Annotated in this window: 62 protein-coding genes and 1 tRNA gene (2 of these 63 running past the window's edge); 14 read left to right on the forward strand and 49 right to left on the reverse strand. The window is 64.0% G+C overall.

What is annotated here, in order from left to right; genetic code table 11:
• Both FBY36_RS02580 and FBY36_RS02585 read left to right on the forward strand, forming a co-directional pair.
• Nucleotides 1–336: the end of a carbohydrate ABC transporter permease gene (locus FBY36_RS02580; protein ID WP_142117228.1), read on the forward strand. It extends 585 nt beyond the left edge of the window; the window shows 336 of its 921 coding nt (coding positions 586–921); its start codon lies off the left edge, out of view; it ends in the stop codon at nt 334–336.
• Nucleotides 337–397: 61 nt separating this feature from the next.
• Nucleotides 398–1747 (forward strand): ABC transporter substrate-binding protein, encoded by a 1350-nt coding sequence (locus FBY36_RS02585; RefSeq protein WP_142117230.1) that lies wholly within the window; start codon nt 398–400, stop codon nt 1745–1747.
• A 106-nt stretch (nt 1748–1853) separates the two neighbouring features.
• Here FBY36_RS02585 and map read toward each other — a convergent pair whose 3' ends face one another.
• The 23 genes from map to rpsJ form a co-directional block, all read right to left on the reverse strand.
• On the reverse strand, nt 1854–2681 hold the full coding sequence (map, locus tag FBY36_RS02590; RefSeq protein WP_142117231.1) for a type I methionyl aminopeptidase: 828 nt from the start codon (nt 2679–2681) through the stop codon (nt 1854–1856).
• A 71-nt stretch (nt 2682–2752) separates the two neighbouring features.
• A complete protein-coding gene (locus FBY36_RS02595) occupies nt 2753–3322 on the reverse strand; it encodes an adenylate kinase (protein WP_200830555.1) in 570 nt (189 codons plus the stop codon).
• A gap of 5 nt (nt 3323–3327) precedes the next feature.
• Nucleotides 3328–4638: a preprotein translocase subunit SecY gene (gene secY, locus FBY36_RS02600; RefSeq protein WP_142117232.1), complete on the reverse strand. Its 1311-nt coding sequence runs from the start codon at nt 4636–4638 to the stop codon at nt 3328–3330.
• A gap of 211 nt (nt 4639–4849) precedes the next feature.
• A complete protein-coding gene (gene rplO / locus FBY36_RS02605) occupies nt 4850–5335 on the reverse strand; it encodes a 50S ribosomal protein L15 (RefSeq protein ID WP_056334273.1) in 486 nt (161 codons plus the stop codon).
• Nucleotides 5336–5542, reverse strand: a complete 207-nt coding sequence (gene rpmD, locus FBY36_RS02610; RefSeq protein WP_009358731.1) for a 50S ribosomal protein L30 — start codon at nt 5540–5542, stop codon at nt 5336–5338. It abuts the gene before it with no gap.
• A 2-nt stretch (nt 5543–5544) separates the two neighbouring features.
• Nucleotides 5545–6261, reverse strand: coding sequence for a 30S ribosomal protein S5 (gene rpsE, locus FBY36_RS02615; protein WP_142032007.1), 717 nt, complete (start codon nt 6259–6261; stop codon nt 5545–5547).
• On the reverse strand, nt 6258–6641 hold the full coding sequence (gene rplR / locus FBY36_RS02620) for a 50S ribosomal protein L18 (RefSeq protein WP_056334267.1): 384 nt from the start codon (nt 6639–6641) through the stop codon (nt 6258–6260). Before rplR ends, rpsE begins: the two co-directional genes overlap by 4 nt.
• 2 nt (nt 6642–6643) lie before the next feature.
• Nucleotides 6644–7180, reverse strand: coding sequence for a 50S ribosomal protein L6 (gene rplF / locus FBY36_RS02625; protein WP_142117233.1), 537 nt, complete (start codon nt 7178–7180; stop codon nt 6644–6646).
• 18 nt (nt 7181–7198) lie between these two features.
• Nucleotides 7199–7597, reverse strand: coding sequence for a 30S ribosomal protein S8 (gene rpsH, locus FBY36_RS02630; RefSeq protein ID WP_015937843.1), 399 nt, complete (start codon nt 7595–7597; stop codon nt 7199–7201).
• Between the two features lie 82 nt (nt 7598–7679).
• Nucleotides 7680–8261: a 50S ribosomal protein L5 gene (gene rplE / locus FBY36_RS02635; RefSeq protein WP_110541323.1), complete on the reverse strand. Its 582-nt coding sequence runs from the start codon at nt 8259–8261 to the stop codon at nt 7680–7682.
• On the reverse strand, nt 8261–8623 hold the full coding sequence (gene rplX / locus FBY36_RS02640; protein WP_142032009.1) for a 50S ribosomal protein L24: 363 nt from the start codon (nt 8621–8623) through the stop codon (nt 8261–8263). Before rplX ends, rplE begins: the two co-directional genes overlap by 1 nt.
• A 3-nt stretch (nt 8624–8626) precedes the next feature.
• Nucleotides 8627–8995: a 50S ribosomal protein L14 gene (gene rplN / locus FBY36_RS02645; protein WP_003803789.1), complete on the reverse strand. Its 369-nt coding sequence runs from the start codon at nt 8993–8995 to the stop codon at nt 8627–8629.
• 515 nt (nt 8996–9510) lie between these two features.
• Nucleotides 9511–9816 carry a 30S ribosomal protein S17 gene (gene rpsQ, locus FBY36_RS02650; RefSeq protein WP_018769137.1) on the reverse strand — a complete coding sequence of 102 codons (306 nt, stop codon included), beginning with the start codon at nt 9814–9816 and terminating at the stop codon, nt 9511–9513.
• Nucleotides 9813–10142, reverse strand: coding sequence for a 50S ribosomal protein L29 (gene rpmC, locus FBY36_RS21060; protein WP_018769136.1), 330 nt, complete (start codon nt 10140–10142; stop codon nt 9813–9815). Before rpmC ends, rpsQ begins: the two co-directional genes overlap by 4 nt.
• A 2-nt stretch (nt 10143–10144) precedes the next feature.
• A complete protein-coding gene (gene rplP / locus FBY36_RS02660; protein WP_015937848.1) occupies nt 10145–10561 on the reverse strand; it encodes a 50S ribosomal protein L16 in 417 nt (138 codons plus the stop codon).
• Nucleotides 10562–11392 carry a 30S ribosomal protein S3 gene (gene rpsC / locus FBY36_RS02665; RefSeq protein ID WP_142032012.1) on the reverse strand — a complete coding sequence of 277 codons (831 nt, stop codon included), beginning with the start codon at nt 11390–11392 and terminating at the stop codon, nt 10562–10564.
• Nucleotides 11393–11758 (reverse strand): 50S ribosomal protein L22, encoded by a 366-nt coding sequence (rplV, locus tag FBY36_RS02670; protein ID WP_142117234.1) that lies wholly within the window; start codon nt 11756–11758, stop codon nt 11393–11395.
• 38 nt (nt 11759–11796) lie between these two features.
• Nucleotides 11797–12078 (reverse strand): 30S ribosomal protein S19, encoded by a 282-nt coding sequence (gene rpsS, locus FBY36_RS02675; RefSeq protein WP_003803803.1) that lies wholly within the window; start codon nt 12076–12078, stop codon nt 11797–11799.
• A 12-nt stretch (nt 12079–12090) separates the two neighbouring features.
• Nucleotides 12091–12930, reverse strand: a complete 840-nt coding sequence (gene rplB, locus FBY36_RS02680) for a 50S ribosomal protein L2 (RefSeq protein WP_026264302.1) — start codon at nt 12928–12930, stop codon at nt 12091–12093.
• Between the two features lie 29 nt (nt 12931–12959).
• Nucleotides 12960–13265 (reverse strand): 50S ribosomal protein L23, encoded by a 306-nt coding sequence (rplW, locus tag FBY36_RS02685; protein ID WP_011692807.1) that lies wholly within the window; start codon nt 13263–13265, stop codon nt 12960–12962.
• The gene (gene rplD, locus FBY36_RS02690) at nt 13262–13882 is read right to left on the reverse strand and encodes a 50S ribosomal protein L4 (protein WP_018769134.1); all 621 of its coding nucleotides are present in this window, start codon (nt 13880–13882) and stop codon (nt 13262–13264) included. Before rplD ends, rplW begins: the two co-directional genes overlap by 4 nt.
• Before the next feature lie 4 nt (nt 13883–13886).
• Nucleotides 13887–14537, reverse strand: a complete 651-nt coding sequence (gene rplC, locus FBY36_RS02695; protein ID WP_013601833.1) for a 50S ribosomal protein L3 — start codon at nt 14535–14537, stop codon at nt 13887–13889.
• A 17-nt stretch (nt 14538–14554) separates the two neighbouring features.
• Nucleotides 14555–14863: a 30S ribosomal protein S10 gene (rpsJ, locus tag FBY36_RS02700; protein ID WP_003803825.1), complete on the reverse strand. Its 309-nt coding sequence runs from the start codon at nt 14861–14863 to the stop codon at nt 14555–14557.
• A 405-nt stretch (nt 14864–15268) separates the two neighbouring features.
• On the opposite strand from rpsJ, the gene FBY36_RS02705 reads away from it, so the two are divergent.
• Nucleotides 15269–16705 carry a GH1 family beta-glucosidase gene (locus FBY36_RS02705; RefSeq protein ID WP_142117235.1) on the forward strand — a complete coding sequence of 479 codons (1437 nt, stop codon included), beginning with the start codon at nt 15269–15271 and terminating at the stop codon, nt 16703–16705.
• A gap of 27 nt (nt 16706–16732) precedes the next feature.
• On the opposite strand, the gene FBY36_RS02710 is transcribed toward FBY36_RS02705, so the two are convergent.
• The 9 genes from FBY36_RS02710 to FBY36_RS02750 form a co-directional block, all read right to left on the reverse strand.
• Nucleotides 16733–17983 carry an Nramp family divalent metal transporter gene (locus tag FBY36_RS02710; RefSeq protein WP_142117236.1) on the reverse strand — a complete coding sequence of 417 codons (1251 nt, stop codon included), beginning with the start codon at nt 17981–17983 and terminating at the stop codon, nt 16733–16735.
• Between the two features lie 108 nt (nt 17984–18091).
• Nucleotides 18092–18217, reverse strand: coding sequence for a protein BatD (locus FBY36_RS20975; protein WP_142117237.1), 126 nt, complete (start codon nt 18215–18217; stop codon nt 18092–18094).
• A 102-nt stretch (nt 18218–18319) separates the two neighbouring features.
• On the reverse strand, nt 18320–19510 hold the full coding sequence (tuf, locus tag FBY36_RS02720; RefSeq protein ID WP_056334246.1) for an elongation factor Tu: 1191 nt from the start codon (nt 19508–19510) through the stop codon (nt 18320–18322).
• 258 nt (nt 19511–19768) lie between these two features.
• Nucleotides 19769–21883: an elongation factor G gene (fusA, locus tag FBY36_RS02725; RefSeq protein ID WP_142117238.1), complete on the reverse strand. Its 2115-nt coding sequence runs from the start codon at nt 21881–21883 to the stop codon at nt 19769–19771.
• Nucleotides 21884–21952: 69 nt separating this feature from the next.
• On the reverse strand, nt 21953–22423 hold the full coding sequence (gene rpsG / locus FBY36_RS02730) for a 30S ribosomal protein S7 (protein ID WP_003803829.1): 471 nt from the start codon (nt 22421–22423) through the stop codon (nt 21953–21955).
• 1 nt (nt 22424) lies between these two features.
• On the reverse strand, nt 22425–22799 hold the full coding sequence (gene rpsL, locus FBY36_RS02735) for a 30S ribosomal protein S12 (RefSeq protein WP_009358312.1): 375 nt from the start codon (nt 22797–22799) through the stop codon (nt 22425–22427).
• A 456-nt stretch (nt 22800–23255) separates the two neighbouring features.
• Nucleotides 23256–27155 carry a DNA-directed RNA polymerase subunit beta' gene (locus FBY36_RS02740; RefSeq protein WP_142117239.1) on the reverse strand — a complete coding sequence of 1300 codons (3900 nt, stop codon included), beginning with the start codon at nt 27153–27155 and terminating at the stop codon, nt 23256–23258.
• A 104-nt stretch (nt 27156–27259) separates the two neighbouring features.
• Nucleotides 27260–30769 (reverse strand): DNA-directed RNA polymerase subunit beta, encoded by a 3510-nt coding sequence (gene rpoB, locus FBY36_RS02745; protein WP_142117240.1) that lies wholly within the window; start codon nt 30767–30769, stop codon nt 27260–27262.
• 323 nt (nt 30770–31092) lie between these two features.
• Nucleotides 31093–31584 carry a hypothetical protein gene (locus FBY36_RS02750; RefSeq protein WP_235008692.1) on the reverse strand — a complete coding sequence of 164 codons (492 nt, stop codon included), beginning with the start codon at nt 31582–31584 and terminating at the stop codon, nt 31093–31095.
• Nucleotides 31585–31821: 237 nt separating this feature from the next.
• On the opposite strand from FBY36_RS02750, the gene FBY36_RS02755 reads away from it, so the two are divergent.
• Together FBY36_RS02755 and FBY36_RS02760 are read left to right on the forward strand one after the other, a co-directional pair.
• Entirely contained in the window at nt 31822–33021 is a 1200-nt protein-coding gene (locus FBY36_RS02755; RefSeq protein WP_142122448.1) for an acetyl-CoA C-acetyltransferase, read from the forward strand.
• Nucleotides 33021–33518: an aminoacyl-tRNA deacylase gene (locus tag FBY36_RS02760; protein WP_142117241.1), complete on the forward strand. Its 498-nt coding sequence runs from the start codon at nt 33021–33023 to the stop codon at nt 33516–33518. Before FBY36_RS02755 ends, FBY36_RS02760 begins: the two co-directional genes overlap by 1 nt.
• A gap of 89 nt (nt 33519–33607) precedes the next feature.
• Here FBY36_RS02760 and rplL read toward each other — a convergent pair whose 3' ends face one another.
• The 9 genes from rplL to FBY36_RS02805 form a co-directional block, all read right to left on the reverse strand.
• A complete protein-coding gene (gene rplL, locus FBY36_RS02765) occupies nt 33608–33982 on the reverse strand; it encodes a 50S ribosomal protein L7/L12 (protein WP_142117242.1) in 375 nt (124 codons plus the stop codon).
• Between the two features lie 77 nt (nt 33983–34059).
• Nucleotides 34060–34641, reverse strand: coding sequence for a 50S ribosomal protein L10 (gene rplJ / locus FBY36_RS02770; RefSeq protein WP_018769122.1), 582 nt, complete (start codon nt 34639–34641; stop codon nt 34060–34062).
• 297 nt (nt 34642–34938) lie between these two features.
• Nucleotides 34939–36057 (reverse strand): GNAT family N-acetyltransferase, encoded by a 1119-nt coding sequence (locus FBY36_RS02775; RefSeq protein ID WP_142117243.1) that lies wholly within the window; start codon nt 36055–36057, stop codon nt 34939–34941.
• A 7-nt stretch (nt 36058–36064) separates the two neighbouring features.
• The gene (locus FBY36_RS02780; RefSeq protein WP_142117244.1) at nt 36065–37219 is read right to left on the reverse strand and encodes a GNAT family N-acetyltransferase; all 1155 of its coding nucleotides are present in this window, start codon (nt 37217–37219) and stop codon (nt 36065–36067) included.
• 115 nt (nt 37220–37334) lie between these two features.
• The gene (gene rplA / locus FBY36_RS02785) at nt 37335–38042 is read right to left on the reverse strand and encodes a 50S ribosomal protein L1 (protein ID WP_104998645.1); all 708 of its coding nucleotides are present in this window, start codon (nt 38040–38042) and stop codon (nt 37335–37337) included.
• 178 nt (nt 38043–38220) lie between these two features.
• On the reverse strand, nt 38221–38652 hold the full coding sequence (rplK, locus tag FBY36_RS02790; protein ID WP_003803853.1) for a 50S ribosomal protein L11: 432 nt from the start codon (nt 38650–38652) through the stop codon (nt 38221–38223).
• 128 nt (nt 38653–38780) lie between these two features.
• The gene (nusG, locus tag FBY36_RS02795; RefSeq protein ID WP_142117245.1) at nt 38781–39599 is read right to left on the reverse strand and encodes a transcription termination/antitermination protein NusG; all 819 of its coding nucleotides are present in this window, start codon (nt 39597–39599) and stop codon (nt 38781–38783) included.
• A gap of 115 nt (nt 39600–39714) precedes the next feature.
• Nucleotides 39715–39999, reverse strand: coding sequence for a preprotein translocase subunit SecE (gene secE, locus FBY36_RS02800; RefSeq protein ID WP_056388913.1), 285 nt, complete (start codon nt 39997–39999; stop codon nt 39715–39717).
• 82 nt (nt 40000–40081) lie between these two features.
• Nucleotides 40082–40154 (reverse strand) — tRNA-Trp (locus tag FBY36_RS02805).
• 276 nt (nt 40155–40430) lie between these two features.
• On the opposite strand from FBY36_RS02805, the gene FBY36_RS02810 reads away from it, so the two are divergent.
• Entirely contained in the window at nt 40431–41648 is a 1218-nt protein-coding gene (locus tag FBY36_RS02810) for a pyridoxal phosphate-dependent aminotransferase (RefSeq protein ID WP_142117246.1), read from the forward strand.
• Between the two features lie 83 nt (nt 41649–41731).
• Here FBY36_RS02810 and FBY36_RS02815 read toward each other — a convergent pair whose 3' ends face one another.
• Entirely contained in the window at nt 41732–42421 is a 690-nt protein-coding gene (locus FBY36_RS02815) for a LuxR C-terminal-related transcriptional regulator (RefSeq protein WP_142117247.1), read from the reverse strand.
• On the reverse strand, nt 42418–43779 hold the full coding sequence (locus FBY36_RS02820) for an ATP-binding protein (RefSeq protein ID WP_142117248.1): 1362 nt from the start codon (nt 43777–43779) through the stop codon (nt 42418–42420). The genes FBY36_RS02815 and FBY36_RS02820 overlap by 4 nt, the downstream gene beginning before the upstream one ends.
• A 125-nt stretch (nt 43780–43904) precedes the next feature.
• Here FBY36_RS02820 and FBY36_RS02825 point away from each other — a divergent pair, with 125 nt between their 5' ends.
• From FBY36_RS02825 to FBY36_RS02845, 5 genes are all read left to right on the forward strand, one after another.
• Complete coding sequence (locus FBY36_RS02825; RefSeq protein ID WP_142117249.1) at nt 43905–45563, forward strand: PspC domain-containing protein; 1659 nt, start codon at nt 43905–43907, stop codon at nt 45561–45563.
• Nucleotide 45564: 1 nt separating this feature from the next.
• On the forward strand, nt 45565–45822 hold the full coding sequence (locus FBY36_RS02830; RefSeq protein WP_142117250.1) for a hypothetical protein: 258 nt from the start codon (nt 45565–45567) through the stop codon (nt 45820–45822).
• A gap of 3 nt (nt 45823–45825) precedes the next feature.
• On the forward strand, nt 45826–46077 hold the full coding sequence (locus FBY36_RS02835; RefSeq protein WP_056334192.1) for a PspC domain-containing protein: 252 nt from the start codon (nt 45826–45828) through the stop codon (nt 46075–46077).
• 229 nt (nt 46078–46306) lie between these two features.
• On the forward strand, nt 46307–47332 hold the full coding sequence (locus FBY36_RS02840) for an ATP-dependent 6-phosphofructokinase (protein WP_056334189.1): 1026 nt from the start codon (nt 46307–46309) through the stop codon (nt 47330–47332).
• A gap of 27 nt (nt 47333–47359) precedes the next feature.
• On the forward strand, nt 47360–48076 hold the full coding sequence (locus FBY36_RS02845; RefSeq protein WP_142117251.1) for a GNAT family N-acetyltransferase: 717 nt from the start codon (nt 47360–47362) through the stop codon (nt 48074–48076).
• Here FBY36_RS02845 and FBY36_RS02850 read toward each other — a convergent pair.
• The 6 genes from FBY36_RS02850 to FBY36_RS02875 form a co-directional block, all read right to left on the reverse strand.
• Complete coding sequence (locus FBY36_RS02850; RefSeq protein ID WP_142117252.1) at nt 48038–49561, reverse strand: DHA2 family efflux MFS transporter permease subunit; 1524 nt, start codon at nt 49559–49561, stop codon at nt 48038–48040. The genes FBY36_RS02845 and FBY36_RS02850 overlap by 39 nt on opposite strands.
• Before the next feature lie 48 nt (nt 49562–49609).
• Nucleotides 49610–50041: an ankyrin repeat domain-containing protein gene (locus tag FBY36_RS02855; protein WP_142117253.1), complete on the reverse strand. Its 432-nt coding sequence runs from the start codon at nt 50039–50041 to the stop codon at nt 49610–49612.
• Nucleotides 50041–51123, reverse strand: coding sequence for a CAF17-like 4Fe-4S cluster assembly/insertion protein YgfZ (gene ygfZ / locus FBY36_RS02860; RefSeq protein WP_200830419.1), 1083 nt, complete (start codon nt 51121–51123; stop codon nt 50041–50043). The genes FBY36_RS02855 and ygfZ overlap by 1 nt, the downstream gene beginning before the upstream one ends.
• Nucleotides 51124–51145: 22 nt before the next feature.
• On the reverse strand, nt 51146–51868 hold the full coding sequence (locus FBY36_RS02865; protein WP_200830420.1) for a flavodoxin family protein: 723 nt from the start codon (nt 51866–51868) through the stop codon (nt 51146–51148).
• 66 nt (nt 51869–51934) lie between these two features.
• Entirely contained in the window at nt 51935–52543 is a 609-nt protein-coding gene (locus tag FBY36_RS02870) for an FABP family protein (protein WP_142117255.1), read from the reverse strand.
• A gap of 173 nt (nt 52544–52716) precedes the next feature.
• Complete coding sequence (locus FBY36_RS02875) at nt 52717–53484, reverse strand: permease (RefSeq protein WP_142117256.1); 768 nt, start codon at nt 53482–53484, stop codon at nt 52717–52719.
• A gap of 339 nt (nt 53485–53823) precedes the next feature.
• On the opposite strand from FBY36_RS02875, the gene FBY36_RS02880 reads away from it, so the two are divergent.
• The 3 genes from FBY36_RS02880 to FBY36_RS02890 all read left to right on the forward strand — a co-directional run.
• A complete protein-coding gene (locus FBY36_RS02880; protein ID WP_018769102.1) occupies nt 53824–54522 on the forward strand; it encodes a winged helix-turn-helix transcriptional regulator in 699 nt (232 codons plus the stop codon).
• 34 nt (nt 54523–54556) lie between these two features.
• Nucleotides 54557–55525: a mycothiol synthase gene (gene mshD / locus FBY36_RS02885; protein WP_142117257.1), complete on the forward strand. Its 969-nt coding sequence runs from the start codon at nt 54557–54559 to the stop codon at nt 55523–55525.
• 131 nt (nt 55526–55656) lie between these two features.
• Nucleotides 55657–55733: the 5' portion of an RNA degradosome polyphosphate kinase gene (locus tag FBY36_RS02890; protein ID WP_142117258.1), read on the forward strand. 2173 nt of this gene lie beyond the right edge of the window; the window shows 77 of its 2250 coding nt (coding positions 1–77); its start codon is at nt 55657–55659; the stop codon falls past the right edge of the window.

A 55733-nucleotide genomic window follows, 5' to 3' on the forward strand; every position in this document is an offset into this window, starting at 1 on the left:
ATCCTGGAATCGGCCGAGATGGACGGTGCTGGCCACTGGCGCCGTTTGTGGCAGATCGTGGTTCCCGTTTCGGTCCCGTCCATCGCCACGGTGGCACTGGTGACCATCGTGACCGAATGGAATGACTACATCTGGCCCCTCATCATCACGGACCGTCCGGAAACCATGACCCTTCCCGTCGGGCTCACCCTGCTGCAGAACAACGAAAGCAACGCTGCCGGCTGGGGTGTCCTCATGGCGGGGGCAGTCCTGGTCATCGTTCCCATCCTGATCATCTTCGCGGCCCTCCAGCGCTACATCGTTGCGGGCCTCACCCAGGGCAGCGTGACCGGTTAAGCTGCCGGCCGCCGTCGCACTTTCCAACCCTTACAAAGGCACCAACCGAAAGGAAACTGTCATGACACTGCACCTGGACCGGAGGCATTTCCTGGGCCTGGCAGGGGTATCCGCCTCTGCCGCCGCCCTTGCCGCATGCGGCGGACCATCCACAAGCGGCGGCGGCCAGGCTACCTCCCAAGCTGCCGAGATCGACTTCAAGGACGTGAAGCCGGCGGCCAAGATCGACTTCTGGTCCAGCCACCCCGGCCAGTCGCAGGACGTGGAGAAGAGCCTGATCGATAAATTCCACGCCAAGAACCCGGACATCACGGTGAACCTGGTTACCGCCGGAGCAAACTACGAGGAAATCGCCCAGAAGTTCCAAACCGCCCAGGCGGCAAAGTCGGGCCTGCCGGGTGTGGTGGTCCTGTCCGACGTCTGGTGGTTCCGCTACTACACCAACGGCAGCATCATTCCCGTTGATGGCCTGATCAAGCAGCTGGACATGAGGATGGACGACTTCCAGCAGTCTCTGGTGAACGACTACAAGTACGACAACAAGCAGTGGGCGCTGCCATACGGCCGGTCCACGCCGCTGTTCTACTACAACAAGGACCATTTTGCGGCGGCCGGCCTTCCCGACCGGGCACCGAAGACCTGGGATGAATTCGCTGAATGGGCGCCCAAGCTGAAGGCCAGCTCGGGCGCCCAGTACGCCTACATCTACCCCGCTCTCGCCGGGTACGCGGGCTGGACACTGCAGAACATGCTGTGGGGATGGGGCGGCGGCTGGTCCAAGGAATGGGACATCACGTGTGACTCCACCGAGTCCGTTGCCGCGCTGCAGTGGGCGCAGGATTCGATCTACAAGGACAAGTGGGCCGGCGTCTCGTCCAAGGAAGCCGCTGATGACTTCTCCGCCGGCCTCACGTCCACCACCATCTCGTCCACGGGTTCGCTGCTGGGAATCCTGAAGTCCGCCAAGTTCAACGTGGGCGTTGGTTTCCTGCCGGGCGGGCCCAAGGCGCAATCGAACGTGTGCCCCACCGGCGGCGCCGGCCTGGGTATTCCCAGCGGCATCACCAAGGAGGAGCAGCTCGCGGCCGGAAAGTTCCTGGACTTCGTCACCCAGCCGGCGAGCACCGCGGAGTTCTCTGCGGCCACCGGCTACATGCCCACCCGAAAGTCCGCGGATACGGCGTCCGTCCTGGCCAAGACGCCGCAGATCAAGACCGCTATGGACCAGCTCGCCGTAACCAAGGTCCAGGACAACGCCCGGGTGTTCCTGCCGGGCGCCGACCAGGAAATGGCCAAGGCCGCCGCGAAGATCCTCACCCAGCAGGGCGATGTGAAGTCCACCATGACAGACCTGAAGAACACGCTGCAGAGCATCTACGAGCGCGACGTGAAGCCGAAGCTGAAGTCCTAACTGCCGTCGACGCGCAAAAGCCCTGGCCGGTCCCGAATTCGGGTCCCGTCAGGGCTTTTGCGCGTCACGCAGGACAACACGTGTCGAAGAGGGGGAAGTGTTTCCCTTACGGAATCGGCACCGGGGTGACGCCGAGGGGCACCAGGTGCTCCGCACCGCCGTCGGGCGCTGACAGCACCCAAATGCCCTTTTCATGCACGGCCACCGAGTGCTCCCACTGGCAGGACCGCTTGCCGTCGGTGGTGACCACCGTCCAGTCGTCGTCCAGGACTGCGGTGTCGATGCTGCCGCGCACCAGCATGGGCTCAATGGCCAGGCACAGGCCCGGTTTGATCCTGGGACCGCGGTGGTTGGTGCGGTAGTTCAGGACGTCCGGCGCCATGTGCATCTCGGAGCCGATGCCGTGGCCCACGTAGTCCTCCAGGATGCCCAACGGTTTGCCCGGGACGGATGAAACGTAGTCGTCGATCGCGGCGCCAATGTCCCCCACGTGGGTGCCGGTGGCCAGCGCCGCGATCCCCCGCCACATGGCTGCCAGGGTGACGTCGGAGAGCCGCTGGTCCTCGGGGTCGGCGGTTCCCACGATCACCGTGCGCGCCGAGTCCGAATGCCAGCCGTTGACGATCGCGCCGCCGTCGATGGAGATGATGTCGCCGTCCTGCAGTACGCGACTGCCCGGGATCCCGTGCACCACTTCCTCATTGACCGAGGTGCAAATTGTGGCCGGGAAGCCGTGGTAGCCCAGGAAGTTGGACTTGGCGCCAGCCTCATTAAGGACGGCGGCGAAGACGTCGTCCAGGTGCCTGGTGGTAACCCCCGGCACCGCGGCTGCAACGGCGGCATCCAGTGCACGGCTAAGGACCAGGCCGGCCTCATGCATGGTGCGCATCTGGGCGTTGTTCTTGAATTCGATGCGGGGCTGGCCGAAGGCCATGGTGATTCCTTTCAAATGGCTGAGGCTCCTCCCGGATGCCGGGAGGAGCCTCGATAAACCGGGCGCCTTGGTCAGGCTGCCTGAGCGGCCTTGATGGCCTGCATCACGCGGTTGGTAACTTCGTCGATGGGACCGATCCCGTCAACCTGGGTGAGGATGCCGCGCTCGGCGTACTTCGCCACCACGGCTTCGGTCTGCTCGTGGTAGAGGTCCAGGCGGTGGCGGATGACGGCTTCGTTGTCGTCGCTCCGGCCCGTTTCCTTGGCCCGGCCCAGCAGCCGGTGGACCAGTTCCTCGTCATCGGCGGTCAGCTGGAGGACCACGTCGAGCTTCTCGTCGCCATCGGCGAGGATCTCGTCAAGGTAGTCCACCTGCGCAGTGGTGCGCGGGTAGCCGTCCAGCAGGAAGCCGTTTTCGACGTCGGACTCGCCCAGGCGGTCGCGGACCATCTTGTTGGTCACGCTGTCCGGAACGAAGTCCCCGTTGTCCATGTACTTCTTGGCCTCGAGGCCCAGCGGGGTTTCACCCTTCACGTTGGCCCGGAAGATGTCGCCGGTAGAGATGGCCACAACGCCGAGGCGTTCTGAGATCCGCTCTGCCTGCGTTCCTTTTCCGGAACCGGGAGGTCCAATAATCAGCATTCTCGTCATCGCAAAAGCCCTTCGTAGTGACGTTGTTGTAGCTGCGCATCAATCTGCTTTACGGTCTCCAAACCAACGCCCACCATGATCAGGATCGAGGTGCCACCGAACGGGAAGTTCTGGTTCGCGTTGATCAGTACCAGTGCCACCAGCGGAATCAGTGCCACGAAACCCAAGTAGAGGGCGCCGGGCAGGGTGATCCGTGAAAGCACGTACTGCAGGTAATCAGCGGTCGGCCTGCCGGCGCGGATACCTGGAATGAAGCCGCCGTACTTCTTCATGTTGTCCGAGACTTCTTCAGGGTTGAAGGTAATCGCGACGTAGAAGTAGGTAAAGAACACGATCAGGACGAAGTAAACCGCCATGTAGATCGGGTGGTCACCGCGGGTGAGGTTGTTGTTGATCCACTCAACCCACGGTTGCATTGACTCGCCGTTCCGGGGCTGGTTGAACTGAGCGATCAGCCCGGGAATGTAGAGCATGGAGGAAGCGAAGATCACCGGAATGACGCCGGCCATGTTCACCTTGATGGGAATGTAGGTGCTGGTGCCGCCCACGGTGCGCCGGCCGATCATCCGCTTGGCGTACTGGACAGGAACGCGCCGCTGCGACTGCTCCACGAAGACCACGAGTGCCACGGTGAGCAGGCCCACGGCCAGGACAATGAAGAACGTCCCGGGGCCCTGCGAGGTCCAGATGGCACCCAGCGAGGTGGGGAACTGCGCGGCGATGGAAGTGAAGATGAGCAGCGACATGCCGTTGCCCACGCCCTTCTCCGTGACAAGCTCGCCCATCCACATGATCAGGCCGGTGCCCGCCGTCAGCGTGATGATGATCAGGATGGTGGTGATGATGCTGGTATCCGGGATGATCGGAAGCTGGCAGCCGGGAAGCAACTGCCCGGAGCGCGCCAGCGATACCAGGGTGGTGGCGTTGAGCAGGCCCAGCGCGATGGTGAGGTAGCGCGTGTACTGGGTCAGCTTGGACTGGCCCGAGGCTCCCTCTTCGTAAAGCTGCTGGAACCGGGGAATGACCACCCGGAGCAGCTGCACGATGATGCTCGCCGTGATGTAGGGCATGATGCCCAGGGCGAAGATGGACACCTGGAGCAGCGCACCGCCGCTGAAGAGGTTAACGAGCTGGTACAGCCCGCCGGCGGTCTGACCGTTCTGCAAGCATTGCTGGACATTCTGGTAGTTCACACCTGGCGAGGGAATGAAAGCGCCCAAGCGGAATATGGTGATGATTCCCAGCGTGAACAACAACTTGCGTCGCAGATCAGGCGTGCGAAAGGCCCGGCCAAATGCGCTAAGCAAGCGTCCTCCTGTGGTGTCAATAAGAGTGGGGTGGCGGAACTTGATAAATCCCGACAACCGAGTCTAACGGTTCAATGTGCCGTGCGAACAATCCGTGCCGGCGCCCATGCGCCGGATGGCGGGAAAAATACGTCCGGCGGATATGGAAAACTCCCGGTATCCGGGGCCGTAGCCCATGGATACCGGGAGTTTCAACAGCTGGCGCCGTCCCTTAGAGGGCGGTGGTGCTTCCGCCTGCTGCAGCAATCTTTTCAGCGGCACTGGCCGAGAATGCGTGGGCGGTGACGTCAACCTTGACGGTGATGTCGCCGGTGCCCAGCACCTTGACGGGCTGGTTCTTGCGAACGGCACCCTTTTCGACCAGGTTCTCCACGGTGACTGCGCCACCTTCCGGGAACAGCTCGCTGAGCTTGTCCAGGTTTACAACCTGGAACTCAACCCGGAACGGGTTCTTGAAGCCACGCAGCTTCGGCAGGCGCATGTGCAGCGGCAGCTGGCCGCCGGCAAAGCCAGCCTTCACCTGGTAGCGGGCAGCAGTACCCTTGGTACCGCGACCGGCGGTCTTACCCTTGGATGCCTCACCACGACCAACACGGGTCTTGGCGGTCTTGGCACCCGGAGCGGGACGCAGGTGGTGAACCTTCAGGGCGTTCTGCTTCTCAGCAGCCTGTGCCTTATCAGCAGTGTTCTCTGCCATTTACTTCGCCTCCTCTACCTTTACCAGGTGCGGAACCGTGTTGAGCATGCCAACGGTCACGGCATCGGCGGTGCGGACAACGGTGTGTCCGATCCGCTTCAGGCCGAGGGACCGCAGGGTGTCGCGCTGGTTCTGCTTGCCGCCAATGGCGGACTTGATCTGAGTGATCTCCAACTGGGCGTCGGAGGGGACCAGGTTCTTAGCCATGACTAAACACCTGCCTTCGGAGCCAGGAGGGCCTTCACCAGCGCCGCCGGAGCGATCTCGTCCAGCGGCAGGCCGCGGCGTGCTGCCACTGCTGCCGGCTCTTCGAGGCGCTTCAGGGCATCAACGGTCGCGTGAACGATGTTGATGGCGTTGGAGGAACCGAGCGACTTGGAGAGGATGTCGTGGATGCCCACGCACTCCAGTACTGCTCGGACCGGACCACCGGCGATAACACCGGTACCGGCGGAAGCCGGACGCAGCATTACGACGCCGGCAGCGGCTTCACCCTGAACGCGGTGCGGGATGGTGTTGCCAACGCGGGGAACGCGGAAGAAGGACTTCTTGGCCTCTTCAACGCCCTTGGCGATAGCAGCGGGAACTTCCTTGGCCTTGCCGTAGCCCACGCCGACCATGCCGTTACCGTCACCAACGACGACCAGCGCGGTGAAGCTGAAGCGACGACCACCCTTGACGACCTTGGAAACGCGGTTGATGGTGACAACGCGCTCTACGAACTGGTTCTTCTCGGCTTCACGGCCACCGTCGCGGCCGCCACGGCCACCGCGGTCGCCGCGGCCCTGGCCGCGGTCGCCACGCTCGCCGCGACGGGCGCCACCACGGCGGTCCTCGGCAGCGGGGGCAGTGGTCTCAGCAGCGGCGGCCTCGGGGGCCTTCTGATCTGCAGACACAGTGTCCTTTTCGTTGTTTGCTTCGGTCACAGTGACAGCCCACCTTCGCGTGCACCGTCGGCGACGGCGGCAATGCGGCCGTGGTACTTGTTACCACCACGGTCGAACACGACAGCCTCGACGCCGGCAGCCTTGGCACGTTCGGCAACGAGCTCGCCAACGCGCTTGGCCTTGGCAGTCTTGTCACCGTCGAATGCACGAAGGTCGGCTTCCAGGGTGGATGCGCTTGCTACGGTCTGGCCAATGCTGTCATCGACAACCTGGACAAATACGTGGCGTGCGGAGCGGTTGACCACCAGGCGGGGGCGGACAGCCGTACCGGAAATGCGCTTGCGGATACGAAGCTGGCGGCGGCTGCGGGCAGCAGCCTTGCTCTTGTTCGTACGCTTCTTGTTAATGGAGATGGCCATGGTTACTTACCAGCCTTTCCGACCTTGCGGCGGATGACTTCGCCGGCGTAACGGATGCCCTTGCCCTTGTACGGGTCAGGCTTCCGCAGCTTGCGAATGTTGGCAGCAACTTCGCCGACCTGCTGCTTATTGATACCTGAGACAGAGAGCTTGGTCGGTCCCTCTACTGCAAAGGTGATGCCGGCCGGAGCTGCAACGCTGACCGGGTGGCTGAAGCCGAGAGCGAACTCAAGGTCAGATCCCTTGGCCTGAACGCGGTAACCGGTACCAACGATTTCAAGCTTCTTCTCGTAGCCTGCGGTGACGCCCTGGATCATGTTGGCGATCAGGGTGCGGGTCAGGCCGTGGAGTGAACGGGAGGCGCGCTCGTCGTTCGGGCGGCTGACGGTCAGGGTGTTCTCGTCCAGGGCAACCTCGATGGGGCTGGCCACAGTGTGGGTCAACTCCCCCTTGGAACCCTTGACGCTGACGACAGAGCCGTCAACCTTGACCTCAACGCCGGCAGGAACGGTGATGGGGAGACGTCCAATACGTGACATTATTCTCTTCCTTTCCCGTTACCAGACGTACGCGAGGACTTCGCCGCCCACGCCCTTCTTGCCGGCCTGCTTATCAGTCAGGAGGCCGGAAGAGGTGGACAGGATTGCGATACCCAGGCCACCGAGCACGTGAGGCAGGTTGGTGGACTTCGCGTAAACGCGGAGACCCGGCTTGGAGATGCGGCGTACACCGGCGATGGAACGCTCGCGGTTCGGACCGAACTTGAGGTCGAGGGTCAGCTTCTTGCCAACCTCAGCGTCCTCTTCCTTCCAGCCGGCGATGAAACCTTCGGCCTTGAGGATGTCGGCAACGCGTGCCTTGAGCTTGCTGTAAGGCATAGACACGGAGTCGTGGTATGCCGAGTTTGCGTTACGCAGGCGCGTAAGCATATCTGCGACAGGATCTGTCATTGTCATGTGGGCTCATGCCCTTCCTCGTAACGGTTTCCGCCGTTCCGTCCTTTACGGAGCGGAGCGGCCGGACCTTTTACGTAGTTAATTAAGCTTCGGTTTTGAACGGGAAACCAAGCGCCTTGAGCAGCGCGCGGCCTTCGTCGTCGGTCTTGGCGGTGGTGACGACCGTGATGTCCATACCGCGGACGCGGTCGATCTTGTCCTGGTCGATTTCGTGGAACATAACCTGCTCGGTCAGACCGAAGGTGTAGTTTCCGTTGCCATCGAACTGCTTGCCGCTCAGGCCGCGGAAGTCGCGGATACGGGGCAGTGCCAGGGTGACCAGACGGTCCACGAATTCCCACATACGGTCGCCACGCAGGGTTGCGTGTGCACCGATGGGCATGCCTTCGCGCAGCTTGAACTGTGCGATCGACTTGCGGGCCTTGGTGACCTGCGGCTTCTGGCCGGTGATCTGGGTGAGGTCGCGGACAGCGCCGTCGATCAGCTTGGAGTCCTTGGCGGCATCTCCAACACCCATGTTCACAACAACCTTGACCAGGCGGGGAACCTGGTTCACGTTGGCGTACTTGAACTCATCCTGGAGCTGGCCCTTGATGGTTTCGGCGTACTTGGTCTTCAGACGAGGAACGATCTTCGTTGCCGGAGTCTCGAGAGTCTCAGTCATTAGATGTCCTTCCCGGAGCTCTTGGACACGCGGATGCGGACGGTCTTCTGGACGCCGTTCTTCTCCACGGTGTCGAGGCGGAAGCCCACGCGGGTCGGCTTCTTGGTCGACGGGTCAACCAGGGCCACGTTGGAAATGTGGATCGGGGCCTCTACGACCTCGATGCCGCCGGTCTTGGTGCCGCGCTGCGACTGTCCAACACGGGTGTGCTTGGTGACGCGGTTGATACCCTCAACCAGCACGCGGTTGGTGTCGGTGAATACACGCAGCACCTTGCCCTGCTTGCCACGGTCGCCGCCGCGCTCAGCCTTGGCGCCAGTGATGACCTGAACCAGGTCACCCTTCTTGATCTTTGCAGCCATGGACTAGAGCACCTCCGGAGCCAGAGAAACGATCTTCATGAACTTCTTGTCACGCAGTTCACGACCAACCGGTCCGAAGATACGGGTACCGCGGGGGTCACCGTCGTTCTTCAGGATCACAGCTGCGTTCTCGTCAAACTTGATGTAGGAACCATCCGCACGGCGGCGTTCCTTCTTGGTACGGACGATGACGGCCTTGACCACATCGCCCTTCTTTACGTTGCCGCCAGGGATTGCATCCTTGACGGTGGCGACAATGACGTCACCGATGCCTGCGTAGCGACGGCCGGATCCACCGAGAACGCGAATGGTAAGGATTTCCTTAGCACCCGTGTTGTCGGCGACCTTGAGTCGCGACTCCTGCTGAATCACTATTTACTCCTTGCGTCGCGCCGGTTCTCAGGCCGTGGTCTTGCTACGGAATGAGCCTTGCGGAACGGTTGATCGGGGTGTCTCTTGACCTGCCTGGATTTTGCCAGACCAGGCCTAAACGCCCGTGCCAGAAGCAGTTGCTCCCATCCGGTCCGGGATGGATCCCGGGCGCACAGGGGCACTATGCTGTGGCACGCTTGTTTACGAGGTTGATGATGGCGCGCGAAAGGCGCCATACAAACTCAATATCCTAGCACGTTTTCCGCCGGTCCCCATATCACCACCGTCCCCTGCCCTGCAAGACGGAGAGACGTCCCTGCAAGACGGACGACGGCGTCACGCACGGCAGTCTTTCGGCGCGCCCTGGGTGCCGCTCCCCCGCCAGCCCGGGCCCCGCCGTCGTCCGCTGCCTGCAAAGCCGGCCTGGCGTGACGCGGGCGGCAACCACGCTGCCGGTTAAACGAGGAAGCCCCCGCTCCCGGAAGGGAGCAGGGGCAACAGCTAAGCAGCAGGTGCTACTTGGCCTTCTCGAGGATTTCCACGAGCCGCCAGTTCTTGGTGGCGGACAGCGGACGGGTCTCGGCGATGACTACGAGGTCGCCGATGCCGGCGGTGTTCTCTTCGTCGTGCGCCTTGACCTTGGAGGTGCGGCGGATGACCTTGCCGTACAGTGCGTGCTTCACGCGGTCTTCAACCTCAACAACGATGGTCTTTTCCATCTTGTCGGAGACCACGTAGCCGCGACGGGTCTTGCGGTAACCGCGCTGCCCAGCCTTGGCTGCGGTAGCAGTTTCGGTCACGTTCTGGTCCTTTTCACTCACTTGGCGTCCTCCTCGGTCTCAGCCTTTTCAGCCTTGTCGGCCTTCTTGGTTGAAGCCTTCTTGGACTTCTTCTCTTCCTTGGCTTCCACAACCGGTGCGGCAACCTCGGCACGAATGCCCAGCTCGCGTTCGCGGAGAACGGTGTAGATGCGGGCAATGTCCTTCTTGACCGCGCGCAGACGACCGTGGTTCTCCAGCTGTCCGGTGGCGGACTGGAAACGCAGGTTGAACAGCTCTTCCTTGGCCTTGCGGAGTTCTTCAACGAGACGCTCGTTGTCGAAACCGTCCAGCTGTGCGGGAGCCAGATCCTTGGATCCTACTGCCATTTCTATTCACCACCTTCGCGACGCACAATGCGTGCCTTCAACGGCAGCTTGTGGATTGCCAGGCGCAGGGCCTCGCGAGCTACCTCTTCATTGACACCGGAGAGTTCGAAAAGAACCCGGCCCGGCTTGACGTTGGCGACCCACCATTCCGGTGAACCCTTACCGGAACCCATGCGGGTTTCGGCCGGCTTCTTGGTCAGGGGACGGTCCGGGTAGATGTTAATCCAGACCTTACCGCCACGCTTGATGTGGCGGGTCATCGCGATACGAGCGGACTCGATCTGACGGTTGGTGACGTATGCCGGGCTCAGAGCCTGGATACCCCACTCACCGAACGAGACCTCGGTGCCGCCCGTGGCAGCGCCGGAACGACCCGGGTGGTGCTGCTTACGGTGCTTGACTCGACGTGGGATAAGCATTTAAGCCTGTCCTCCTTCTACAGCAGCAGGTGCTGCTTCAACTGCCGGTGCTTCGGCAGCAGGAGCTGCGTCAGCGGCCGGGCGGTCGTTGCGACGGCGGCGGTCACCGCGGTCAGCGCCACCCGGACGGCCGGGACGTTCGCCACGGCCACCGCGGGACGGTGCGGCAGCAGCCTGTGCGGCCAGTTCCTTGGCGGTGACGTCACCCTTGTAGATCCAGACCTTCACACCGATGCGGCCGAAGGTGGTCTTGGCTTCGTAGAAGCCGTAGTCGATGTTCGCGCGGAGGGTGTGCAGGGGCACACGGCCTTCGCGGTAGAACTCCGAGCGGGACATTTCAGCGCCACCAAGGCGGCCCGAGCAGGCGATACGGATGCCCTTGGCACCTGCACGCTGTGCGGACTGCATGGCCTTCTTCATCGCACGGCGAAACGCCACGCGGGAAGTCAGCTGCTCTGCCACGCCCTGGGCAACAAGCTGGGCTTCCATTTCGGGGTTCTTGACCTCGAGGATGTTCAGCTGGACCTGCTTGCCGGTGAGCTTTTCGAGCTCGCCGCGGATGCGGTCTGCTTCTGCTCCACGGCGGCCGATGACGATGCCGGGACGGGCCGTGTGGATGTCCACGCGGACACGGTCACGGGTGCGCTCGATTTCGACCTTGGCGATACCGGCGCGCTCCATGCCCGTGGACATGAGCTGGCGGATGCGGATGTCTTCGCGAACGAAGTCCTTGTACCGCTGGCCGGCCTTGGTGCTGTCAGCGAACCAGTGCGATACGTGATCGGTGGTGATGCCGAGTCGGAACCCGTGCGGGTTTACTTTCTGTCCCACTTAGCGAGCCTCCTCTTTCTCCGGGGTAGCGACTACCACGGTGATGTGGCTGGTGCGCTTCTTGATCTGAAATGCACGACCCTGGGCACGCGGCTGGAACCGCTTCATGGTCGGGCCTTCATCAACAAACGCTTCGCTGATGATGAGGTCGCCTTCGTCAAACCCCACGCCGTCGCGGTCCGCGAGGACCCGGGCGTTGGCGATTGCCGACTGAACTACCTTGAATACCGGCTCCGAAGCTGCCTGCGGGGCAAACTTCAGAATTGCCAGAGCCTCATTCGCTTGCAATCCACGAACAAGGTTGACGACGCGCCGGGCCTTCATAGGCGTTACGCGGATGTGGCGCGCAATTGCCTTGGCTTCCATTGCTTTCCTTCTCTCGTCTTTGACGTAAACGCAGGCGCCTAGCGGCGCTTGCCCTTACGGTCGTCCTTGACATGGCCGCGGAATGTCCGCGTGGGAGCGAATTCGCCGAGCTTGTGCCCGACCATCGACTCAGTGACAAACACCGGGATGTGCTTGCGTCCGTCGTGTACGGCGATCGTGTGCCCGAGCATGTCGGGGATGATCATCGAACGGCGGGACCAGGTCTTGATGACGTTCTTGGTGCCCTTTTCGTTTTCCCTGGCTACCTTCACAAAGAGGTGCTGGTCAACGAAAGGACCTTTTTTCAGGCTGCGTGGCATGTGTCCAGGCTCCTATCGCTTGTTCTTGCCAGTACGACGGCGACGCACAATAAGCTTGTCGCTCTCTTTGTTGGGGCGGCGGGTGCGGCCTTCCCGCTTACCGTTCGGGTTGACGGGGTTACGTCCACCGGACGTCTTGCCCTCGCCACCACCGTGCGGGTGGTCAACCGGGTTCATGGCGACACCACGGACGGTCGGGCGAACGCCCTTCCACCGCATACGGCCGGCCTTGCCCCAGTTGATGTTCGACTGCTCGGCGTTGCCCACCTCGCCGACGGTTGCGCGGCAGCGCACGTCAACGTTGCGGATTTCACCGGAAGGCAGGCGCAGCTGGGCGAAACGGCCTTCCTTGGCAACAAGCTGGATGGATGCGCCGGCGGAGCGGCCCATCTTGGCGCCGCCGCCCGGACGCAGCTCCACTGCGTGGATGACGGTACCCACCGGGATGTTGAGCAGCGGCAGGTTGTTACCGGGCTTGATGTCAGCACCGGCACCTGCCTCAACAACGTCACCCTGGGAGAGCTTGTTGGGAGCGATGATGTAACGCTTGGTGCCATCAACGTAGTGCAGGAGGGCGATGCGAGCCGTGCGGTTCGGATCGTACTCGATTTCGGCAACGCGGGCGTTGACGCCGTCCTTGTCGTGGCGACGGAAGTCGATCAGACGGTACTGGCGCTTGTGTCCGCCACCCTTGTGGCGGGTGGTGATCTTACCGGTGTTGTTACGGCCGCCCTTTTTGGGCAGCGGACGTACCAACGACTTTTCCGGCGTCGACCGCGTAATTTCGATGAAGTCCGCTACGCTCGAGCCACGACGGCCCGGGGTAGTCGGCTTGTACTTACGGATTCCCATAATTTATTTCCTCGTTAAAGTGGTCTCCGCTACGCGAGCGGACCGCCGAAGATGTCGATGGTGCCTTCTTTGAGGGTGACAATCGCACGCTTGGTGTTCTTGCGGGTACCCCATCCGAATTTGGTGCGCTTGCGCTTACCGGCACGGTTGATGGTGTTGATCGATTCGACCTTGACGGAGAAAATCTTCTCCACGGCCAGCTTGATCTCGGTCTTGTTCGAACGGGGGTCCACCAGGAAGGTGTACTTGCCCTCGTCGATCAGGCCGTAGCTCTTTTCCGACACGACGGGTGCAAGCACGACGTCGCGGGGATCCTTGATGGTGGCTGCGCTCACTTGGCATCCTCCTCGTTCTTAGCTGCCTTAGCGGCAACGAATGCGTCGTAGGCAGCCTTGGTGAAGACAACGTCATCAGAGACGAGAACGTCGTAGGTGTTCAGCTGGTCTACGTACAGAACGTGAACTCCGGCGAGGTTGCGCACGGACAGTGCGGCAACGTCGTTATCGCGCTCGATGACGACCAGCAGGTTCTTGCGGTCGGAAACACCGCGGAGCGTTGCCAGTGCGGTCTTGGCGGAGGGCTTGGTGCCTTCAACCAGTTCTGCGACAACGTGGATGCGACCGTTGCGTGCCCGGTCAGACAGTGCGCCGCGCAGTGCAGCAGCAATCATCTTCTTGGGGGTGCGCTGGCTGTAGTCACGCGGGGTGGGACCGTGGACAATGCCACCGCCGGTCATGTGCGGAGCACGGATTGAACCCTGGCGGGCGCGGCCGGTGCCCTTCTGCTTGAACGGCTTGCGTCCTGCACCGGAAACTTCAGCACGGGTCTTGGTCTTGTGGGTTCCCTGACGGGCAGCAGCGAGCTGGGCAACGACAACCTGGTGCAGCAGCGGCACGTTGGTCTGAACGTCGAAGATCTCTGCAGGCAGGTCAACCTGGACAGTGTTAGCCATTGAATTAGGCTCCCTTCACGGCGGTGCGTACGAGGACGACCTGGCCGCGGGCGCCGGGAACGGCACCCTTGATAAGGAGCAGCGACTTCTCGACGTCAACCGCGTGGACCGTGAGGTTCAGCGTGGTGTGACGAACGGCGCCCATGCGGCCGGCCATTTTCATGCCCTTGAAGACGCGGCTCGGGGTGGATGCGCCACCGATGGAACCGGGCTTACGGTGGTTCTTGTGGGCACCGTGGGAAGCTCCAACGCCGTGGAAGCCGTGACGCTTCATAACACCGGCGAAGCCCTTACCCTTGGTGGTGCCGATGACGTCGATCTTCTGGCCGGCTTCGAAGACCTCTACGGAGAGCTCCTGGCCCAGCTCGTACTCGGCAGCATCTGCGGTACGGAGTTCGACGACGTGGCGGCGAGGCGTGACGCCTGCCTTTTCAAAGTGACCAGCCAGCGGCTTGGTGACCTTGCGGGGATCGATCTGGCCGTAGCCGATCTGAACGGCGACGTAGCCATCAGCTTCTGCGTTGCGCAGCTGGGTGATGACGTTCGAGTCTGCCTGGACCACAGTGACGGGGATGAGCTTGTTGTTCTCGTCCCAGACCTGGGTCATGCCGAGCTTCGTGCCCAGCAGGCCCTTTACGTTACGGGTTGCGGTCATAGTTTCTCAGCACCTCCCTACAGCTTGATTTCGATGTTCACGTCAGCCGGCAGGTCGAGACGCATGAGCGAGTCAACAGCCTTCGGCGTGGGATCGATGATGTCGATAAGACGCTTGTGCGTGCGCATTTCAAAGTGCTCGCGGCTGTCCTTGTACTTGTGCGGAGAGCGGATTACGCAGTACACGTTCTTCTCCGTCGGCAGCGGCACGGGGCCGACTACCGTTGCGCCTGCGCGCGTGACCGTCTCAACGATCTTCCGTGCTGAAACGTCAATGACCTCGTGGTCGTATGACTTCAGCCGGATGCGGATTTTTTGTCCCGCCATGTCGCCTGACTCTCTTTCAGTCTGTGCTTCCCCGGTTTAGGGCTGCCCTGTTCACTTACTCGTTGTATGGCTGCCGAAGCATTTGAGGTCGTAACCACCATCCGCCGCACAAGCTGAATCCGAATGACTCCGGGTTCCTCAACCTGCCGGCGCAACCGACCCCCGCGGTCGGGCGTGTCGCGCTGAACACGCATACAAATCGCAATTCCATTGGGGTGGGTTATGTTTGGTCTTCAGCTTGGACCCTGCACCCGGCATTATCCGGATCGGGACGCGAAGAAGCGCTTGAACAACTCATCTAGTATGCCGGAAATCCGCGGCAGATGCGAATCGGCTCCCGATTCGGCCTGGTCAAGGGCCATTGCCCGCATTGCCGAAGACAGGTACGCGCTGGATGATAGGGGAATGACTCTGGAAGGCACTGAATCGGTGACCGAACTGGCCGGACGCGTGCCGCCGTCGTTCACTCTTGGCGTCGCAGCGGCGGCGTTCCAGATCGAAGGCGCACTCAAGGCCGGTGGCCGTGGACCATCGGGCTGGGACGCCTTTGCGGAAAAGCCTGGCGCCATCCAGGACGGCCACTCCCCCGCCGTGGCCTGCGATCACTACAACAGGTTCCCGGAGGATGTGGCACTGCTCAAGGAGCTGGGCGTCGACTCCTACCGGTTCTCACTCTCCTGGCCGCGCATCCAGCCGGACGGCCAGGGCGGCTTCAACGCGGAAGGCCTGGACTTCTACGACCGGCTGATCGACCAGCTCCTCGAGGCCGGCATCTCCCCCATGGCGACGCTCTACCACTGGGACACCCCGTTGCCGCTGGAACACCGTGGCGGCTGGCTGAACCGGGACACGGCAGAGCGGTTTGGCGAGTATGCCAGGGTTGCCGGTGAACGGTTCGGTGACCGGGTTGCGCAATGGGTCACCCTGAACGAACCCGTTTCGGTCACCCTAAACGGATATGCCCTGGGCGTGCATGCACCCGGGCGCCGGTTGATGTTCAACGCCCTTCCGTCCATCCACCACCAACTCCTGGCGCACGGGCTGGGCGTGCAGGCGCTGCGGGCGGCTGGAGTTACGGGAGGCATTGGCCTGACCAACCTGCACTCGCCCGTCAGACCCGCCAGCCGGAAGATTGGCGACCGGCTGGTGGCGCATCTGTACGACCTGCTGGCCAACAGGATCTACGCGGACCCCGTCCTGCTCGGCCGCTACCCCACCTTGCCCTTGTACGCGAAGCCCTGGCTGCGCTCCCTCGGAAAAATCTCCGATGCCGACCTCCGCACCATCCACCAGCCACTGGACTTCTACGGGCTTAACTATTACTTCCCGGTCAAGGTGGCCTTGGGCCCGGGCATCACGCCCATGCCTGCGGATATGCACAAGGAAGTGGCCAAGCTGCCCTTCCATGAGGTGGGCTACGCGGAGTTCGGCAGCACCGGATTCGGCTGGCCGGTAGCCCCGGACCATCTGGGAATCCTGCTGCAGGAAATGCGGGACCGGTACGGTGAGGCCCTCCCGCCGGTGTACATCACCGAGGGCGGTGCCAGCTTCCCTGAACCTGACAGTGTTTCGGAGACGCTGGAGGATACGGACAGGGTGGAGTACCTGGCGACGCATCTCGGCGCGGCACTCGACGCTACTGCCCCTGGCGGTATTGCAGAGGGCGTTGACCTGCGCGGCTACTACGTGTGGACGCTGATGGACAATTTCGAGTGGGCGGCCGGTTACTCTCAGCGGTTTGGCCTGGTGCACGTGGACTTCGAGACTCTCGAGCGGAAGCCAAAACGGTCCTTCTACTGGTACCAGGCGCTGTCCAGGGCGCGGAGCCACCGGCGGGTGTAGTGCATAGCGGGCTCGTTCACCCCGCTGTTAAGCGTGCCCCAGCACCGTAAGGAAGATCAGGACGCAGTTCAGGCCGACGATCAGGGTGGCACTGGTCCATCCGGCGATCCGCAGCGGCTTCGAGTCGGCGTGGATGCCCATCACCTTGCGGCTGCCGGTGAGCCGGATCAATGGAATCAGGGCGAACGGAATGCCGAAACTCAGGAGGACCTGGCTGAGGACCAATGCCAGCGTGGGTTCGATGCCGGCGCCCAGGACCGCAAGCGCAGGAATCAGCGTGACTGTGCGGCGCGCCAGCAGCGGAATCCGCACCTTCAGCAGGCCGCCCATGATGGTGGCGCCCGCATAGCATCCCACCGAGGTGGATGCCAGGCCGGACGCCAGGAGGCCCACGGCGAAGACGACGCCGATCACCGGCCCGAGTGCGGACGTCACCGCAGCATGGGCACCGGCAATCGTGTCGGTGCCCTCCACGCCGCGAAGGCTGGAGGCGGCCAGCAGGAGCATGGCGATATTGACGACGCCGGCAAGCAACAACGCGCCGGCGACGTCCACCCGGGTGGTCCGGATCAGGCGGGTCCTGACGGCTGGATCTTCGGAGAAGCCGTGCCGGTCGCGGGCAAGGGCTGAGTGCAGGTAAATGGCGTGCGGCATGACGGTGGCACCGAGCATGCTCGCCGCGAGCAGCACCGTATCGGTTCCCTCGAACCGGGGCACCAGCCCGGCCAGGGCTCCCCCGGCATCCGGCGGTGCGACGAACAGTCCCGAAACGAACCCGACCGCAATCACGCCCAGCAGGGTGAGGATGGCGAATTCGAAGGATTTTTGGCTGCGGTGCGATTGCAGTGTCAGCAGCAGCATGGACGCGAGGCCGATAATGACTCCGCCCGTCAGCAGGGGCAGGCCGAACAGCAGGTTGAGGGCCACCGCCCCACCGATGACCTCAGCCATGTCCGTGGCCCCGGCAACCACCTCAGCCTGGACCCAGTACGCACGGCGGCGGCGCGTGCCCAGGCGCTGGCCGAGAATTTCCGGCAGGCTCATACCGGTGGCAAGCCCCAGCTTGGCTGACTGGTACTGGATGAGCACAGCCATCCCGTTGGCAGCCACCAGGACCCAAACCAGGAGGTACCCGAAGCTGGCACCGGCGGTCAGGTTTGCCGCGACATTCCCCGGGTCCACATAGGCAATGGCTGCAACGAACGCAGGCCCGAGCAGCAGCAGGCGGGACCAGAACCTGGTGGTGGCGGATTCCGCCGTCAATGTTGAAACAGCCATCACGTGTCCTCGTCGTTGCGGGCGTCAATACAACGAGGATACCGCGAATTTAGGCAGACCGAAAAGTAGGAATAAGGGCTACCGGCAGAGGCTGGCGACGTTGCCCTGCTACTGGTTCTTGTTTGCCCTGTTGATCCGCTTGGCCCGGTCAATCTCGCGCCGGAAATACTTCCGGGTCCAGATCACTCCGGCTACAACGGCAACCGCGATGATCAGGAAGATAAGCCATCCCATGATGATCTCCTTTCAGTGCTGCAACATTATCAGTGACCTGTTAACGAAAAAGGACAGCCCCGCTGCTAATGCAGCAGGGCTGTCCCTTCAGTTCAGCAAGTATTACTTGATGATCTTGGTAACACGTCCCGAACCAACGGTGCGGCCGCCTTCGCGGATAGCGAAGCCGAGGCCCTCTTCCATAGCGATCGGCTGGATGAGCGCAACGGTCATCTCAGTGTTGTCGCCAGGCATAACCATTTCCGTGCCCTCGGGCAGGGTGATAACGCCGGTTACGTCCGTGGTACGGAAGTAGAACTGCGGGCGGTAGTTGGAGTAGAACGGGTTGTGACGTCCGCCTTCGTCCTTGGAGAGGATGTAGACGTTGGCCTCGAAGTCGGTGTGCGGGGTGATGGAACCCGGCTTCACGACAACCTGGCCACGCTCGACATCGTCGCGCTTCAGACCGCGGAGCAGGAGGCCACAGTTCTCGCCGGCCCATGCTTCGTCGAGCTGCTTGTGGAACATCTCGATACCGGTAACCGTGGTCTTCTGGACCGGGCGGATGCCGACGATCTCGACCTCGGAGTTGATGGCGAGGGTTCCACGCTCGGCGCGGCCCGTAACAACGGTGCCACGGCCGGTGATCGTGAAGACGTCTTCGATCGGCATCAGGAACGGCTTGTCGCGGTCACGTACGGGGTCCGGAACGGACTCGTCGACAGCAGCCATCAGGTCCTCAACGGACTTGACCCACTCGGGATCGCCTTCCAGAGCCTTCAGGCCGGAAACGCGGACCACAGGAGCTTCGTCACCATCGAAGCCCTGCGAGCTCAGGAGCTCACGAACTTCCATTTCAACGAGGTCCAGCAGTTCCTCATCGTCAACCATGTCGGCCTTGTTCAGGGCCACCAGCAGGTAGGGAACACCAACCTGGCGGGCCAGCAGAACGTGCTCGCGGGTCTGAGCCATCGGGCCGTCGGTAGCGGCAACCACGAGGATTGCGCCGTCCATCTGGGCAGCACCGGTGATCATGTTCTTGATGTAGTCAGCGTGACCCGGGGCGTCTACGTGTGCGTAGTGGCGCTTTTCGGTCTGGTACTCCACGTGGGAGATGTTGATGGTAATGCCACGCTGACGCTCTTCGGGAGCAGAGTCGATCGACGCGAAGTCGCGCTTCTCGTTGAGATCCGGGTACTTGTCGTACAGCACCTTGGAAATGGCGGCCGTCAGCGTCGTCTTACCGTGGTCAACGTGACCAATGGTGCCGATGTTGACGTGCGGCTTAGTCCGCTCGAACTTTGCCTTTGCCACAGGTTCCTCCTAGAACGTTTTCAAATGACATACCCTTCTGCCGCTCTTGCCGCGGCAGAAACTCAGGTAAGTCTACTTGGGGGGCTTTGGATTGGTGAAATTGCAGATTCAGGAACTAATACTAATCCCCTGAGCCTGTTCGCGCAGGGGCCGGACCGGCTTGCCGGATAAATCCGGCCGGCCCGGCCACCTGCACCGGCTGAACTGTCCGCTGGCGGACGGTCCAACCGAGGTGTTCGCTTTGAAAGTCCGGAAGGACTACTCGCCGCGGGACTTCTGGATGATCTCGTCGGCGACAGCCTTCGGGACCTCGGCGTAGCTGTTGAACGTCATGGAGTACACAGCGCGGCCCTGGGTCTTGGAGCGCAGGTCACCGATGTAACCGAACATGCCGGACAGCGGAACGTGCGCACGGATGACCTTGACGCCCTGTGCATCTTCCATGGACTGCATCTGGCCACGGCGGGAGTTGAGGTCACCGATAACTTCACCCATGTATTCCTCAGGGGTGCGGACCTCGACATCCATCAGCGGTTCGAGCAGGACCGGGTTCGCCTTGCGCGCAGCTTCCTTGAAAGCCATACGGCCGGCGATCTTGAAGGCCATTTCGGAGGAGTCAACATCGTGGTACGCGCCGTCAATCAGCGTGGCCTTGATGCCGACAACCGGGTAGCCCGCCAGGACGCCGTCGTTCAGCGCGTCCTGGATGCCCGCGTCAACAGACGGGATGTACTCGCGGGGAACGCGGCCACCGGTGACCTTGTTCTCGAACTCGTACAGCTCGCCCTCGGCGGTGTCCAGCGGCTCGATGGCAATCTGGATCTTTGCGAACTGACCCGAACCACCGGTCTGCTTCTTGTGCGTGTAGTCGTGGCGTTCGACGGCGCGCTTGATGGTTTCGCGGTAGGCGACCTGGGGCTTGCCCACGTTGGCCTCGACCTTGAATTCGCGGCGCATGCGGTCCACCAGGATGTCCAGGTGGAGCTCGCCCATGCCGGCGATGATGGTCTGGCCGGTGTCTTCGTTGAGGGACACCTGGAAGGTGGGGTCCTCAGCGGAGAGCTTCTGGATGGCCGTGGAGAGCTTCTCCTGGTCACCCTTGGTGTTCGGCTCGATGGCAACCGAGATCACGGGCTCCGGGAAGCTCATGGACTCGAGCACGATCTGGTTGGCGGAGTCGCACAGGGTATCGCCTGTGGTGGTGTCCTTCAGACCGATCGCTGCATAGATGTGGCCGGCGGTAGCGCCCTCAACGGGCATTTCCTTGTTGGCGTGCATCTGGAACAGCTTGCCGATGCGCTCTTTCTTGCCCTTGGTGGAGTTGACCACCTGGGCGCCTGCTTCCACGTGACCGGAGTACACGCGGATGAAGGTGAGCTGGCCGAAGAACGGGTGCGCAGCAATCTTGAAGGCCAGTGCGGAGAACGGCTCTTCGGAAGAAGGCTTGCGCGTCAGTTCCTTCTCTTCGTCGCGGGGGTCGTGGCCGACCATCGGGGGGACGTCGAGCGGGTTCGGCAGGTAGTCCACAACTGCATCGAGCATGGGCTGGACGCCGCGGTTCTTGAAGGCGGAACCGCAGAAGATCGGGTACAGCTCAGAGTTGATGGTCATCTTGCGGATGCCGGCCTTGAGCTCGTCGATCGAGATCTCTTCACCCTCGAGGTACTTCTCCATGAGTTCCTCGGAGGACTCTGCGACCGTCTCAACGAGGTTCGCGCGGTACTCCTCGGCCTTTTCCTGGAGGTCGGCCGGGATCTCACGGATCTCGTACTTAGCACCCATGGTCACGTCACCCTTGGCATCGCCGGGCCACACCAGAGCGCGCATGTAGAGCAGGTCCACGACGCCGATGAAGTCGTTCTCGGCACCGATGGGCAGCTGCATGACCAGCGGCTTGGCACCGAGGCGGCTGATGATGGTGTCTACGGTGAAGTAAAAGTCAGCGCCCAGCTTGTCCATCTTGTTGACGAAGCAGATGCGCGGGACATTGTACTTGTCAGCCTGGCGCCAAACGGTCTCAGACTGCGGCTCAACACCTTCCTTGCCGTCGAACACGGCAACTGCACCGTCGAGGACGCGCAGGGAGCGCTCAACCTCAACCGTGAAGTCCACGTGGCCCGGGGTGTCGATGATGTTGATCTGGTTGTTTTCCCAGAAGCAGGTCACGGCGGCAGACGTGATGGTGATGCCGCGTTCCTTTTCCTGTTCCATCCAGTCGGTGGTCGAAGCGCCGTCGTGCGTTTCGCCGATCTTGTGGTTCACACCCGTGTAGAACAGGATGCGCTCGGTTGTGGTGGTCTTGCCGGCATCAATGTGGGCCATGATGCCGATATTGCGGACCTTACTAAGGTCGGTAAGCACGTCCTGTGCCACGGGGTCTCCTTTTGGGATGGACTACGCGTTCGCCGCCGGCTCGATCGAGCCGGCGGCGTCCGGGGAGTATTACCAGCGGTAGTGTGCGAAGGCCTTGTTGGACTCGGCCATCTTGTGGGTGTCTTCGCGACGCTTCACAGCGGCACCGAGACCGTTGGAGGCATCCAGGATTTCGTTCTGGAGGCGCTCGGTCATCGTCTTTTCACGGCGGGCCTTGGAGTAGCCAACCAGCCAGCGCAGGGCGAGTGCGGTGGAGCGGCCCGGCTTGACCTCAACCGGAACCTGGTAGGTGGCACCACCGACGCGGCGGGAGCGGACCTCGAGCGAAGGCTTGACGTTGTCCATGGCCTTCTTCAGGGCTGCAACGGGGTCGCCGCCGGACTTGGCGCGTGCGCCTTCGAGTGCACCGTAGACGATGCGCTCCGCCGTGGACTTCTTGCCGTCAACGAGCACCTTGTTGATGAGCTGGGTTACCAGGGGGGAACCGTATACCGGATCCGAAACGAGCGGCCGCTTGGGGGCCGGACCCTTGCGAGGCATATTACTTCTTCTCCATCTTTGCGCCGTAGCGGCTGCGGGCCTGCTTACGGTTCTTCACACCCTGGGTATCGAGGGCGCCACGGACGATCTTGTAGCGGACACCCGGGAGGTCCTTAACACGACCACCGCGAACGAGCACAATGGAGTGCTCCTGCAGGTTGTGGCCAACACCGGGGATGTAGGCGGTAACTTCCACGCCGCCGTTGAGGCGCACACGGGCCACCTTACGCAGAGCCGAGTTCGGCTTCTTCGGGGTGGTGGTGTAGACGCGTGTGCAGACACCGCGGCGCATGGGGCTGCCCTTAAGCGCGGGAGCCTTGGTCTTTGAGACCTTAGGCGTGCGGCCCTTGCGGACCAGCTGGTTAATCGTAGGCACTCTCGTGTTCTCCGTTTTTCCGGAGTGGCTGTTTCCGGCCACTCTCCTGTTGCGTTGCCCCGCCGCCCGGGCCTTGAAGAAGATCTCCAGGGCGGCGAAGGCGAAGCCTTAATAGTCGGATCGCATTCCCGGGGGCGACTGGTGTCGGACAAGTCCCTAGGCATGCAAAAATGTGGCATACGTTGCACAAGAACCCTGCAAACCGGAAACGTCGCTCTGGCCCAGCCTTTCAGCTGAAACCGGCGCTCTCATCCACTGCCACAATAACAATTGGTAACAAGTCTAGCATGGACGGGCTCCATGCCTTAATCGGGCCCCGCTCCCCCATCGATTGCTCCGTTGTTGTCGTTTGGAGCGATGAAAACGACAGGTACGGAGCAATCGATGCGTTAAAGCGGGATGGTCCCCCACCTTGCGGTGCGGGACCATCCCTTTGTAAGGCTCTACCGGAGTCGGTTACCGGAAGTCGTTGCCCAGGTCGTAGTCATCCAGCGGGATGGCATGGAACTCGGGAGCCCCGTCACCGCCCAGGCTGTCGTACGAGAAGTCACTGAATGCGCTGGGGCCGGTGAACAGGTTGGCCTTTGCTTCCTCAGTGGGCTCCACGGTGACCTCGGTGTAGCGCGGGAGGCCCGTGCCGGCCGGGATCAGCTTACCGATGATGACGTTTTCCTTCAGGCCGAGCAGCGGATCGCTCTTGCCTTCCATGGCCGCCTGCGTCAGGACGCGGGTGGTCTCCTGGAAGGAAGCTGCGGACAGCCAGGACTCGGTGGCCAGCGACGCCTTGGTGATGCCCATGAGTTCAGGACGTCCGGAAGCCGGAGTCTTGCCCTCGGACACAACGCGGCGGTTCGCTTCCTCGAACCGGCTGCGCTCGGCGAGCTCGCCGGGCAGCAGGTCCGATTCGCCGGACTCGATGACCGTGACGCGGCGCAGCATCTGGCGGACGATAACCTCGACGTGCTTGTCGTGGATACCAATGCCCTGGCTGCGGTACACGCCCTGGACTTCGTCCACCAGGAACTTCTGTGCCGCACGCGGGCCCATGATGCGCAGGACCTGCTTGGGGTCCACCGGGCCGTTGATCAGCTTCTGTCCAACGGAGACGTGGTCGCCGTCTTCGATCAGCAGGCGTGAACGGCGCAGGACCGGGTAAGCGATCTCTTCCGTTCCGTCATCCGGGGTGATGACCAGGCGCATCTGGCGCTCGGACTCTTCGATGGTGATGCGGCCGGCTGCTTCAGCAATCGGGGCAACACCCTTCGGAGTACGGGCTTCGAAGAGCTCCTGGATACGGGGCAGACCCTGGGTGATGTCGTCGCCACCGCCGGCGGAGACAGCACCACCGGTGTGGAACGTACGCATGGTCAGCTGGGTACCGGGCTCACCGATGGACTGTGCGGCGATGATGCCCACGGCCTCGCCGATGTCCACGGTCTTGCCGGTGGCCAGCGAACGGCCGTAGCACAGGGCGCAGGTGCCGACGCTGGACTCACAGGTGAGTACGGAGCGGACCTTGACCTCGGTGATGCCTGCCTTGAAGAGCTCATCGATAACGACGTCGCCGCAGTCGGTGCCGGCGGCTGCGAGGACATTGCCCTCGGAGTCCACGACGTCGACGGCGAGCGTACGTGCGTAGGCGCTGTTCTCGACGTTCTCGTCCAGGACGAGCTCACCGTTGGAGTCGGCGACGGCGATGGGCGTGACCAGGCCGCGTTCGGTGCCGCAGTCCTCTTCACGGACGATGACGTCTTGCGAGACGTCCACCAGACGACGGGTCAGGTAACCCGAGTTGGCGGTACGCAGGGCGGTATCGGCCAAGCCCTTACGGGCACCGTGCGTGGCGATGAAGTATTCCAGCACCGACAGGCCCTCACGGTAGGAGGACTTGATGGGGCGCGGGATGATCTCACCCTTCGGGTTGGCCACCAGGCCACGGATACCCGCGATCTGGCGGACCTGCATCCAGTTACCACGTGCACCGGAGGACACCATGCGGTTGATGGTGTTCATCGGGGACAGGCTTTCACGCATCACCGAGGCGATGTCGTTAGTGGCCTTGTTCCAGATCTCGATCAGCTCCTGGCGGCGCTCGTCGTCATCGATCAGGCCCTTGTCGTACTGGCCCTGGATCTTGGCAGCGCGCTCCTCGTAACCGGCGAGGATCTGCGGCTTTGCAGCCGGAACCTCGATGTCGGAGATGGCGACGGTGACGCCCGAGCGGGTGGCCCAGTAAAAACCGGCATCCTTCAGGTTGTCCAGCGTTGCCGCCGTGACAACCTTCGGGTAGCGCTCCGCGAGGTCGTTGACGATGCGGGACAGTTCGCCCTTGTCGGCAACGGCCTCAACCCAGGGGTAGTCCTCGGGCAGGGTCTCGTTGAAGAGGACCTGGCCCAGGGAGGTCTGGACGAGAGCGGGCTGACCCGGCTCCCAGCCTTCCGGAGCTTCCCAGCCCGCGTAGGGTACAAAGCCTTCGAGGCGGATCTTGACCTGCGAGTTCAGGTGCAGCTCGCGGGCATCGAACGCCATGATGGCTTCCGAAACCGAACCGAAGATCCGGCCTTCGCCAGCTGAACCGACACGCTTGGTGGTCAGGTGGTACAGGCCGATGATCATATCCTGCGAGGGCAGGGTGACCGGACGTCCGTCAGAGGGCTTCAGGATGTTGTTCGAGGACAGCATCAGGATGCGGGCCTCAGCCTGGGCCTCGGGGCTCAGCGGCAGGTGCACTGCCATCTGGTCGCCGTCGAAGTCGGCGTTGAAGGCGCCACAAACCAGCGGGTGGAGCTGGATTGCCTTGCCTTCAACAAGCTGCGGCTCGAACGCCTGGATGCCGAGGCGGTGCAGGGTAGGTGCACGGTTGAGCAGCACCGGGTGTTCGGTGATGATCTCTTCCAGCACGTCCCAGACCTGCGGACGGTAGCGCTCAACCATGCGCTTGGCCGACTTGATGTTCTGGGCGTGGTTGAGGTCAACCAGGCGCTTCATCACGAACGGCTTGAAGAGCTCCAGGGCCATCTGCTTGGGCAGGCCGCACTGGTGCAGCTTCAGCTGCGGGCCGACGACGATGACCGAACGGCCGGAGTAGTCGACGCGCTTGCCGAGGAGGTTCTGGCGGAAACGGCCCTGCTTGCCCTTGAGCATGTCGCTCAGGGACTTCAGCGGACGGTTGCCCGGTCCGGTGACCGGGCGGCCGCGGCGGCCGTTGTCGAAGAGGCTGTCAACAGCTTCCTGAAGCATGCGCTTCTCGTTATTGACGATGATCTCCGGAGCACCCAGGTCAAGCAGGCGCTTGAGGCGGTTGTTGCGGTTGATCACGCGGCGGTACAGGTCGTTGAGGTCAGAGGTCGCGAAGCGGCCACCGTCCAGCTGGACCATGGGGCGCAGTTCCGGCGGGATCACCGGGACGGCGTCGAGGACCATGCCAAGCGGGCTGTTGTTGGTGGTCAGGAACGCGTTGACCACCTTCAGGCGCTTGAGGGCGCGGGTCTTGCGCTGGCCCTTGCCGTTGGCGATGATGTCGCGCAGCAGGTCGGACTCGGCCTGCATGTCGAAGTTCTCAAGGCGCTTCTTGATGGCTTCGGCACCCATGGAGCCTTCGAAGTACATGCCGTAGCGGTCGCGCAGTTCGCGGTACAGGCCTTCGTCACCTTCGAGGTCGGCGACCTTGAGGTTCTTGAAGCGGTCCCAGACCTGCTCGAGGCGCTCGATGTCGGCGTCCGCACGCTTGCGGACGTTGGCCATCTGGCGGTCGGCGGAGTCGCGGGCCTTCTTCTTGTCGGCAGCCTTGGCGCCTTCGCCCTCGAGGCGTGCGATTTCGCCTTCGAGGTCGCGGGCGATCGCCGCGATGTCGCCGTCGCGGTTGTCGATCAGCTGCTTCTTCTCGATGTCGTGCTCAACCTGCAGGTTGGGCAGTTCCTCGTGGCGGGCAGCCTCATCGACGCTGGTGATCATGTAGGCAGCGAAGTAGATGACCTTTTCGAGGTCCTTCGGAGCCAGGTCAAGGAGGTAGCCCAGGCGGGACGGAACACCCTTGAAGTACCAGATGTGCGTAACGGGGGCGGCCAGCTCGATGTGGCCCATGCGCTCACGGCGGACCTTGGCCCGGGTGACTTCAACGCCACAACGCTCACAGATAATGCCCTTGAAGCGCACGCGCTTGTACTTGCCGCAGTAGCATTCCCAGTCCCGGGACGGGCCGAAGATCTTCTCGCAGAAGAGGCCGTCCTTCTCGGGCTTGAGCGTGCGGTAGTTGATGGTTTCCGGCTTCTTAACCTCGCCGTACGACCAGCCGCGGATGTCTTCCGCGGTGGCGAGGCCGATCTGCATGAGGCCGAAGGAGGATTCGCTGGACATATGGTCCCTGTTCTCTCTTGTTCTCTAAATTCTGAAGTCTTGGGTTACGGGAAGAGGGAGGAGTTTACGACGGCGGGTGGTCACCCGCCGTCGTAAACCGCCTTCTAAACCTCTTCTACGGAGCTGGGCTCTGCGCGAGACAGATCGATGCCCAGTTCCTCCGCAGCCGTGAAGACTGCGTCATCAGAGTCACGCATTTCAATTGTGGTTCCGTCCGTGGAAAGAACTTCCACGTTCAGGCACAGCGACTGCATTTCCTTGATCAAGACCTTGAAGGATTCGGGAACGCCCGGTTCGGGGATGTTCTCGCCCTTAACGATCGCTTCGTAGACCTTCACGCGGCCATGGATGTCATCCGACTTGATCGTGAGGAGTTCCTGGAGCGTGTAGGCGGCGCCGTAAGCTTCGAGCGCCCACACTTCCATTTCACCGAAGCGCTGGCCACCGAACTGTGCCTTACCACCCAGCGGCTGCTGCGTGATCATGGAGTACGGGCCGGTGGAGCGCGCGTGGATCTTGTCGTCCACCAGGTGGTGGAGCTTCAGGATGTACATGTAGCCGACCGAGATCGGATCCGGGAACGGCTCGCCGGAGCGGCCGTCAAACAGGCGGGTCTTGCCGGAGGAGTTGATCAGGCGGTCACCGTCGCGGGTCACGTTGGTGGAGTCCAGCAGGCCCGTGATTTCCTCTTCGCGGGCACCGTCGAACACCGGCGTTGCAACAGTGGTGGGACCACTCTCGCGCGGCAGGTTCGGCAGCTGCTTGACCCACTCGGGCTCGCCTTCGATCTTCCAACCGGTCTTGGCAACCCAGCCAAGGTGGGTTTCGAGCACCTGGCCCACGTTCATACGGCCCGGAACACCCAGCGGGTTCAGGACGATGTCAACGGGGGTGCCGTCGGCAAGGAAGGGCATGTCCTCAACGGGGAGGATCTTGGAGATAACACCCTTGTTGCCGTGGCGGCCGGCGAGCTTGTCGCCGTCGGTGATCTTGCGCTTGGCGGCCACGTAGACGCGGACCAGCTGGTTCACGCCCGGGGGCAGCTCGTCATCGTTGTCGCGGTCGAAGACGCGCACGCCGATGACGGTGCCGGACTCGCCGTGGGGCACCTTCAGGGAGGTGTCGCGGACTTCGCGGGACTTCTCGCCGAAGATGGCGCGCAGCAGGCGCTCTTCCGGGGTCAGTTCGGTTTCGCCCTTCGGGGTGACCTTTCCAACCAGGATGTCCCCTGCTTCGACCTCGGCACCGATGTGGATGATGCCGCGCTCGTCCAGGCCGGCCAGGACTTCCTCGGACACGTTGGGGATGTCACGGGTGATTTCCTCGGCACCAAGCTTGGTGTCGCGGGCATCGATCTCGTGCTCCTCGATGTGGATGGAGGAAAGGACGTCCTCGGCAACGATGCGCTGCGAGAGGATGATGGCGTCCTCGAAGTTGTGGCCTTCCCATGACATGAATGCCACGAGCAGGTTCTTGCCCAGTGCGAGTTCACCCTGGTCAGTTGCCGGGCCGTCGGCGATGATGCCGCCAACTTCCAGGCGCTGGCCTTCGTTCACCAGGACGCGGTGGTTGTAGCAGTTGCCCTGGTTGGAGCGGGCGAACTTATTGATGCGGTAGTTGGTCTCGGTGCCGTCGTCGTTGAGCATGATGACGAGCTCGGCGGAAACCTCGGTGACCACACCGGCCTTCTTGGCGATGACAACGTCACCGGCGTCGACGGCGGCGGCGCGCTCCATGCCGGTGCCCACGAACGGAGCCTCGGAACGGACCAGCGGCACAGCCTGGCGCTGCATGTTGGCACCCATGAGTGCGCGGTTGGCGTCGTCGTGCTCCAGGAACGGGATCAGGGCGGTAGCCACGGACACCATCTGGCGCGGGGAGACGTCCATGAACTCAACGTCCTCGGCGGGAACCAGGACGGGCTCGCCTCCACCACCACGTGCACGCACCAGGACGGTATCTTCAGCGAACTTGTTGTTCTCGTCCAGCGGCGCGTTGGCCTGGGCGATCAGCACCTCGGCCTCGTCGTCTGCCGTCAGGTACTGGACGTCGTCGGACACGACACCGTTCTTGACCAGGCGGTACGGGGTCTCGATGAAGCCGAACGGGTTGATGCGTCCGTAGGATGCCAGCGAACCGATCAGGCCAATGTTGGGGCCTTCAGGGGTTTCGATGGGGCACATACGTCCGTAGTGGGACGGGTGCACGTCACGGACTTCCATGCCGGCGCGGTCACGGGACAGACCACCGGGGCCAAGGGCCGACAGGCGGCGCTTGTGGGTCAGGCCCGAGAGCGGGTTGTTCTGGTCCATGAACTGCGACAGCTGGGAGGTTCCGAAGAACTCCTTGATGGCAGCAACCACGGGGCGGATGTTGATCAGGGTCTGCGGCGTGATGGCCTCGACGTCCTGGGTGGTCATACGCTCGCGGACAACGCGCTCCATGCGGGACAGGCCGGTGCGGACCTGGTTCTCGATGAGCTCGCCGACGGCGCGGATGCGGCGGTTGCCGAAGTGGTCGATGTCGTCGATCTCGACGCGCAGGTCCACTTCCTGGCCATCGCGGGTGCCCTTGATGGTCTTCTCGCCGGCGTGCAGCGCGACGAGGAACTTGATCATGGCCACGATGTCTTCAACGTGCAGGACAGAGGCTTCCTTGTCGCCAAGGGAGCGGTCGATGCCCAGCTTGCGGTTGATCTTGTAGCGGCCAACCTTGGCCAGATCGTAGCGCTTGGAGTTGAAGTACAGGTTGTCCAGCAGGGACTGGGCAGCCTCGACGGTGGGCGGCTCGCCCGGACGCAGCTTGCGATAGATGTCCAGCAGGGCGTCTTCGCGGGTCTCGGTGGCGTCCTTCTCCAGGGTTGCCCGCATGGAGTCGTACTGGCCGAACTCTTCGAGGATCTGGCCTTCGGTCCAGCCGAGGGCCTTCAGCAGCACGGTGACGGACTGCTTGCGCTTGCGGTCGAGGCGGACACCGACCTGGTCACGCTTGTCGATCTCGAGCTCGAACCACGCACCGCGGGACGGGATGATCTTCGCGGTGAAGATGTCCTTGTCGCTGGTCTTGTCCGCGGCGCGCTCGAAGTAGGCGCCCGGGGAACGGACCAGCTGGGAGACGACGACACGCTCGGTGCCGTTGACGACGAAGGTGCCCTTCTCGGTCATCAGCGGGAAGTCACCCATGAACACGGTCTGCTGCTTGATTTCGCCCGTGTTGTTGTTCATGAACTCGGCCTTGACGTACAGGGGAGCCGAGTACGTTGCGTCCCGGTCCTTGCACTCGGCCATGGTGTACTTGGGGTCAGCGAACTCCGGATCGGAGAAGCTCAGGGACATGGTGCCCTGGAAATCCTCGATCGGGGAGATCTCTTCGAAGATGTCCGACAGGCCGGACGTAGTGGCGACGCTGAGATCGTTTTCTTCGACAGCCTTTGCCACGCGTGCCTGCCAGCGCTCGTTGCCGACCAGCCAGTCAAAGCTGTCCGTCTGCAGGGCAAGCAGATTCGGAACGTCAAGAGGTTCGTGAATCTTTGCGAATGAGAGCCGGCGAGTGGCACCATCAGTGCTGTCGGCAGTGTTAGCGGTTTCGTTATTAGAGGTGCTCGAGGCGACCAAGAGGGATCCTTCCACAGACCTTCAGGCGTTTTCAGATCTCCCCCGCTGTGCACCCTGCGGAGTGACTCCGCAGCGCTACCATCCGGTTCCGCTATATGACCCGGGGCCTGGACTGACTATGCTGTGACCGTTGTTACGGCACGTTGATTGCCAGCTGCCAGGCAAAGCCCACCGCTATATGAAGGCTGAAGGTAAACAGGGAAGACGCAAATATCTACGATACGGCAAAACAACCTACGTGTCTACCCCACTTCCGGCCGGATTGCAAGCACTTGATTTCGCGGACTCCCGCAGCAGCGTCCCCGCGCCTGCGCCGGCGCCTGCTAGAGCCGCAGCGTGACGCCCTCCGCCGTGCAGGCCGCGGAGTTTGCGAAGACTGCATCCCGCACGGCGTCCTGGGACTCCTGTGCCGGCTTGCCGCCGGACTCCGCCGCGGATGAGTGGTCGATGGCCAGCAGGCTAAGTGAGGCGAACAGGCCCTGCAGGTCCCCAGTGACGCTGTCCTTGGCGTCCTGGGCCTTCAGATAGACGTCCTCGTAGCCCTTGGAGTCGGTGGGTGAAACTGCGGCGTAGTCCACCACCAGTTTGTTGAAGAGTTCGCAGGCTTCCCGGGTTCCGGTTGCCTTGGCGCCCTGGCTTGCGGTGCCACCACCGGCTGCAGGGCTGCTGGCGTCCCCTGCGTTCCGCGTTGACGCAGGGGACGCCGTCGGCTTGACCGGTTCCGCCGGGGCCGGCGTGGACACCGAACAGCCGGCCAGCACCCCGCCCGTCAGTGCAGCCGTGGCGGCGATGACCCCTGCGGTAGCCTTCTTCACGTTTTCGCTCCGTCCGTCCCGGCCGCGGACCTTGTGTCCCCATGCAAAGCACTCCCCCTGCAAAGCCTCGCCGTCCACCCTACGCAAGCGGCCGCCGTCGTGCATAACGCCGGCAATGGTGACTTCTCCCCTGCCCCCCAGGAATGCACATAGCGGTTCCAGCGTTTGAATAGATGGGTGACCAGGCTCACGATAGCCTTGGTGGCTTACACCGGAACCGGATTGAAAGTGGTAACCATGGCCAACTCTCCTGACAGCAATGACGTTGTCATCCTTGGGGCAGCGCGGACTCCGCAGGGCCGGATCAACGGCCAACTGTCCAGCCTTACAGCGGTGGACCTCGGCGCCCACGCCATCAGGGCCGCCCTGGAATCAAGCGGCGTGGACGCCGGTGATGTGGAGGCCGTGATCATGGGCCAGGTGCTGCAGGCAGGAGCGGGGCAGAATCCCGCGCGGCAGAGTGCCGTCGGCGCCGGCATCGGATGGAACGTTCCCTCGGTGACGGTCAACAAGGTGTGCCTGTCCGGCCTGACCGCGGTGATCGACGCGGCGAGGATGATCCGCGCCGGCGAGGCCGCCGTAGTGGTGGCAGGCGGCCAGGAATCGATGAGCCGGGCGCCGCACCTGCTCCCGGGTTCCCGCCAGGGGTGGACGTACGGCTCGATCCAGGCCCTGGATGCTGCCGCGCATGACGGGCTGACCGACGCCTTTGACGGGCAATCGATGGGCCTGTCCACCGAGACCCGCAACCTCACCCTGGGCATCGACCGCACCTCCCAGGACAACGTGGCCGCGCAGTCCCACCAGCGGGCGGCGCTGGCGGCAAAGAACGGAACGTTCGACGGCGAGATCGCACCAATCAGCGTCAAGCAGCGTAAGGGTGAGCCCCTGGTGGTGGACACCGACGAAGGCGTGCGCCCCAACACCTCGGTTGAGTCGCTGGCCGGCCTGCGGGCAGCGTTCGTGACCGACGGCACCATCACCGCCGGCAACTCCTCACCCTTGTCTGACGGCGCAGCCGCCCTGGTACTCGCATCCCGCGGCTACGCGGAGGAACACGGGCTGGAGTTCCTGGCCGTGGTGGGAAAGCCCGGGCAGGTGGCCGGCCCCGACAACTCCCTGCATTCCCAGCCGTCAAACGCCATCACGAACGCCCTGGGCAAGGCCGGGTGGAGCACTGCAGACCTCGATTTCATCGAGATCAACGAGGCGTTCGGCTCCGTGGCCGTGCAGTCCCTCAAGGACCTGGACTACCCCCTGGAGAAGTGCAACATCCACGGCGGTGCCATCGCCCTGGGGCACCCTATCGGGGCATCGGGGGCACGGCTTGCGGCCCATGCCGCCCATGAGCTGAAACGGCGCGGAACGGGCAAGGCCGCGGTGTCCCTCTGCGGCGGGGGCGGGCAGGGCGAAGCCCTCCTGCTGTACCGCGACTGATGGCGGGCCCAACTCCAAACGGGACGGACGGCGTCGGACGGGAACGCTTCCTGGCCGACGCCGCCGCCCGGGGCCTGCAGGTTGACGTGGTGGAGCGCCCCGCTGCCAAAAGCCTCGAAGAGGCCGCAGGCATCCTGGGCATCAGCCCGGCGGACATCGTCAAGTCCCTGGTGGTCAAGCACAAGGACGGCACCTTCCTGTTCGCCCTGATCCCTGGCGACCGGCAGATCTCCTGGCCCAAGCTCCGGGCCCTGGTGGGAGTCAACAAGCTGTCCCTCCCGCCCGCCGACACCGCACTGGAGGCTACCGGTTACGAACGGGGCACCATCACCCCGCTGGGGAGCACTACCTCCTGGCCGGTTTATGCCGACGCCACGATCACCGGACGCCGGATCTCCATGGGAGCCGGTGCCCACGGTTACAGCGCCTTCGTCGACGCCGACGCCCTGACCGCAGCCCTGGATGCCGTAATGGCGGACATCAGCGATCCCCTGTAAGCAGGAGCGCCGCTTAAAGCACGAAAGCCGTTAAAAGCAGGAAACCCCGCCCACAGGAGTGGACGGGGTTTCCGAAGGAAAAGGCGTTGTTACTTGAGGGTAACGGTGGCGCCTGCAGCCTCGAGCTGCTCCTTGGCCTTCTCGGCAGCTTCCTTGGTGGCGCCTTCGAGGACAGCCTTGGGGGCACCGTCAACCAGGTCCTTGGCTTCCTTGAGGCCGAGGGAGGTGATGGCGCGAACTTCCTTGATGACTGCGATCTTCTTGTCACCGGCAGCTTCGAGGACGACGTCGAAGTCAGTCTTCTCTTCAACCTCTTCAGCAGCAGCGCCGGCAGGGCCAGCAACTGCAACGGCAGCGGCGGTAACTTCGAAGGTCTCTTCGAAGAGCTTGACGAACTCGGAGAGCTCGATGATGGTCAGTTCCTTGAAAGCTTCAATGAGCTCTTCGTTGCTGAGCTTCGCCATGGTAGGCGTCCTTCCTGTTGTGGTGTCCGAACGGCGCGTGGCCGGACGGGCACCGGAGTCTGGTGTGGGTAAGAGAATCAGTTCTCTTCGGCAGCGGGAGCTTCAGCGGCAGCTTCAGCTTCAGCGGCAGGGGCTTCTTCAGCGGCGGGCGCTTCGGCAGCTGCCGGTGCACCGTTCTCTTCTTCAAGCTTGAGGCGCAGTGCGTCGATGATGCGTGCAGCTGCGGCGGCGGGTGCCTTGAGGACACCTGCAACCTTGGCGAGCTGCAGCTCACGGGACTCGAGGGCAGCCAGTGCGGCAACCTCGGTGGCGTCCAGCGCCTTGCCCTCGAAGTAACCGGTCTTGATGACCAGCTGCTTGTTGGCCTTGGCAAAATCCGTCAGGCTCTTGGCAGCGGCAACTGCGTCACCCTTGATGAACGCGATTGCAGTGGGGCCGGCAAGCTGGCCGTCGAATGCTTCGACGCCGGCTTCCTTGGCTGCAATGGCGGTCAGGGTGTTCTTGACGACCGCGAACTTGGTGTCCTGGCCGAGAGAAACACGCAGCTGCTTGAGCTGTGCAACGGTGAGCCCGCGGTATTCGGTCAGGACAGCGGCGTTCGATTCCTTGAAATCGTTAGTGATCTCAGCTACTGCTGAAACCTTGGTAGGCGTTGCCATAACCCTCCTTCCGGGGATAGTGCCGGTATTCGACGGTCCCCGCTCAAGAGAGCTAAAACTAAAAACGCCCCGCGCAGATGCACGGGGCTTGGCTCAACACGGCTGTACCGTGGAACTTTGCTTCGTTCACCTGCGCCGGCCGCCCTGCGTTGAGGGTCCTTCGTCCGGAAAGCCACTGTGGCCTCCAGCGCACAACTGCAGAGTTGAGCCATGCTCAGGAGAGTGGATTTCCAACAACCGACGGTCTTTGGTACTCCCAGCTTACGCGAGGCGTTGCCCCTCCACCAAATCGGGCACTCAGCTGGTGCTGGTATGCAGACTGGGAAGCTCTTTTTGCCAAATCCCGGTCACGCCGGCCGTTTGGAATCCGAGTTGCCGGTTGACGGTCAGAAGGTACCGGTTCTCCGGCGCGTTCCAGGTGTAAATGATGCGGGCATCCGGGAACTGCTCACTGAGCCGCTCCATGTTGGCCACCTTGATCAGCAGGCCCAGTTTGTTGCCGCGGTGTTCCTGCAGCACAAGGGTGTCGTCCTGGAAGACGACGTCGGCACGGTGCGCCAGCACCGTGATGGTGGTCAGGCCCACCAGGGCTCCGGTGGCGATGTGCTCGACGGCGGTGACCACCGTTCTGCGGCCCTGCGCGATGGCGACGTCCTCCGCTTCCCGCAGCAGACCGCCGTCGAACACCATCTCCTGCTCAACAGGCGCGTCAAGGGACGGGTCAAGTTCGGCCCCCGCCTGGTTTTCCAGGACGGCGACGGCCTCCAGCCAGCGTTCCGGGCACCGGTCGGTCCAGTGGTGCAGGCGGTACCTGCCATTGTTCGCTTCGTCGGCCTCAGCCTGGAGGTCGGCCACCAGCTTGGTATCCAGGGGCAGCAGGCAGGAACTGAACTGTTCAATGTGCTGCAGCGTGTATCCGGTCTTCTGGGCGAACTCCACTTCGCGGCTCTCCAGCGGCACGAACCCCTGGCCGGAGCCGGGGACCAGCTGCGCCTGTTCGAACTCGTGCAGGGATGCGCCGGGATGGTTGGTGTCCACCAGGATCATGGAGCGGCCTTCGCCCCTGGCCAGCTGTTCGGCGGCCTCGAGGAGCCGCCGGCCCACGCCCTGCCGCTGGAATTCAGGCAGGATGTCCAGGGTGAGCTCGGCGAGGTCCAGATGGTCCGTCAGCGGCAGCGCAATGTCGACGGTTCCAACGATGACGCCGTCCACTTTGGCCACGAGGATCAGCTGGCGCTCATACGGGTCCGCGAACTCAAGCAGCTTCTCCAGCGGACCGTAGGCGAGGTCGTCGCTGCCCCACGTCTGCATCCGCACCTTGCGGCCCACTTCGACGGCGGCGAGGAAGTCCGCTGCGTCGGGAGTGTCCAGTGAGTCGGGGATCCACAGCTGCTCGATCTTCACGTCTATTGCCATTCGGGCATCATCCCAGCCGTTTCTGCCACTCACCTTCATAGCCAGCGGGCCTGAATCCAAGTGCGGTATTTATCGCCAGCATATGCTGGTTTTCGCTGGCATTCCATGTCAGGACCGAGCGCGCCCGCGGCCACTTTTCCTGGGCGCGGCGGAGGTTGGCCGCCTTGACCAGCATGCCCAGCCGGTGGCCGCGGTGCTCCTCCCCCACCAAAGTGTCCTGCTGGATCAGCGACTCCGGCACCAGCGGGCGCCAGGTTAGGACACTGTAGGCCACCAGATCGCCGGTGCGTCGGTGCAGGGCTGCCGCTACGGAGGACTGGACGCCGCCCCGGACCAGCACCAGCTCGTCGTCACGCACGCGGTCTGCATCCCAGTCCTCGCGCTCCCAATCCATACCTGCGGTAGGGGCATCAGTGCTCATTCGTGCCCTTAGTCCGGCGTAAGCAGCAACGAGCGAATCCGGGCAGCGCCCGTCCCAGTTCGTCAGCACATAGTCCCCTGCATGGCCAAAGGCGTCAGACTCCAGCCGGTCCAGCAGTTCCCCGGAAACAGGAAGCTTGAGCCGGCTGGAACGCTCCACCTGTTCCAGCCGGTACCCTGCGGCCAGAGCAAACGCGGTGGCGGGGTCGTCCAGCGGCAGTTGCCCTGCCCCGGATTCCGCAGGGACCATTTGAGAACCAGTCCGCACTGCGTCGAGTGGGAGTTCATGGAAGGAATCGAGGGAGGACCTGCCGTGCGTCCGCGCCATTGCTTCGGCGTGCTCCAGCAGCGCCCGTCCCACTCCCCTGCGCCGCCATCCGGGAACCACCAGGACATCGATTCCCGCGGTCGCCAGGTTCTCGCGCAGGGGCAGCGTGACCGAGCACAGTCCCACCGGTTCCGGGCCGATCCGCGCCAGGAACAGATGCCGTTCCTCATACGGGCTCCCCCGCCAGAACTCCAGCGCTTCCGCCAAGGTAAGACAACGCTCCAGGTTTCCCCAGACAGCCATGGCGTGGGCCTCCTCCATGGCCTGGCAGGCCAGGAAATCTTGGGACAGTTCGGCGGCGCCAATGTCACCGCCGCTGCCTGGGCCCCTCTTTGGCGGAACGCCGACGACGGCAATCGCCAAAGCATAGTGGCCAGGAATCGGCGCGGATTCGCTCGGCTCGGTCCGGTCCATGCAGCCAGCTTAGGCAAAGAGGGCGGACAAAAAAGAAGACCGTCCCGACGCATATGCGCCGGGACGGTCTTCTTTTGCACCGGAATCAATCCGGTGCAGGAACTTCTTTTAAGGACTACGCCTCGGTGAGCACCTTGGTGACGTTGGGGTCAACGGAGATGCCGGGACCGAAGGTGGTGGCAACGGTTGCCTTCTGGATGTAGCGGCCCTTGGAAGCGGACGGCTTCAGGCGAAGCACCTCTTCCAGTGCTGCTGCGTAGTTCTCAGCCAGCTTGACGGCGTCGAAGGACACCTTGCCGATGATGAAGTGCAGGTTGGAGTGCTTGTCGACACGGAAGTCGATCTTTCCACCCTTGATGTCGTTGACGGCCTTGGTGACGTCGGGGGTCACGGTGCCCGTCTTCGGGTTCGGCATCAGGTTACGCGGACCCAGGACCTTACCGAGGCGGCCAACCTTGCCCATGAGGTCAGGGGTGGCAACGGCGGCGTCGAAGTCGGTCCAGCCGGCTGCGATCTTTTCGATCAGGTCGTCGGAACCAACGAAGTCGGCGCCGGCTGCGATTGCAGCTTCAGCCTTGTCGCCCGTGGCGAAGACCAGGACGCGGGCGGTCTTACCGGTGCCGTGGGGCAGGTTAACGGTACCGCGGACCATCTGATCAGCCTTGCGGGGGTCGACGCCGAGGCGGAAAGCAACCTCAACGGTGGCGTCGAACTTGGACGGGTTGGTGTCCTTGGCCAGCGTTACTGCCTCGAACGGCGCGTAGAACTTCTCCGCGTCGATCTTGGCGGCTGCTGCCTCATATGCTTTGCTGCGCTTTGCCATGCTGCTTATTTCTCCTTGTGCAGTTGTGGTCTGCGGACCGCGCTGGGCCCTGCCACAGTCGGTGATCCGGTTCGTTATCCGGCCCGGATGACCAACATTTCAATTGTTTGGTGCCGGTGTCCCGGCGGTGCCGCCCGTCGTCGTCAATTACCCTGACGCTGGACAGCGGAAAGGGCTACTAGCCCTCGACGGTGATGCCCATGGAGCGGGCGGTGCCGGCGATGATCTTCGCTGCGCCTTCGAGGCTGGTGGCGTTGAGGTCTTCCATCTTGGTGGAGGCGATCTCATTGACCTGGGCCTGGGTCAGCTTGGCAACCTTGACGGTGTGCGGGGTTGCTGAACCCTTGGCGACGCCTGCAGCCTTCTTGATGAGTTCTGCAGCCGGCGGCGTCTTGGTGATGAACGTGAAGGAACGGTCCTCGTAGACCGTGATTTCCACGGGGATGACGTTTCCGCGCTGGGCTTCCGTCGCAGCGTTGTACGCCTTGCAGAATTCCATGATGTTGACACCGTGCTGGCCAAGCGCAGGACCGATCGGCGGGGCCGGGTTGGCGGCACCTGCCTGGATCTGCAGCTTGATGAGGCCGGTGACCTTCTTCTTGGGAGCCAATGTAGGGTCCTTCTCTCAATAACGTCCTGGAGCACGGGAGCGTGCCTCAGGTTTGTGGCCGCCATGGCAAGGCGGCCGGCCGTTCCGGTGCCGCTAAGCAGGCGGCGCCGGGACGAATTCTAGGAATCTCAGATCTTGGTGACCTGGTTGAACGCCAGGGTGACGGGCGTTTCGCGCTCGAAGATGGAGACCAGCACCACGAGGGTCTGGGACTCGGGCTTGATCTCGGAGATCGTGGCGGGAAGGGTCTCGAAGGGGCCTTCCTTGACGATGACGGACTCGCCGACCTCGAAATCGACGGCCACGGGAGTCTGGTTCTGCTTGTTGACCGGCTTGCCCTTCTCGGCCTGCTCCTCTTCGAAGACAGGGGCGAGCATGGAGAAGACCTCGTCCAGGCGCAGCGGGACCGGGTTGTGGGCGTTGCCCACGAATCCGGTGACGCCGGGGGTGTGGCGGACGGCACCCCAGGAGGCGTCGGTCAGGTCCATGCGGACCAGGACGTAGCCGGGGATGCGGACGCGGTTGATCACCTTGCGCTGGGCGTTCTTGATCTCCACGACTTCTTCCATGGGCACCTGGATTTCGAAGATGTAATCTTCCATGTCCAGGGTCTGGATGCGGGTTTCAAGGTTGGCCTTCACGCGGTTTTCATAACCGGCGTAGGAGTGGATGACGTACCAGTCACCTTCCTGGCGGCGCAGCTTGGCCTTGAACTCCTCTGCGGGGTCCACGGCTGCGGTTGCTGCCGCTGCGGCAAGGGCGTCGGCGGGCTCGTCTTCCCCGTCAGCGTCTGAAGCGTCGCCTTCGGCGGCTTCTGCATCGTCGGAGGCGGCGTCGTCGAATTCGGGCGTGGAGGACTCAACCTCGGACTCTTCACCGGCTTCTGCCGTGACGTCCGGGGATTCTTCCAGCCCCGTCTCGGTTACCTCGAGCTCCTGCTCAGACACTTGGTCTCCTGCTTCCTCATTGCCTAACATGCCTATTTAAATGGCTCAATCCCGCACGCCAACGCATCCCTTCCGGTTTCCCGGGCGGAACACGCGGCCTGCGGACCGTGCAGCCTTAGCTGTCCTTGGGGCCGGTGCCGCCGAAGATCCAGCTGACAGCGGTTCCGAAACCGATGTCCAGCAGGCTGACGATGACCATCATGATGGCCACGAACACCAGCACCACGAGCGTGTAGTTGATCAGTTCCTTGCGGGTGGGGGCAACAACCTTCTTCAGCTCGCCAATAATCTGGCGGACAAAGAGTGCAATGCGGGCGAAGAAGTTTGCCTTGGCTTCCTTCTTAGCTGGGCGGCCCTTGGAGCTGCTGGCAGCTGTTTCGGTCACCTGGTCCTCGCTCATCTTTGCAATGGTGGATTACCCGGCCCTGATCAGAACCATGGTTGCTGCGCCTGCCCCGGGCTTTCGCCCGGAGCAGCTTGCGCAGGGCAGACAGGACTCGAACCTGCAACCTGCGGTTTTGGAGACCGCTGCGCTACCAATTGCGCCACTACCCTATGGAGTGAATTCCACTCTTTGACGGCCAGGCACCAGTTTGAACTGGGGCGCACGCCATCATCCGTGTTTCAACACCGGTGAACCAGTCTACGCAAGAACTTCGCGTAGGTAAAACCAGCCTGGCCCGGTCCGTCCGAAGTCCGGCCTGAAAGGTGCTGCGCGGGGCAGTCACAAATCAAAACCGGCTCCCCGGAGGGTCCGGTGAACAGCATAGAGTAGAACTCGTCGAATCCCACATTCCAGCCTCCCGGCTGCCTGCGAAGAACGGACCTGCCATGTCTGCCCACCGCGTTTCCCAACGCATTTCCGCAATTGCCGAATCCGCAACCCTGGCCGTCGACGCCAAGGCCAAGGCGCTGAAGGCAGCCGGCCGGCCCGTAATTGGTTTTGGCGCGGGCGAGCCCGACTTCCCCACTCCGGACTACATTGTGCAGGCGGCCATCGAAGCTGCCGGCCAGCCCAAGTACCACCGCTACTCCCCCGCGGGCGGCCTGCCTGAGCTGAAGAAGGCTATCGCGGAGAAGACGCTGCGTGATTCCGGCTACCAGGTGGACGCCTCCCAGGTCCTGGTGACCAATGGCGGCAAGCAGGCCGTTTACAACACCTTCGCCACCCTGGTGGACCCGGGCGACGAAGTGATTGTTCCCACCCCATTCTGGACCACCTACCCGGAGGCCATCCGGCTCGCCGGCGGCGTCCCCGTGGAGGTTTTTGCCGGGCCCGAACAGGACTACCTGGTAACGGTGGAACAGCTCGAAGCAGCCGTGACAGACCGCACCAAGATCCTGCTGTTCGTCTCGCCGTCGAACCCCACCGGTGCCGTCTATTCCCCTGAGCAGGTGGCGGAGATCGGCAAGTGGGCCGCCGCCAAGGGCCTGTGGGTAGTCACGGACGAAATCTATGAGCACCTGACCTACGACGGCGTGCCGTTCACGTCAATCGCCACCGCGGCCCCCGAACTGGGCGACAAGGTGGTCATCCTCAACGGCGTCGCCAAGACCTACGCCATGACCGGGTGGCGCGTGGGCTGGATGATAGGCCCCGCAGACGTCATCAAGGCAGCCACCAACCTGCAGTCGCACGCCACCTCCAATGTCTCCAACATCATGCAGATCGCTGCACTCGCCGCAGTGTCAGGCCCACTGACGGCCGTGGACGACATGAAGGTTGCCTTTGACCGCCGCCGCAAGGCCATTGTTGCCGGCCTGAACGCGATCGATGGAGTGGAATGCCCGACGCCGAAGGGCGCCTTCTACGTGTACGCGGACGTGCGTGCGCTGCTGGGCAAGGAGTTCCCGACGGCGTCCGGCACCGCAACGCCGCAGACCTCCGCCGAGCTGGCCGCCCTGATCCTGGATGAGGTCGAAGTGGCAGTGGTTCCGGGCGAAGCCTTTGGCCCCTCCGGCTACCTGCGCCTCTCCTACGCCCTGGGTGATGAGGATTTGGCCACGGGTGTCCAGCGCCTGCAGGACTTCCTGGGCAAGGCCCAGTAGGACGCCCCAGACCTTCGATGCTCCATCACTTTTGGTCCCTAACGGCAGTGTTTAGGAACCGAAAGTGATGGAGCATCTCTGCTTTAAAGGAGGCGGCGCTCGGCGGCCCATTTGGTCAGTTCGTGGCGGCTTGAGAGCTGGAGCTTGCGCAGCACTGCTGATACGTGGGTCTCCACCGTCTTGATGCTGATGAAGAGCTCCTTGGCCACCTCTTTGTAGCTGTAGCCCCGGGCAATGAGGCGCATGACCTCGAGTTCACGGGCGGAGAGCCTGTCCAGCTCGTCATCGGCAATATCGGCGGGAGCGGTACCGAAAGCATCCAGGACGAACCCGGCAAGGCGCGGGGAGAAGACCGCGTCGCCGCCGGCAACCCGGAACACGGCGTCGGTGATCTCGGCCCCGGAGATGGTCTTGGTGACATAGCCGCGGGCACCGGCGCGGATGACGGCCACCACGTCCTCTGCCGCGTCAGACACGCTCAAGGCCAGGAAACGCGTGGTGGACAGGAGCGGGGCGGAGCCGGCAATGACTTCGCGGCCGCCGCCGCCCAGTCCGCCGGGGAGGTGGACATCCAGGAGGACGACGTCGGGCCGCTGCTGGGCGATCACGGCGATGGCCTGTTCAACGGTGGCAGCCTCACCCACTACCTGGATGCTGGAATCCAGGTCCGCTTTGAGTCCGGACCGGAAGATGGCGTGATCGTCCACGATGACAACCCGCACGGAGTTGGCCGGGCGGGCGCCTCCGGCACCTGTGCCCTGGGTGGTGTTCATGATTTTCCTTCCGCGTGTTCTGCTGCAGCCGGCAGCTTCAGGCGGACCTCGGTACCGTCCCCCGTGCTGAGGATGGCCGCCGAACCGCCATGCCGTTTCATCCTGCCGATGATTGATTCCCTGATGCCGAGCCGGTCCGCCGGGACATCCCCCAGCTGGAAACCGGGCCCCCTGTCCTTGATGAAGATCTCGGCCTGGCCCTCCGATGCTTCAAGGTAGACGGACACGCTTCCGCCGCCGTGCCGTGAGGCGTTCAGCATGGCTTCCCGGCTTGCCTGGACCAACGCCTCGTGCGCCTCGGTCATGGCGGCATCACCAACGGTGACTACTTCCACGGGATTGCCAAGCAGGTCTTCCACCTCAGCGGCAATAACCTTGATCCGGTCTGAAAGCTGTCCGCTTTCGCGGCCGGGATCCTGGAACAGCCAGCCGCGCAGCTCGCGTTCCTGGGCCCGGGCAAGCCGGACGACGTCATGCTCATTGCCAGCGCGCCGCTGGATCAGCGCGAGTGTCTGCAGCACGGAATCGTGCAAGTGGGCAGCAATTTCCGCCCGTTCCGTCTCCCGGATCCTGCCGGCCCGTTCAGTTTCCAGGTCCCGCCAGAATTTCAGCGCCCACGGCAGCAGGACCAGCACCACGCCGCCCAGGACGGCCACGGAAGCCAGCAGGGCAAGCCATGTCTGTTCCCAGGAGCCCGAGCCGGACACCATCACCAGAACCCCGGCCACCACCAGCGCCAGACCTGCAGCAAGCCTGCCCCACCCGCCTGCCTGGTCCGCTTTGGTTTTGTCCACCAGCCCTGCGCGCCGGGTCTCATCCAGCTGCATCCACGCGATCGACGCACCGCCCAGCACCGCTGCAGCGGGGATCAGCGTCCCAAGGGACACATCCACCCCCAGCATCTGCGCGATCATGATGCCGGCCACCAGCAGGAGCCCGCAGCCGAGCAGGATCTCCTTGCCGTACCGCATCCCGCGCACCCGGAACCAGGGAGACTCCGTGGCGCCGTCTGATGCAGCGGGTCCAAAGGCACCTGCGGATGTTCCGCCGTCGGACGGCGCTTCCTGCATCGGCTGGCTTTGTAACGGCTGGCCCTGTCCGGGCTGGCTGACGGCGGGAGCAATGGGCGACGCCGGCCGGCGGGCGATGCGCCGCGCGGCCTCATCCGCGGTGGGCACCATGATCCAGAGCCAGGCGTAGAAGACCAGCCCGGCCCCTCCGGCGAACGCGGCCAGGACCATGCCAACCCGGACGTTCCGGACCGGCCAGCCCAGGTGCGCGGCGAGGCCGGAACACACCCCGGCAATGACGCGGTCGCTGCTCCGCGCCAGGGGCGGGCGCACCGGGAGGGTTGTCATGGATCAATCCAAACACGGATCAGGGTTGCCCGGACCGCATCCTGCCGCATACCGGGGACGGGTCAGGGGCCGTTCAGGGTTTCCCCCAGTAGAGCGGCAGCGGGGCCGGACGGGAGGATCGAGGTATGAACTCGCAGACTCCCTCCCCTGACGACGAACACCCTTCCGGGACCTTCCCCGGTTCCGACAGCGAGCGGCCAACAGAGCCGCTGCCGTCCCCCTCCGCAGCGCCTTCGGACCCAGCGTCCGGTCCAGACAGTGGCTCCAGCGCGAACCCGGGCACAGGTTCCAGCACGGGCCCTGCGGCCGGCCCGGGCGCTGGTCCGGGCATTGGTCCCGCTGACCCAACCCAGGGTTACGCATTCCCGAGCAGCTCCGCCGCCCCAACTCCTTCCACCGACTTCTTCGGCTGGATCCGCAGCAACGGCATCTACCGGGGCAATGACAGGTGGATCGGTGGCGTCTGCAGCGGGATCGCCCACCGGCTGAACGTGGACCCGATCATCATCCGCGGCGTCTTCATTGTCCTGACCCTCCTGGCCGGCATCGGCGTGTTCCTGTACGGCCTGGCATGGGCCTTCCTCCCGGAACCGGACGGGCGGATCCACGTCCAGGAAGCCGGCGCCGGGCGCTGGTCCAGCGGCATGACGGGCTCCCTGATCGCCACCGTCCTGGGGCTCACCGGGCTGGGCGGCGGCTTCTGGGGCTGGAGCCATAACGGCCTGGGCGGGCTGCTCTGGACCATCTTCTGGGTGGGCGGCGCGATCTACCTGGTCTACTACCTCTCCCAGCGCAATAAGGCCCACCCCACCATGGCCGGCCACACGTCCACGGCTCCCGGCACGGCCCACCCGGCGGGACGCCCAGGTGTGAATTACACCTCCGGGGAATACACCTCATCATTCTCTGCAGGCACCTCCGCAGGCATGGGCACAGGCACCGCCCCAGGGTCCGGCCGGGGCTTCCCCGCGGCACCCCGCTACAGCGGCGGCGCCACCAGCGGAACCGGTACCGGAACCTACGGCCACGGTGCTGCCGGCGTTCCTGTCCCCGGCGGACCTGGCGCAGGCGGGCCTGGCGCTGGCGGGCCCGGCAGCGGAATCCCCGGTGGCAGCAGCTACCCCGCACCGTGGGTGCCGCCGCGGCCGCAAAAGCCCCGCCCCGCCGGTCCCGGCGCCCCAGCCGTCGCCATCGCAACCGGCTCTGCCCTGCTGGTGGGCGGCGGCCTCAAGGCGCTCGACGCGGCGAACATCATCGACCTGGGCGGCTCCGCCAACGCCATTGTGTGGGCCAGTGCGGCAGCCGTCCTGGGACTGGGCATCCTGCTGGCGGGCTTCCGCGGCCGCACCTCCGGCGTCCTGAGCCTCTTTGCCGTGATCGCACTGGTAACCGGCGGCATCTACAACACGCTGGACGACGGCCGGATGCGTTTCCAGCAGGTGGACTGGAACCCGGCCAGCATCGAGGAGGCACGCGGCGGCATCGACATCACCGCCGGACGGGGAACCGTGGACCTCACGGACCTCGCCCCAACCGCCCCGCTGACCTCCGACGTCGTGGTTCCCCTGGACATCACCGCCAGCAACGTCACCGTCGTGATCCCGCAGAACGTGCCCGTCGACATCAAGGCGGACATGACCATGGGAAACCTTAACGAGGCAACCGGCCAGCGCGGCGGCACCACCACCCGCGAAAGCAGCTACAACGCGGACAAGCCCGGCAACCACCTGGTGGTGCGGATTGACGGCACATTCAGCAACGTCACAATCCAGGAAGGCAACTGACATGGACAACAGCAACATTCCGACGACGGCGGGCCAGGACACCACCGGCGCCGCACCTCCCAGGGTGGGGACGGTGGTGTGGGGACTGATCGTCCTGGCGCTGGCCGCACTGATCATCGTGGCGCAGCTGGGCATCGTGACCCTCAACGGCACCTACGTCCTGATCGGCCTCATGATCGGCGCAGGCGTGGCCCTGGTGGTTGGCGGCCTGCTCTCAGCCAGGAAACGTGACAATGAACCAACGACAGGGAAGTCTTGAACCATGGATAAGTTCTTCAGCATCGTCAGGGGCCTCGGCCTGCAGCGCGGCCCGGAGCGGTGGCTCGGCGGAGTCTGCGGCGGCATAGCTGCCAAGCTCAATGTGGACGTTGCGTTTGTCCGCATCGCCTTCCTGCTCTTCGCCCTGCTGCCAGGCCCGGCATTCGTCTTCTACCTCCTGGCCTGGGTGATCCTCCCGGACCAGCGGAACGAGATCGTGCTCCAGACGTTCCTGGACCGGCGGTCGCTCAACTGACCACCTCTGGCCGGGCCCACTGCCCCGGCCCACCGGGCAGGGCCCAAGGCTCCTGATTTCGCGGACAATCCACGAAATCAGGGGCCTTTTCCATGTCCCGGGGTGTCCCTGCCCGGGCGCCACCGCATGTAACCGGTTTGTGTCGTACCCCACACACCCCACTACACTTCTAGGTGAGCTCAGCGTGGCGCTCTGCCTGTAAACCCTCTCCCCAGGATTTGAGCCGAACATGAAAATTGGAATCCTCACCAGCGGTGGCGACTGCCCCGGATTGAACGCCGTGATCCGCGGCGCCGTGCTGAAAGGCATTGCCGTCCATGGCCAGGAATTCGTCGGATTCCGTGACGGCTGGCGCGGCGTGGTAGAGGGCGACATCATCGACATCCCCCGCACCATGGTGCGCGGCATCGCCAAGCAGGGCGGCACCATCCTGGGCACCTCCCGCACCAATCCCTTCGAAAACGGCGGCGGCCCCGAGGCCATCAAGGCCCACATGGACCGGCTGGGCATCGACGCCATCATCGCGATCGGCGGTGAGGGAACACTGGCAGCCGCCAAGCGCCTGACAGACGCCGGACTCAAGATCGTGGGTGTCCCCAAGACCGTTGATAACGACCTTGACGCCACGGACTACACCTTCGGGTTCGACACCGCCGTGCAGATTGCCACCGAAGCGATCGACCGGCTCCGGACCACCGGCGAATCCCACCACCGCTGCATGATTGCCGAAGTGATGGGCCGGCACGTGGGCTGGATCGCCCTGCACGCCGGCATGGCCGCAGGCGCGCACGCCATCCTCATCCCGGAGCAGAAGGTCAGCATCGAGCAGATCACCGAATGGGTCAACGAGGCCCACGCCCGTGGCCGCGCACCCCTGGTGGTGGTGGCTGAAGGCTTCGTTCCCGAGCACATGGAAAGCCCCCACTCAGAGCGTGGCCTGGACACCTTCGGCCGCCCGCGCCTGGGCGGCATCGCCGACCAGCTCGCCCCGGAACTGGAGGCCCGGACCGGCATCGAAACCCGCGCCACCATCCTGGGCCACATCCAGCGCGGCGGCGTCCCCTCGGCCTTCGACCGGGTCCTCGCCACCCGGTTGGGCATGGCCGCCATCGACTCCGTGGTGGAGGGCTACTGGGGCACCATGGTGGCATTGAAGGGCACCGACATCCGGCACGTCGCCTTCGAGGAGGCCCTGGGCCAGCTGAAGACCGTCCCGCAGAACCGCTACGACGAAGCCGCGGTCCTGTTCGGCTAAGCCACCGCGCCGCCCTAGGCTGGGACCATGACACTCGATCCCGGCTCAGCGGCCATCATCCAGCTGGCGTGGGCGCGCCGGCTGGGCCTTGACGACGACGCCTTCGGTGACGCCCTGGCGTCGGGCGAACGGATTGTCCGCGCTGACGAGTCGGCCCGCACGGTCGAATTCGTCCGGCTGTTCGGAAGTTCCGCACTGGTGGCCCCCCAGAACGTCATCGACGCAGCAACACACATCCCTGACGAGGAGATGGCCCAGCACGTGACGCTGCTGAAGCTGACCAGGGACCAGGGCGGCCACGGACTCGGTGCCGCCGCCCTGTTCTTCGCCGACGACCTGCCGCTTCAGCAGCCCTCCGAGGAGCTGACGGTCTCACACGGGAACCCTGAGGCCATCGAGCTGGAGGGCCGCTGCCCGCCGGATGACGTCAACGAGGTGGGGCTCTCCGACCTCGAAAACCGGTACACCATCGTGCACGAAGCGGACGGCAGGCGGGTGCCCCTGGCCTGCGGCGCCTACGGGGAATGGGAGGGCCTGCTGGCGAACATGGGGGTGCTGGTGGATCCTGAATGGCGCCGGCGCGGACTGGGCTCGCTGGCGGGCTCGATCGCCGCCCATGAGGCCCTGGCCGCCGGGCTGACGCTGCAGTGGCGGGCGGACGTCAGCAATACCGGCTGCCTGGCCCTGGCCAGGCAGCTTGGCCTCTCAGCCGGCGGAATCCAGACCAGCGTCCACCTTCGCTGACGCCCGGTCCTGCCCCTGGGTTCCCCAGCCCTGGACCGGCTGCGGCTTGGCAAAGAACAGCGCCACCGCAGCGCCAATCAGGATCACTCCCGCGGGCAGCAGGATGGACTGGCCCATCGCCGTCGAGAATCCTGCATGGAGGAACTCCGGCAGCGAGCCGCCCATCGCCAGCCCTTCCCCGGCGGATCCGCCGGGCCCGCCCGAGGGAAGCTCGGCGGCAAGCCGGGACTGGATCAGCACGGCGATGGCGGCACTTCCCAGGACCGCGCCGATCTGACGGGTGGTGTTGTAGACGCCCGAACCGGCCCCTGCCTGGCGCGGCGGCAGGTTCCTGGTGGCCGTTGTGCTGAGCGGGGCCCAGATGCCGGCGTTGGCGAAGCCCAGGACCGCGCTGGGCAGCAGGAACAGCAGGATGGGTGTATCCGGCTGCATCAGGGCCGAGTTCCACAGCAGCGCCACCGCCATGAGCACCAGCCCGGTGGCGGTGATGTATTTCGGGTTCACCCGGTCCACCAGCTTGCCCACCACGGGCGCAAGCCCGCCGGAGATCAGGGCCATGGGCACCATCATCAGGGCGGACTGCGTGGGGGTCAGGCCCCGGACCAGCTGGTAGTAGAAGATGAGCGGCAGGCTGAAGGCGGTCACGGTGAAGCCAACGGTGGTGATCCCGATATTGGCCAGGGAGAAGTTGCGGTCCCGGAACAGCCCCAGCGGCAGGAGCGGCTCACCCTTGTTGAACCGCTGCCACAGGACGAAGCCGATCAGCACCACGATGCCGGCGATGATCAGGCCCCACACGCTGATGGGCCCCGTGATGGTGCCCCAGTTGTAGGTCTCGCCCTCCTGGATCCCGAACACCAGCAGGAAGAGCCCGACGGCGCTCAGCAGGACTCCCGGAATGTCGAACTTGTGCGGGTGGGTGCTCAGGGCTGGAACGTTGCGCAGCGCAAGGATGAAGCCAACGACGCCGATGGGCACGTTGATGAAGAAGATCCACTCCCAGCCAAGGCCGTCCACCAGGACGCCCCCCAGGATGGGTCCCACAAGCGTTGCCATCCCGGCGGTGGCGCCCCAGACGGCCATGGCTGATCCGCGGCGGTCCGGCGGGAAGATCCGGGTGATGACTGCCATGGTCTGGGGAGTCATCATCGCTGCGCCAAGGCCCTGGAGGACGCGGGCGGCAATCAGGATCCGGACGTCGCCGGAGAATCCGCACCAGAGCGAGGCGAGGGTGAAGACCACCAGGCCGGAGAGGTAGAGCTTTTTGGGCCCGAACCTGTCGCCCAGCCTGCCGGTGATGAGCAGGGGGACGGCGTAGGCCAGCAGGTAGGCGCTGGTCACCCAGATCACCGAGTTGATGTCGGCGTCCAGGCCCTCCATGATCCGGGGGTTGGCCACGGACACGATGGTGGTGTCAATCAGGATCATGAAGAACCCGATCACCAGTGACCACAGTGCCGGCCAGGGCTTTGCTACGTTTTCCACTCGGTCTTCCTTCAGGAGTTTTTTGTGCCGGGCGGAACCCGGGTGAAGCTAGCCCAGCAGGTCCAGGATCTCCGTGCGGGCGAACATTTGGGCTGCGGCGCGTGCCGATGGCGCACCGGCGTCCGGATCCGCGCCGGCGCCCAGCAGGACGCGGGCCACGTCCGGGTAGCCCTTGAATGCCGCGCCGGCGAGCGGGGTCTGGCCCCGGTCGTTGGCGGTGTTGGGGTCGGCGCCGTGCTGCAGGAGCAGCCCAACGGTGCCGGCGTGGCCGTGGTAGGCGGCCAGCATGAGCAGGGAGTCACCGGCGGAGTTGGTCAGGGTGGCGGGAACCCCGGCGTCCAGGTAGGCACCCAGCAGCCCGTCGTTTCCTTCCCGCGCCGCCTGGAAAAGCCTCTGCGCCAAAGCCAGCGCGTCGTCGTCGTGCCCTTCCGTTGCCTGCATCCCAAGGCCTGCAGGCGTGGTCCCGGTGTGTTCGGTCATCAGCGTGGCCCTTTCAGGAATCCGGTCTGGCGCCCCACCACCTGGCCGGCATCCGGGGCGACAATGAGTTCCTGGACGGCCGGATACGGCTCATCGCCGTCCAGGACCGTCAGTATTTCATCCGCTGCAACGGAACGCTTTATGACTGCCAGTGCCACGGGGCCCATCTCGTAGTGCTGGGCCACCGAGGTCACCGTCCCGACTTTCCGTTCCCCTGCCATGACCGGGCTTCCGGCGGCGGGGAGGGTGTGCTGTGAACCGTCCAGCTGCAGGAACACCAGCCGGCGGGGCGGGTGGCCCAGGTTGTGGACGCGTGCGATCGTTTCCTGCCCTTTGTAGCAGCCCTTGGCCAGGTGGACGGCGGTGCGCAGCAGGTCCAGTTCGTGCGGGATGGTCTTGTCATCCGTCTCGGCGCCGATCCTGGGCCGCCACGCGGCGACGCGCAGGGCTTCGGCGGCGAGCACACCGGCCAGCGCACGCCCGGAAACGGCTTCCTCCAGCTCCGCTGCCGGGATGAGGTACTCGAACCATGGGCGCTCAAGGCCAGGATGGTTCTCCTCGGAGACGGTGGCGTAGGAATATCCGCCGGCTGACACGTGCGGCCAGGGGTCCTGCCAGGCAAGGCGGCCCGACCATTCCGGCACGGCCCGGGTGCTGCCCACGACAGCCCAGTCCGCCGAGACGTCTGCGATTTCCACCCGCAGCATGAACTTCATCCGATTGAGGTACTCTGCCAGCGGCGCTGCTTCGGCGGCCTCCACGATCAGCCAGGTGGTCCCGCCGTCGTCAACCACCCGGGCGTCAAAGTCGATGCGGCCCTGGACGCTCAGGAGCAGCAGTTCGCTGGACTCCCCCGGCTTCAGCGCCGCCACCTGTTGGGAGGACAGGGTATTGAGCCAGCTCAGCCGGTCGGGCCCGGTGACGGTGGCCACGCCGCGGGAGGAAAGGTCGACGACGGCGGTTCCGGCAGCGAGTGCGCGCTGCTCGCGCAGGGGCTCGCCGTAGTGGGCGGCGACTCCTGCGTCAGGGCCGCCGGCCTCGACGGCGCCGGGGCGCGACAGCAAAGGGCTCGGGGTAGTCATATGAAGTAGAAGTCCTTGAAGGCTAACGGTATTCCGGGTTTTCGAAATCGAAATGGGTTCCGGCTTTCCATTCGTTGGGCAGGTTGCCGTAGGCGGGGTAGCCGCCCGCATTCTTCAGGATCTTTGCCAGGTGCAGCAGGTTCCAGGTCATGAAGGTGGTGTTGCGGTTGGTGAAATCACTTTCGGGGCCGCCGGAGCCTTCATCCAGGTAACTCGGGCCAGGGCCCACCGGGCCGATCCAGCCGGCGTCGGCCTGGGGCGGGATGCTGAAGCCGATGTGCTGCAGGCTGTAGAGGATGTTCATGGAACAGTGCTTGATGCCGTCCTCGTTGCCGGTGATCAGGCAGCCGCCCACCTTGGGATAGAACGCCCACTGCCCATTGCTGTTCAGCTCGCCGGAATGGGCGTAGAGGCGCTCGATGAGCTTCTTGGTCTGGGACGAGTTGTCACCCAGCCAGATGGGCCCAGCCACCACCACGATGTCGGCCTCGTGGACCGCGGGATACAGCTCCGGCCATTCGTCGGTGGCCCATCCGTGCTGGGTCATGTCAGGGTAGACACCGCTGGCAATGTCGTGGTCCACGGTGCGGATCACCGTGGTGCTGACACCCTGTTTTTCCATGATGCCGCGGCTGATGGCGATCAGGCCGTCCGTGTTGGATGTCTGCGGCGACTTCTTCAGCGTGCCGTTGAAGAAGACGGCCTTGAGGCCGCTGTAGCCGCCGGGCTTCCCCGCTTGTTCCATGCCGTCTTCCACGAGGGGGCCCTTTCCAGGTCAGGAGACCCTGTTGTGTCAGGAGACTCTGTTGTGTCAGGAGACTCTGTGCAGGTACGCGGAGGCGTGGGCTTCGAGGCCGCTGCCGCTCTCTCCCCCTGTTGCCACGTCCCACCGCCACAACAGGTTGCCGTCCACCAGGCCGAAGATCCGGGTGGCTGCGCTGTACTCCTTGGAGTGGCTGCCGCGCATCACCATGTCGGTGCTCAGCTGGATCTGCGGGCCCTTGATCTGGCCGTAGTACAGCTCCGTGATACCGCCGGGGTGGGCGATGGACACCGAGATGTCGAAGCCGCCGTCCTTGTTGCGCAGCGCCTCCACCTCGTCGGCGCTCTTCAGCACCGGGACGATGTCCGCCGGCACCAGGCCGGGGCCGCCGTCGGCATCCAGCTGCTTGCGCTCCAGCGCCCAGAAGCCGGTCTCAACGGTGAGCGGCCGCAGGCGCGTGCCCTCGTCGTCGGTCAGCCAGCTTTCGGCCCGGTACTGGAGGTACGGCAGGCCGTTGTGCGTGAAGGAGACGTGCTGCAGGAAGTGTTCCGAGTCCTCGTCGCCGCTGCCCAGCCGGCCGCGGCCCTCCCACTCACCAATGAGCCATGAAAGGGGGACGAGTTCAGGGGTCAGATCTGTAGGAATCTCAATGGGCATTGGTATTACCTCGAGATACGGCTGGCTCCGGAAAGGGGGTGGCTACTTCTGGCCCTTGAAGAGGCGGTAGACCACGAAACCGGCGAACCAGGCCATGGACAGGCTCGCGATGCCGAGCAGAACAAGGAAGAAGATTTCAAAAGCAAGTACGGACATGGTGCCATCCTAACCCGTTAGTAGATGAGTAGTTTGTCTATGAAGTAGGCGAGGGATCCCACCGCAGAAACCGGGGCAAGGCCCATGCTCAGCGCGGCAGGAAAATTCAGGGGTGCGCCGCGGAGCGTGGCCAGCCTGCGGAAGCTTGCCAGGACCGCGCCCACCACCACCCCGAAGACGGCGGCGGGCAGGACGGCGATGTCCGACAGGACCAGCCCGGCCAGCGGCCCGGCCAGGCCGGCGAGGACAATGCCCAGCGGCGCAATGATGCTGTCCGGCCAGCGGATGAGGCCGGCGAGCAGGGCAACGGCTGCGCTGACGGCCGCAACCAGCAGCATCTCGCGGACGCCGTTGAACCGGGCACCGGCAATCCAGCCCGCTCCAAGGCAGGACAGGAGGACGCCGGCGCAGCAGCCGAGCGTGGACTCCAGCCGCTGGGCCTGGCCCGTGCCGCGGACCAGCTGCACCACGAAGACCGCCATCATTCCCAGCGCCACGAATGCCGGCGTCCAGTCCAGGTAGCCCGGAGCCGGTGTCAGGCCTGCGGCCACCGCAGCGCCCGCACCCGGAAGGGCAATGACGGCGGCGAGGGTCTTCTTGGCGGGGATGCGCAGGAAGTGCGGCCACCCGATGCCCACTGCCGCGGCAATGACGATGCCGACGGCGACGAGCGCAACAGGCGAGGCATAGAGTCCGGCGATGATGGCGATAAGGCCCGCGATCCCGATGACGCCGATGGTCCAGGAACCAAGCGAACGCACGGGTGCCTGCAGTTCCGCCGTCATGCGGGGCCCGGCCTGTGGTTCGTCGGTGCACTCACTGCGGTGTTTTCCCATCCTGGCGTCGGCCGGAAGGCTGGTCCGCCCCCTCATGGCAGGGCTGGTCCGCCCTGCTTCAATCCTGCCTTATGTGAACCGCATATGTCGCAAAACGTGGCTGTCCGCGGCCTGAATCAGTGGTCCGGAGGAGGCCTCCGGGTATACTCAAGGTTCAGCTACGCTCCCTGCTGAGGTGGCTGGCCGGCGGCGTGCTGACGGCTGGGAACCTCGTGCAGGAAGCCCGTACCGGCCGGTGAGAATCCGGTTCAGTCGCCCAATGATGCGCGGACGGCCCTTGGAGGAACAATGTCGCACATCCTGTTACTGACCAACAGCACCGGTTCTTCGGTGGACATCCTGCCTGCCCTTGAGTTGCTGAACCACCGGGTCCATATCCTCCCCGCCGAGCCCACGGCCCTCCTTGAGACGGACCCCTGCGACATCGTCCTGCTCGATGCCCGCAAGGACCTGGTGGGCGCCCGTTCGCTCACCCAGCTCTTGAAAGCCACCGGACTCAGCGCTCCGCTGGTCCTGATCCTGACCGAGGGCGGCATGGCTGCTGTGTCCTCGGCGTGGGCCGTTGACGACATTGTCCTCGATTCCGCTGGACCCGCCGAAGTGGAGGCGCGTATCCGGCTCTCCGTTGCCCGGGCCGTGCCCGAGCAGGAAGACGCCCCGAGCGAGATCCGTGCCGCCGGCGTCATCATCGACGAGGCAAGCTACACGGCACGGGTCAACGGCGCGCCGCTGAACCTGACCTTCAAGGAATTCGAGCTCCTGAAATACCTGGCCCAGCACCCCGGCCGGGTGTTCACCCGCCAGCAGCTGCTCACCGAAGTGTGGGGCTACGACTACTATGGCGGCACGCGCACTGTCGACGTCCACGTCCGGCGCCTCCGCGCGAAACTTGGCGCTGACCACGAGAACCTGATCAGCACGGTCAGGAATGTTGGCTACCGCCTCACCCTGGTCCGGCAGCAGGAAGACGAACTCACCGAGGCCTGAACCCCGGTATGCCATTGCCGTATAGCCTTGGCTCATGACTCCAGCGCATCCGCAGAAGTGGCCCGTCCATGTAGTCCGGGGCGGAGTTGACCAGCAACTCCTCAAGGACTGCCGCGACCTCCTGGCCGCGGCTGAGGAATCGGATGGAAACCCTTCCATTTCCGAGCAGAGCGTGGTGACCATGCGTGCCGGGGATTCCGCGGAGCATACGCTGCTGACGCTGGCCCTCTATGCGCCCGATGAGGACTCAGATCCGGCCACCGGACAGGACCTGGCCGGGTTCGCCGTCGTGGTTGAGGAGCCGGACGGCCACGGCATCCTGGAAATCGCCGTCCACCCCTCCTACCGGAACCAGGGAGTCGCTGACCGGCTGGTCGGCGCACTCAAGGAAGTCCGGGGCTTTGAGGGGCTGAACGCCTGGTCCCATGGCAACCATGAAGCCGCCGCCGACCTTGCGGCGCGCTACGGCTACGCGCCGGTTCGTGAGTTGTGGAAGATGCGGATGACGACGGCGGGCGCGGACCTTCCCGACGCCGGCCTCCCGGACGGGGTTGCCATCCGCGCCTTCGTGCCGGGCAAGGACGAGGACGCCTGGCTGGCCGCCAACAGGAAGGCCTTCGCCCACCACCCGGAACAGGGGAACCTCACCCGCGCCGACCTCGAGGCGCGCATGGCGGAGGACTGGTTCGATCCCGCAGGATTCTTCCTGGCGGAGGACCGGGACGGCCGCCTACTGGGCTACCACTGGACCAAGATCCACCCGCGGCACGGCTCGCACCCGGCGATCGGCGAGGTGTACGTGGTGGGCGTGACCCCGGAAGCCCAGGGCATGGGCCTGGGCAAGGCCCTGACCATTGCCGGCATCAAGCACCTCCGCGACAGCGGGCTGAACGGGGTCATGCTCTATGTGGACGCCGACAATGCCGCCGCTGTCGCCCTATACCGGCGGCTCGGTTTCACCCGCTGGGACATGGACGTGATGTATGGACCGGCGGCAGGGTAGGCAGGGCAGCCATACCGATCCTCTGGAGGGCGTAAAACAAGGGCCGTGGGGAAGGTGAATGCTTGTAAGGTTGAAAGGGAACCGCGCGGGGCGGAAGCGCCGGCACCAAAGCGCAAGCTAAAGGAGAAGCCATGAACCCGGAACCCTCCGGAACAGCTACGTCCCAGGAAGTGGCGGTGCCCGTCCGGGCGCGCTTCGGCTCCTCCGA

It is taken from the genome of Arthrobacter sp. SLBN-122, from assembly GCF_006715165.1.
GTDB lineage: Bacteria > Actinomycetota > Actinomycetes > Actinomycetales > Micrococcaceae > Arthrobacter.

Excerpts from the sequence above, each read along its gene's own strand:
- FBY36_RS02585 (WP_142117230.1), top strand. The coding sequence starts at position 398 with ATGACACTGCACCTGGACCGGAGGCATTTCCTGGGCCTGGCAGGGGTA.
- map (WP_142117231.1), bottom strand. The coding sequence starts at position 2,681 with ATGGCCTTCGGCCAGCCCCGCATCGAATTCAAGAACAACGCCCAGATG.
- FBY36_RS02595 (WP_200830555.1), bottom strand. The coding sequence starts at position 3,322 with ATGCTGATTATTGGACCTCCCGGTTCCGGAAAAGGAACGCAGGCAGAG.
- rplO (WP_056334273.1), bottom strand. The coding sequence starts at position 5,335 with ATGGCAGAGAACACTGCTGATAAGGCACAGGCTGCTGAGAAGCAGAAC.
- rpmD (WP_009358731.1), bottom strand. The coding sequence starts at position 5,542 with ATGGCTAAGAACCTGGTCCCCTCCGACGCCCAGTTGGAGATCACTCAG.
- rplR (WP_056334267.1), bottom strand. The coding sequence starts at position 6,641 with ATGGCCATCTCCATTAACAAGAAGCGTACGAACAAGAGCAAGGCTGCT.
- rplF (WP_142117233.1), bottom strand. The coding sequence starts at position 7,180 with ATGTCACGTATTGGACGTCTCCCCATCACCGTTCCTGCCGGCGTTGAG.
- rpsH (WP_015937843.1), bottom strand. The coding sequence starts at position 7,597 with ATGACAATGACAGATCCTGTCGCAGATATGCTTACGCGCCTGCGTAAC.
- rplE (WP_110541323.1), bottom strand. The coding sequence starts at position 8,261 with ATGACTGAGACTCTCGAGACTCCGGCAACGAAGATCGTTCCTCGTCTG.
- rplX (WP_142032009.1), bottom strand. The coding sequence starts at position 8,623 with ATGGCTGCAAAGATCAAGAAGGGTGACCTGGTTCAGGTCATCACTGGC.
- rpmC (WP_018769136.1), bottom strand. The coding sequence starts at position 10,142 with ATGGCAGTAGGATCCAAGGATCTGGCTCCCGCACAGCTGGACGGTTTC.
- rplP (WP_015937848.1), bottom strand. The coding sequence starts at position 10,561 with ATGCTTATCCCACGTCGAGTCAAGCACCGTAAGCAGCACCACCCGGGT.
- rplV (WP_142117234.1), bottom strand. The coding sequence starts at position 11,758 with ATGGAAGCCAAGGCAATTGCGCGCCACATCCGCGTAACGCCTATGAAG.
- rpsS (WP_003803803.1), bottom strand. The coding sequence starts at position 12,078 with ATGCCACGCAGCCTGAAAAAAGGTCCTTTCGTTGACCAGCACCTCTTT.
- rplB (WP_026264302.1), bottom strand. The coding sequence starts at position 12,930 with ATGGGAATCCGTAAGTACAAGCCGACTACCCCGGGCCGTCGTGGCTCG.
- rplD (WP_018769134.1), bottom strand. The coding sequence starts at position 13,882 with ATGGCTAACACTGTCCAGGTTGACCTGCCTGCAGAGATCTTCGACGTT.
- rplC (WP_013601833.1), bottom strand. The coding sequence starts at position 14,537 with ATGACCGCAACCCGTAACGTAAAGGGCCTGCTGGGCACGAAGCTCGGC.
- rpsJ (WP_003803825.1), bottom strand. The coding sequence starts at position 14,863 with ATGGCGGGACAAAAAATCCGCATCCGGCTGAAGTCATACGACCACGAG.
- FBY36_RS02705 (WP_142117235.1), top strand. The coding sequence starts at position 15,269 with ATGACTCTGGAAGGCACTGAATCGGTGACCGAACTGGCCGGACGCGTG.
- FBY36_RS02710 (WP_142117236.1), bottom strand. The coding sequence starts at position 17,983 with ATGGCTGTTTCAACATTGACGGCGGAATCCGCCACCACCAGGTTCTGG.
- FBY36_RS20975 (WP_142117237.1), bottom strand. The coding sequence starts at position 18,217 with ATGGGATGGCTTATCTTCCTGATCATCGCGGTTGCCGTTGTAGCCGGA.
- rpsG (WP_003803829.1), bottom strand. The coding sequence starts at position 22,423 with ATGCCTCGCAAGGGTCCGGCCCCCAAGCGGCCGCTCGTTTCGGATCCG.
- FBY36_RS02740 (WP_142117239.1), bottom strand. The coding sequence starts at position 27,155 with ATGTCCAGCGAATCCTCCTTCGGCCTCATGCAGATCGGCCTCGCCACC.
- FBY36_RS02755 (WP_142122448.1), top strand. The coding sequence starts at position 31,822 with ATGGCCAACTCTCCTGACAGCAATGACGTTGTCATCCTTGGGGCAGCG.
- FBY36_RS02760 (WP_142117241.1), top strand. The coding sequence starts at position 33,021 with ATGGCGGGCCCAACTCCAAACGGGACGGACGGCGTCGGACGGGAACGC.
- rplL (WP_142117242.1), bottom strand. The coding sequence starts at position 33,982 with ATGGCGAAGCTCAGCAACGAAGAGCTCATTGAAGCTTTCAAGGAACTG.
- rplJ (WP_018769122.1), bottom strand. The coding sequence starts at position 34,641 with ATGGCAACGCCTACCAAGGTTTCAGCAGTAGCTGAGATCACTAACGAT.
- FBY36_RS02775 (WP_142117243.1), bottom strand. The coding sequence starts at position 36,057 with ATGGCAATAGACGTGAAGATCGAGCAGCTGTGGATCCCCGACTCACTG.
- FBY36_RS02780 (WP_142117244.1), bottom strand. The coding sequence starts at position 37,219 with ATGGACCGGACCGAGCCGAGCGAATCCGCGCCGATTCCTGGCCACTAT.
- rplA (WP_104998645.1), bottom strand. The coding sequence starts at position 38,042 with ATGGCAAAGCGCAGCAAAGCATATGAGGCAGCAGCCGCCAAGATCGAC.
- secE (WP_056388913.1), bottom strand. The coding sequence starts at position 39,999 with ATGAGCGAGGACCAGGTGACCGAAACAGCTGCCAGCAGCTCCAAGGGC.
- FBY36_RS02810 (WP_142117246.1), top strand. The coding sequence starts at position 40,431 with ATGTCTGCCCACCGCGTTTCCCAACGCATTTCCGCAATTGCCGAATCC.
- FBY36_RS02815 (WP_142117247.1), bottom strand. The coding sequence starts at position 42,421 with ATGAACACCACCCAGGGCACAGGTGCCGGAGGCGCCCGCCCGGCCAAC.
- FBY36_RS02820 (WP_142117248.1), bottom strand. The coding sequence starts at position 43,779 with ATGACAACCCTCCCGGTGCGCCCGCCCCTGGCGCGGAGCAGCGACCGC.
- FBY36_RS02825 (WP_142117249.1), top strand. The coding sequence starts at position 43,905 with ATGAACTCGCAGACTCCCTCCCCTGACGACGAACACCCTTCCGGGACC.
- FBY36_RS02830 (WP_142117250.1), top strand. The coding sequence starts at position 45,565 with ATGGACAACAGCAACATTCCGACGACGGCGGGCCAGGACACCACCGGC.
- FBY36_RS02835 (WP_056334192.1), top strand. The coding sequence starts at position 45,826 with ATGGATAAGTTCTTCAGCATCGTCAGGGGCCTCGGCCTGCAGCGCGGC.
- FBY36_RS02840 (WP_056334189.1), top strand. The coding sequence starts at position 46,307 with ATGAAAATTGGAATCCTCACCAGCGGTGGCGACTGCCCCGGATTGAAC.
- FBY36_RS02845 (WP_142117251.1), top strand. The coding sequence starts at position 47,360 with ATGACACTCGATCCCGGCTCAGCGGCCATCATCCAGCTGGCGTGGGCG.
- FBY36_RS02855 (WP_142117253.1), bottom strand. The coding sequence starts at position 50,041 with ATGACCGAACACACCGGGACCACGCCTGCAGGCCTTGGGATGCAGGCA.
- ygfZ (WP_200830419.1), bottom strand. The coding sequence starts at position 51,123 with ATGACTACCCCGAGCCCTTTGCTGTCGCGCCCCGGCGCCGTCGAGGCC.
- FBY36_RS02865 (WP_200830420.1), bottom strand. The coding sequence starts at position 51,868 with ATGGAACAAGCGGGGAAGCCCGGCGGCTACAGCGGCCTCAAGGCCGTC.
- FBY36_RS02870 (WP_142117255.1), bottom strand. The coding sequence starts at position 52,543 with ATGCCCATTGAGATTCCTACAGATCTGACCCCTGAACTCGTCCCCCTT.
- FBY36_RS02875 (WP_142117256.1), bottom strand. The coding sequence starts at position 53,484 with ATGACGGCGGAACTGCAGGCACCCGTGCGTTCGCTTGGTTCCTGGACC.
- FBY36_RS02880 (WP_018769102.1), top strand. The coding sequence starts at position 53,824 with ATGTCGCACATCCTGTTACTGACCAACAGCACCGGTTCTTCGGTGGAC.
- mshD (WP_142117257.1), top strand. The coding sequence starts at position 54,557 with ATGACTCCAGCGCATCCGCAGAAGTGGCCCGTCCATGTAGTCCGGGGC.